The organism is Serratia sp. SCBI, assembly GCF_000747565.1.
In the GTDB taxonomy this organism is placed as follows: Bacteria; Pseudomonadota; Gammaproteobacteria; order Enterobacterales; family Enterobacteriaceae; genus Serratia; species Serratia ureilytica.
On record NZ_CP003424.1, the window covers coordinates 797,623 to 854,852 of the forward strand.

Consider the following 57,230-nt stretch of genomic DNA (forward strand, 5'->3'; position numbering starts at 1 on the left):
TAACAATTGCGCGGTAATATCGCGCCCGGCGTCAACTTCACCTCCCAGGTCTTCGCGCAGCGCCTGGGCGACGGAATAGGGAATATCACTTTCAATACGTTCAAGAAGCTCGGTGCGGCGACGGTCGGCACTGTAGCGGCGTGTCGGCATGGAAAACTCCGAAATGGACGGTTAGTTCGTAGGGGAACATGCTACTCTGTTGCAGGAATAAGTACCACCGCAGAGAGGTGTCTGATGCAGTTGGAAAATGGCTGGATTGTCGGGGTGACGCGAGTGGTTTCGCCGCACTGCGATCGGCGCCCGGATGACGAGCCGCCCTCGCTGCTGGTCATCCATAACATCAGCCTGCCGCCCGGCGAATTCGGTGGCCCCTATATCGACCAGCTGTTCACCGGCACGCTCGATCCCGCGCAGCACCCTTATTTCGCCGAGATCCATCAGCTGCGAGTGTCTGCGCACTGCCTGATCCGCCGCGATGGGGAGATCGTGCAGTATGTGCCCTTCGACCAGCGCGCGTGGCACGCGGGCGTTTCGCTGTATCAGGGGCGCGAACGGTGCAACGATTTCTCCATCGGCATCGAGCTGGAAGGCACCGACCAGTTAGCCTACACCGAGGCGCAATATCGCACGCTGCAGGCGGTCACCGCGCTGCTGGCCGAACATTATCCGCCGTTGGCGGCGCATATCGCCGGGCATTGCGATATTGCCCCCGGCCGCAAAACCGATCCCGGGCCGGCGTTCGATTGGGATCGCTATCTGGCATCTCTGGAACAACGCGGCGCGCCCGCCGACGCTATGCTTGAGACAAGAAAAAGGGAGAGGAATCGCTAATGACGCTGTTTACGCTGTTGCTGGTTTTGGCCTGGGAGCGCCTGTTCAAGCTGGGGGAACACTGGCAGCTGGATCATCGCCTCGAAGTGGTATTTCAGCGGCTGCATCGGGTTTCGCTGGCGCAGACGCTGGCGATGACCGCCGCCTGGATGGTGATCGTCTGGGGCGTTCTGTGGTTGTCGCACGGGTTATTCTTCGGCGTGGTGACGCTGCTGCTGTGGATCGTCATCGATCTGCTGTGCGTCGGCGCCGGCATCAAGCGCAAACACTATCGCGCCTACCTGAAAGCGGCGCGGCAGGGGGATACCCATGCCAGCGATCAGATGGCGGAAGAGCTGGCGTTGATCCACGGTTTGCCGGTGGACTGCAGTGAGGAGCTGCGCCTGCGCGAGCTGCAAAACGCGCTGCTGTGGATCAACTTCCGTTATTACCTGGCGCCGCTGTTCTGGTTCGTGGTCTTTGGGCCGTACGGGCCGATCGCGCTGGCGGGATATGCCTTCCTGCGCGCCTATCAAACCTGGCTGGCGCGCCACAATACGCCGCTGGAGCGTTCGCAGTCGGGCATCGATCATCTGCTGAACTGGCTGGACTGGATCCCGGTGCGTTTGGCCGGGGTGGCCTATGCGTTGTTCGGCCACGGCGAGCGCGCGTTGCCGGCCTGGTTCGCCTCGCTCGGCGATCGGCATTCGTCGTCGTATCAGGTGTTGACGCGGCTGGCGCAGTTCTCGCTGGCGCGCGATCCGCATATGGATCCGGTGCAAACGCCGCGGGCGGCGGTGACGCTGGCGCGCAAGGTGACGATGATCATCGTGGTGGTGGTGGCGCTGTTGACCATTTACGGCACGCTGCTGTAAACCGCCGTGAAAAACAAAACGGGCGCCTCGGCGCCCGTTTCTTTTTGGCCATCCGGCCGGGATTACAGCTTGGCGAAGCAGCGACGCGCGGCGTCGATGGTGCGCTGGATGTCTTCCTTGCTGTGCGCCACGGACATGAAACCCGCTTCGAAGGCGGACGGCGCGAGATACACCCCTCTTCCAGCATCAGGTGGAAGAAGCGCTTGAAGCGTTCCACGTCGCACTGCATCACGTCCTGGTAGCAGGTGACCGCCGGCGCGTCGGTGAAGAACAGGCCGAACATGCCGCCGACGTTGTTGACCACCAACGGAATATTCTCTTCCTGCGCCGCGTGCAGCAGGCCAGCGGCCAGCATCTCGGTCAGTTCGGTCAGCGTCTGATGCACGCCGACCTGCGACACTTCGGTCAGGCAAGCGTAGCCCGCCGCCATGGCGATCGGGTTGCCGGACAGGGTGCCCGCCTGGTAGACCGGGCCGGTCGGCGCCAGCGCGTCCATCACCTCGCGACGGCCGCCGAAGGCGCCCACCGGCATGCCGCCGCCGATGATTTTGCCAAGGCAGGTCAGATCCGGCTCGACGCCGTAATAGGATTGTGCGCCGGCCAGCGCGACGCGGAAGCCGGTCATCACTTCGTCGATGATCAAGAGCGCGCCGTACTTGTCGCACAGGGCGCGCAGGCCCGGCAGGAATTCCGGCAGCGGCGGCACGCAGTTCATGTTGCCGGCGACCGGCTCGACGATGATACAGGCGATCTCGGACGGGTACTGTTCGAAGGCGGCGCGCACCGAATCCAGATCGTTATAGGTGCAGGTCAGGGTGTGTTTGGCGAAGTCGGCCGGCACGCCCGGTGAGTTCGGCTGGCCGAGGGTCAGCGCGCCGGAGCCGGCTTTCACCAGCAGGCAGTCGGCGTGGCCGTGGTAGCAGCCTTCGAACTTGATGATTTTATCGCGGTTGGTGTAGCCGCGCGCCAGGCGGATGGCGCTCATGGTGGCTTCGGTGCCCGAATTCACCATGCGCACCATATCCATCGTCGGCACCAGCTCGGTGACCAGCTGCGCCATTTTGACTTCCATCTCGGTCGGCGCGCCGAAGCTCAGGCCGCGCTGCGCCGCTTCGATCACCGCGTCGCGGATCGCCGGGTGGTTATGCCCCAGCACCATCGGCCCCCAGGAACCGACATAGTCGATATAGGCCTTGCCGTCGGCATCGAACAGGTAAGCCCCGTCTGCGCGCTCGATAAACAGCGGCACACCGCCCACGCCGGTGAATGCACGCACCGGAGAGTTTACCCCGCCGGGGATCAACTGTTGCGCCTGGGCGTACAGACTTTCGGACTTGCTGTGTAGGCTCATAAATCGGCTCCTGGATTCTCTTTTGAATGATTTGACCGCGCTATTCTAGAGGAGAGCGCCGCGTTATGAAACGATCACAGTCAGATACCATTAACGGCAGCGCCCGCCGCCGGGTTGGGGTAGAATTATCGCCCTGCCTATTTGTATTACAAATTACCTGACGAATCACTCGCGATGACAGAATCACAATCACAGCCAGTCGGGACGTTGAGCCCGCGTCTTAGCCGCAGCGATGCGGTGCGCCAGTTTATCCGCCGCGACAAAACGCCGGTGGCGATCCTGTTGATGGCCGCGCTGGTGGGGACGCTGGCCGGTTTGCTCGGCGTGGCCTTCGATAAAGCGGTGGAGTGGGTGCAGCAGCAGCGGCTGGCTTCGCTGGCGCAGGTCGCCGACTTCTGGATCCTGGTGTGGCCGCTGGCGTTTATCTTGTCCGCGGCGCTGGCGGCGCTGGGTTATTACCTGGTGCGGCGCTTTGCGCCTGAGGCGGGCGGTTCGGGCATTCCGGAGATCGAAGGCGCGCTGGAGGAGCTGCGGCCGGTGCGCTGGTGGCGTGTGATACCGGTGAAATTCATCGGCGGCATGGGAACGCTGGGGGCGGGCATGGTGCTGGGGCGCGAAGGGCCTACGGTACAGATGGGCGGCAACGTCGGGCGCATGGTCTTGGACGTGCTGCGCATTCGCGGCGCCGAGGCGCGCCATTCGCTGCTGGCGACCGGGGCCGCCGCCGGGCTGTCCGCCGCGTTCAACGCGCCGCTGGCCGGCATTCTGTTTATCATCGAAGAGATGCGGCCGCAGTTTCGCTACAACCTGATCTCGATTAAAGCGGTGTTTATCGGCGTTATCATGTCGAGCGTGGTGTTCCAGCTGTTCAACGGCCAAGGCTCGGTGATCGCGGTCGGCAAACTCGCCTCGGCGCCCATCAACACCTTGTGGCTCTATCTGGTGCTGGGCGCGATATTCGGCGCGGTGGGCGTGGGATTCAACGCGCTGATCTTTCGCACTCAGGACATGTTCGCGCGCCTGCACGGCGGCAGAATGCGCAATGTGCTGCTGATGGGCGGGCTGCTCGGCGGCGTGTGCGGCATTCTGGGGCTGATCCAGCCGGAGGCGGCGGGCGGCGGCTTTGGGCTGATCCCGATCGCCGCGGCGGGCAATTACAGCGTCGGCATGTTGATGTTCATTTTCATTACCCGCATCTTCACCACGCTGCTGTGCTTCGGTTCCGGCGCGCCGGGCGGCATCTTTGCGCCGATGCTGGCGCTGGGCACGCTGTTCGGCACCGCCTTCGGGCTGGCGGGGGCGCATTTGTTCCCGCAGTACGGCATCGAGGCGGGCACTTTCGCCATCGCCGGCATGGGGGCGTTGTTCGCCGCCACGGTGCGCGCCCCGCTGACCGGTATCGTGTTGGTGCTGGAAATGACCGACAACTACCAGCTGATTTTACCGATGATCATCACCTGCCTCGGCGCTACGGTGGTGGCGCAGCTGCTCGGCGGCAAGCCGCTGTATTCGTCGATCCTGGCGCGCACCCTGCAACGGCAGGAGGCGCAGTTGGCGCGGGAAGCGGCGGAGAAAACAAGTAAAGAAAATACAACAAATGCGGTGAATACTTGAACGCAACACTCAGGTATCGGATAATCGTTAATATTAATCAGGCAGCCCTGGTCGCGATCTGATGCTGAACAATGTTGGGAGTAAAGAGTATGAGTGATGAAACGGCACTGCCCCTGCAATTTACCGAGGCAGCAGCAAACAAGGTCAAGTACCTGATTGCTGACGAAGAAAATCCGAACCTGAAGTTGCGGGTTTACATTACCGGCGGCGGCTGCAGCGGATTCCAGTACGGTTTCACTTTTGACGACAAGGTCAACGATGGCGACATGACCATCGAGAAGCAGGGCGTGGCGCTGGTGGTCGATCCGATGAGCCTGCAGTATCTGGTTGGCGGTTCGGTGGACTACACCGAAGGGCTGGAAGGATCGCGCTTCGTGGTGACCAACCCGAATGCCAAAACCACCTGCGGTTGCGGTTCGTCGTTCAGCATCTGAGTTTGCCTGTCAGAATATCAACCCGCTCGCTTTCCGGCCGGCGGGTTTTTTTATGCCTACCACTCCACGAGGATCACTGCCACGCCGTTCTCCTGGGCCGGTGGGTTGTGGATGATATTCGGCTGTGCCGTCGCGTGGCTGCATTCGCCCCGCAGGGCGGCGGCTCAGCGTTCGAGAATAAAGGCGGGCAGCTTGAGGTGCCAGCGGATGGCCGCCAGCCGAATGGCCAGCGTGATGACCATGCCCAGCATCATGGCTTGTTGCAGCGGCATGTTGAAGGTGTAAAACGCCGTGGCGTGCGCGATGCCACCGATGATGCAGGCAGTGGCGTAAATTTCGGTGCGCAGGATCATCGGGATCTCGCGCGCCAGCACGTCGCGGATAATGCCGCCGCCGACGCCGGTGATCACCCCCATGCAGATCGCCACCAGCGGGCCGGTACCGGCCGCGAAAGCCTTGTTGACGCCGATGCCGACGAACACCGCCAGCCCGACGGCATCGAGCACCGGCAGCACCCATTTCGGCAGGCGGCGCGGCTGGCGCACCAGCAGCAGCGTCAATACGCAGGTGATCATCGCCACCACCAGATCGGTGGGATCCTTGACCCAGAACACCGGGCCGTTGGCAAGCGCCATATCGCGGATGGTGCCGCCGCCGACCGCGGTAACCACGCCCAACACCAACACGCCGAACGGATCCATGCGCAGTTTGCCGGCTAACAGCACGCCGGAGACGGCGAACACCGCCGTACCGAGAATATCCAACCAGAACACCAGCATCAGCGGATCTCCGCCAGCTGGCGGCACAGTTGCTGCGCCGCCAACAGCAGCCGTGGCCCGCCGCGATTGAACCAGTCTTCATTCAGCGCGATCACCGGCACCTGCAGCTGCGGCGCCCAGAAGGCTTTCACATTGGCGGCCTCTTTCGCGCCGCCGGTGATGACGATGGCCTGGGGTTGGCGCGCCAGCACCTGCTCGCGGCTGATCTGCGGCCAAGGCGTGCGGCTGTCGGCGAAGACGTTCTGCGCGCCGCACAGCGCCAACACCTGGCTCTGCAGCGTGGCGCCGGAGCTGGTGAACAGCGGCTGGGTGCCGAACTGCAGCAACACGCGTCGCGGAGGGTTATCGGCGTACTGTTGCCTGAGATCGGCGAACTGGCGGCGAAGGCCGGCGGCGGCCTGATGCGCCTGGTCCGGGTGCGGGCTGTATTGCGCCAGCTTATCCAGCAAGCCGGCGATCCCTTCGAGATTATCGGCGTCCGCATAGAAGATCGGGATGCCGAATGCGGCGAGCTGATCCAGCACGCGCTGCGGATTGCCGCCGCGCCAGGCGAGGATCAGGTCCGGCTTGAGCGCCAGCACCCGCTCCAGGTTGATGCCCTGCCAGGAGGCCACCTGCTCCAGCCTGGCGGCCTGCGGCGGATAATCGGAATAGGCGCTCGCCGCCACCAGCACCTCGCCCATGCCGGCGGCATAGGCGAGTTCGGTGGCGTTGGGCGCCAGGCTGATCACTCGCTGGGCGGCCCCGGCCGGCAGGGCCAGCCAGAACGCCAGCAGCCAGAGCGCCGAGGTGAAGCGCAGCCTCACATCAACCGCGCTTGGCCAGGGTTTGCAGCATGGCGTTGACCATCAGCGTAGACTGCTTGGCCGCTACCACCAGGAACTCGTCAAAGCTCATGTGCGACTCGCTGTCGGCGACGTCGGAAATGGCGCGCACCACCACGAACGGCGTGCCGAACAGATGGCAGACGTGGGCGATCGCCGCGGCTTCCATTTCCACGGCGGCGACGCGCGGGAAGGTGGCGCGGATGCGCGCCAGCGGCTCGGCGCCGTTGATGAAGGCGTCACCGCTGCAGATCAGGCCGCGCACCGCGTGCAGATCCAGCTGTTTGATGCAGCTTTCCGCCAGCGCGATCAGTGCGTCGTCGGCGACGAACGCCGCCGGGCAGCCGGCCATCTGGCCCGGCTCGTAGCCGAAGGCGGTGACGTCGGCGTCGTGGTAGCGCACTTCTTCGGACACCACGATGTCGCCCACGCGCAGCGTGCTGGCCAGGCCGCCGGCGGAGCCGGTATTGATCACCACGTCCGGGCTGCAGTGCTCCAGCAGCAGGGTGGTGCCCATGGCTGCGGAGACTTTGCCGATGCCGGATTTCAGCAGGGCCACTTCAACGCCGCCGATCTGGCCGGTGTAGATTTCGCAGCCCGCGCGCTGGATGGTTTGACGGTTTTCGATTTGATCGCGCAGCAGGGTGACTTCCTGCTCCATTGCGCCGATGATGCCTACTTTCATAAATAACACTCGCTGATTGGCCGTGAGAATTGCGGCATAGTCTATCATGGCTGTGTATCAGAGATAATGCGTTGCATCCGCCGCCGGGAATTGTTATCACGGGGGCAGGGCGCAACGGCGGAGAAACAGATGTCCGGGATCGACTTCAAGCAAAAAATCAGCTTCCAACGGCCTTTCAGCAAACCGATCGAGGCCGAGGAAGAGTACGACATCGTGCGGCAGTTCGAGAGCGATCGCGGGCGCATCGTCAACTCGGCCGCCATTCGCCGTTTGCAGCAAAAAACCCAGGTGTTTCCGCTGGAGCGCAACGCGGCGGTGCGCAGCCGCCTGACGCACTCGATGGAGGTGCAGCAGGTCGGGCGCCATATCGCCAAAGAGATCCTCAACCGCTTCAAACAGGCGGGTAAGATCGATGAATTCGGCCTGACCCGGCTGCTCGATCCGTTTGAAAGCATCGTGGAAATGGCCTGTCTGATGCACGATATCGGCAATCCGCCGTTCGGTCACTTCGGCGAGTCGGCGATCAACGACTGGTTCGCCCAGCGGCTCGATCCTGCCAGCTGCGGCAGCGAGCCGGGCAGTCACGATCGCTGCCAGGTCGCGTCGCTGCGGCTGCATGAAGGGGAGAGCGATCTGAACCGGCTGCGCAGCCGGATCCGTCAGGATCTCAGCCATTTCGAGGGCAACGCCCAGGCGATCCGCATGGTGTACAGCCTGCTGAAACTCAATCTGACCTACGCGCAGGTCGGCTGCATTTTGAAATACACCCGCCCGGCTTATTGGGCGGGCGACATCCCCGCCAGCCACAGCTATTTGATGAAAAAGCCCGGCTATTATCTGGCGGAAGAAGCCTTTGTCGATAGGCTGCGGCGCGAGCTGCACATGGGCGAGTTCGATCGTTTTCCGCTGACCTACATCATGGAGGCCGCCGACGATATCTCGTACTGCGTGGCCGATCTGGAAGACGCGGTGGAGAAGAGCATTTTCACCGTCGAGCAGCTGTATCAGCACCTGATTCAGGAGTGGGGCGAGGTGGCGCCGGGCGATCTGTTCGACAAGACCGTCGCCAGCGCGTTTCGCAAGATCGACCGCGGCGGCGCGCGGCGCAGCGCGGAAGATCAGTTCTTCATGTATCTGCGGGTGTTTACCGTGGCGCGGCTGGTGCCGCACGCGGCGCAGCGCTTTATCGACAATCTTGACGCGGTTTATCAGGGCAGTTTCAATCAGGCTCTGCTGGAAGATTCCAGCCCGGCCTATCAGCTGCTGAAAATATTTAAAAATGTGGCGTTCAAGCACGTGTTCAACCACCCGGAGGTCGAGCAGCTCGAGCTGCAAGGCTACCGGGTGATCAGCGGTCTGCTGGACATTTACAGCCCGCTGCTGGCGATGTCGCTGGCGGACTTCAGCCGGTTGGTGCGCGAGGACAGCCATCGCGCTTACCCGATCGAAACGCGCCTGTTCCACAAGCTGTCCACCAAGCATCGGCTGGCTTATGTGGAAGCGGTAGAAGGGCTGCAGCATTTATCGCCGGAGCAGCAAACCATTCGGGAATATTATTTCCGCGCGCGTTTATTGCAGGACTATATCAGCGGAATGACCGACCTTTATGCCTATGATGAATATCGTCGATTAATGGCGGCGGAATAATTAAGCGGAGGAATAATTATCAGCAATTCCAACCGGTTGGCTGTCTCGAGTTTTGTAAAGACGAACAATATTTGTTTACTATTGCCAATCATCTGTGCCGGAACTTCGGGCTATTAATTAACTCTGAATAAGCACGCAAGACAGCCATTCTTTTTTGAACGACTTTATAAGAGACACACAGATGAAAAAAACCGACATTAGTTCTGAGCGCACTGGCATTCAGCATCGGTATGGCGATGGGACCGGTTACGGCCAGCGCCGCTGAAACCGCGTCTTCCAGCACCCAGCAGTTGCCGAGCCTGGCGCCGATGCTGGAGAAGGTGATGCCTTCCGTCGTGAGCATTAACGTTGAGGGCAGCACCACGGTCAATACGCCGCGCATGCCGCAACAGTTCCAACAGTTCTTCGGTGAAGATTCGCCGTTCTGCCAGGACGGTTCACCGTTCCAGGGCTCGCCGATGTGTCAGGGCGCTGAACAGCCCGGACCGGATGGCCAGCAGCCGCAGGGCACGCAGCAGAAATTCCAGGCGCTGGGCGCCGGGGTGGTTATCGATGCCGCCAAGGGCTATGTGGTGACCAACAATCACGTGGTGGACAACGCCAACAAGATCCAGGTGCAGCTGAGCGACGGTCGTCGTTTCGACGCCAAAGTGATCGGCAAGGATCCGCGTTCCGACATCGCCCTGATCCAGCTGAAAGACTTCAAGAACCTGACGGCGATCAAGATGGCGGACTCCGATCAGCTGCGCGTCGGCGATTACACCGTGGCGATCGGCAACCCGTACGGGCTGGGTGAAACCGCCACCTCGGGCATCGTGTCCGCCCTGGGGCGCAGCGGCCTGAACATCGAAAACTACGAAAACTTTATCCAGACCGATGCGGCAATCAACCGCGGCAACTCCGGCGGCGCGCTGGTTAACCTGAACGGCGAGCTGATCGGCATCAACACCGCGATCCTGGCGCCGGACGGCGGCAACATCGGCATCGGCTTCGCCATTCCGAGCAATATGGTGAAAAACCTGACGGCGCAAATGGTCGAGTATGGCCAGGTGAAACGCGGCGAGCTGGGCATCATGGGCACCGAGCTGAACTCGGAGCTGGCCAAGGCGATGAAGGTCGACGCGCAGCGCGGCGCCTTCGTCAGCCAGGTAATGCCGAAATCTTCCGCCGCGAAGGCGGGCATCAAGGCCGGTGACGTGATCGTCACCATGAACGGCAAGGCCATCTCCAGCTTCGCCTCGTTCCGGGCAGAGATCGGCACGTTGCCGGTCGGCAGCAAGATGTCGCTGGGCATTATTCGCGACGGCAAGCCGGTAACGATTGACGTCACGCTGGAGCAAAGCGCGCAGACCCAGGTGGCCTCGGGCAATATCTACACCGGCATTGAAGGTGCCGAGCTGAGCAATACCCAGGTCGGCAACGTGAAAGGCGTTAAGGTCGACAGCGTGAAAGCCGGCAGCGCCGCCGCACGCATCGGCCTGAAAAAGGGCGACGTGATCCTGGGCGTGAACCAACAACCGATCCAGAACCTGGGCGAGCTGCGTAAAATCCTCGACAGCAAACCGTCGGTGCTGGCGTTGAATATTCAGCGCGGCGATAGCCAGCTGTACCTGCTGGCGCAGTGATAAACGTCAGGCGCTAAAAGCAACAAAGGCACGCTACGGCGTGCCTTTTTGCATTATGGCCTGAGGATTCAGGCCGGTTGCGCCAGATGCGCGCGCGCCGCGTGGATCACCAGTTCAATCTCATCCAACAGCTCCAGCCACTCCGGCTCCAGCTCGTCGTTGGTGATGCCCTGGCGCAGCTGCCGCTCGAGGTAGAAACACAGCTGCTTGAGGCGCGGCACGCCGCTGTAGCTGCAGCTGCCGTGTAGCTTATGGACCAGGTCGAGGATCTCGTCGTCGTGTTGCCCCTCGAGCAGCGCCTGCACCCGTTCGCGCACCTGCGGCAGGAAATCGAGCAGCATTTGCAGCAGATCGCGCGCCAGATCCGGCTTATTGGCCGCCTGGCGCAGCGCCAGCGGCCAGTCGAGCGACAGCGGGGCATCGTCGGCGACGGCGCTTTCCACGTCGCCGCTGTGGTAACGCGACAGCACGCGGGTCAGCATTTTCTCGTCGATCGGCTTGGCCAGGTAGTCGTCCATCCCCGCCTGCAGCAGATGCTCGCGTTCGCCGCTGGCGGCATGGGCAGTGACGGCGACGATCGGCGTGGAGTTGTGGTGCGGCAGTTGGCGGATCAGTTCGCTGGCGTGAATGCCGTCCATCTTCGGCATTTGAATATCCATCAGGATCAGATCCAGCACGTTGTTGCGCGCCAGCGCCAGCGCTTCCTCACCGCTCTCGCACAGCAGCGTTTTTTCCACCTGTTCGCCCAGCAGCGTGCCGATCAGCTTCAGGTTGGCCGGGTTGTCGTCGACCGCCATCACCGTCAGCGGCAGACGTTTACGCTCAGGCGGGGCGGCGAGCCGATCGGGCGTTTCCATTCTCAGCAGCGGGAACAGACGCGTGCTGGTGATAGGCTTGATCAGGCAGCCGAGCGCGCCTTGTTGCTTAAGCAGCTCGGCGTCGATCTGCGCCTGGCACGGCAGCGCCAGAATGACCCGATCGGCCAGCTTCAGCGAGGCCAACAATTTGTCCTGATGCTGCGCCATGTTGTCGCGGAACGGGATCGGCACGCCGGCCAGCAGGAAATCGTAATGGCCTGACGGCAGTTGGCCCAGCGTCGGCGAGTGGGTGATCACCAGCTGCGTGACGCTGAGCATGTTGAGCGTCGCCTGTGCCGCCGTCGGGTTGGACTCGATATAGGCGAGCGTTTTGCCGTTCAGATCCGGCAGGTTCGGCGCCAGCGACAGCATGCCCTCGTTCAGATCCAGCGTGATGTGGAACCAGAAGGTCGAGCCGCGATTCAGCTGGCTGTGGAAGCAGATGTCGCCGCCCATTTCCTTCACCAGCTTTTGCGTGATCACCAACCCCAGCCCGGTGCCGCCGTGGCGGCGGGAGATGCTGGCGTCCGCCTGGCGGAACGCCTGGAACAGCTGCGACTGCTGGCGTTCGGAGATGCCGATGCCGGTGTCGTGGATTTGCACTTCCACTTCCACCCGGCGCTCCAGCTGTTTGCGCAGCTCGACGCGAATATCGATATTGCCGGTTTCGGTGAACTTGATGGCGTTGCCCAGCAGGTTGGTGATGATTTGCTGCAGGCGCAGCGAGTCGCCGATCACCTGCTCCGGCACATCGTTGTGCACATCCAGCGTCAGCTCCAACCCTTTGTCGTGGGCGCTGGGGGCCAGCAGCACCACCACTTCGTCCAGCGTTTCGCGCAGGGCGAACGGAATATGCTCCAGCACCAGTTTGCCGGCCTCCAGCTTGGAGAAGTCCAGCACGTCATTGATGATGGTCAGCAGGTTGTTGGCCGAGCGCTCGATGGTCTGCAAATAGTCGGTTTGGGTCGCGCTCAGATCGGTTTTCAGCATCTGGCGGGTAAAACCGATCACGCCGTTGAGCGGGGTACGCAGCTCGTGTGACATGTTGGCCAGGAATTCGGACTTGATGCGCGCCGCCTCCTGCGCGCGTTTTTTCGCCAGATCCAGTTCGACGTTCTGGATCTCCATCTGCTCCAGCGTTTCACGCAGGTCAGACGTGGCTTGATCGATGTTCTGCTGCATCTCTTCGTGATAGGCGGTGAGCGACATCGCCATCGAGTTGATGCCGTTCTTCAGCATGTGCAGCTCGCCGAGCATGTAGCCTTCCACGCGGCTGTCGAGCTGGCCGCGGCGGATGCGATCGACGGTGTTCACCATGTTGCGGATCGGGCCGGTCACGTCGCGCATCAGGCGGTAAGCGAACAGGATGGCGATGCACATGCACAGCAGCAGCAGCAGGGTGGAGACGAACACCTCTTTATACTGCTGCAGCCGCACCGACTGCAGATCCAGCTCGATCGCCACATAGCCCAGGTTGTTGTCGGGGTGGCTGCCGCCGTCGGCGGTTTCATCCGGATACTGATTTTCCGACAGGATCGGCGTGCGCAGGATCAGCGAATCGCCGCGCCGGGTGAGCATCAGTTCGGTGGGCAACGGCACGCCTTTCGGCAACTGCAGCTGGGCGAAGTTGTGGTGATAATTGGAGGTGACGAACAGGTTGTTCTGCGCATCGAACACGGTGATCGAACGCACGATGTCCGAATGGCGGCGGTGCAGCAGGCTGACCAGTTGCCTGACCGATTCGCGGCTGCGGAACGTCATGCCGTACTCGCTGGCTACCGCCAGCGGCTCGATGATGCTGGCGCCGGCGTCGACCAATTGCTCCTGCAGCTCGTTATAGCGGTGCACCACGAAGAAGGTGCTGAGCAGCAAACCAATCAGCAAGGTCGGGGCCAGAATCAGGATCATCATGCGCGCACGCAGGCTGTATTTGGTCATGGGATTCCAATGTGGGAGAATTGACAGCTGACACTAGCTTAATGAACCAGCACACAATCGACAAATATGGCGCAATTCTACTCTCCCAAACGCCGCGTGACGACCCGGCAGAGCTCACAAATCTTCACCGTGACGGTGAGCGATCTCGATCCTTTCGGCCAGGGCGTGGCGCGCCACGACGGCAAAGCGGTGTTCGTGCCGGGCGTATTGCCGGGCGAGCAGGCGGAAATCCAGCTGACCGAAGACAAGCGCCAGTTCGCCAAAGGCAAGCTCAAGCGCCTGCTGAGCCGCAGCCCGCAGCGGGTGGAGCCGCGCTGCCCGCATTTCGGCGTGTGCGGCGGCTGCCAGCAGCAACATGCGGATGAGGCGCTGCAACAGCAGAGCAAGGCGGCGGCGCTGGTGCGCATGATCGCCCGCGAAACCGGAGTAACCCCGCAACAGGAACCGGTGATCGCCGGCCCGGAATACGGCTATCGCCGCCGCGCCCGTCTGAGCCTGGCGTGGCAGCCGAAGCTGCAGCGCCTGATGATGGGGTTTCGACAGGCGGCCTCCAGCGAGCTGGTGGCGGTGGAGCACTGCCCGGTGCTGCGCCCGGAGCTGGAACAGCTGCTGGCGCCGGTGCGCGCCTGCCTGAGCGGGCTGCAGGCGGTGCGGCGGCTGGGGCATGTGGAGCTGGTGCTGGCGGATAACGGTCCGCTGCTGGTGCTGCGCCATCTCGATGCCCTGAAAGAGGCGGATCGCCAGGCGCTGTTGGCGTTTGGCGAGCGGGAAAAGGTCGCCGTTTATCTGGCGCCTGACAGCGATCGGGTGGAAAAACTGTGCGGTGAAACGCCGTATTATCAGGTTGACGGGCTACGCTTAGACTTCAGTCCGCGCGACTTTATTCAGGTCAATGACGCCGTAAACCAACAAATGGTGGCGCAGGCCCTTGAATGGCTCGACATTCAACCCAATGATCGGGTGCTGGACCTGTTCTGCGGCATGGGGAATTTCACCCTGCCGCTGGCGCGCCGCGCCGCTGCGGTGGTGGGCATCGAAGGTGTTGCCACGCTGATAGCGAATGGGCAATATAATGCACATAAGAATAAGCTGAATAATGCGTCGTTCTTCCATGAGAATCTGGAGGACGACGTTGAGCGGCAACCTTGGGCAGCACAAGGGTTTGATAAGGTGATGCTGGATCCCGCCCGCGCCGGTGCGGCCGGGGTGATGTCACACATTGTAAAACTGGCGCCGGCGCGGGTGGTGTATGTTTCCTGTAACCCCACCACGCTGGCTCGCGACAGCAAAGTGCTGTTGAACGCCGGTTATCGTCTTGCGCGCGTGCGGATGTTGGATATGTTTCCGCACACGGGGCATCTTGAATCAATGGCGCTGTTTATCAACGAGCGCGCGCCAGAGGTCGCTGCAAAGTAGGGAGAAGTTATGGTTGCGGTAAGAAGTGCACATCTGAATACGGCGGGTGAGTTCGCTCTCGATGAGTGGATCGCCGGCTTGGGGCTACCCAACCCGCAGTCATGTGAGCGATTGGCCGCAACCTGGCGTTATTGTGAGCAGCAGACCCAAAACCATCCCGACGCCTCGCTGCTGTTGTGGCGCGGCCTGGAGATGGTGGAAATCCTCTCGACGCTGAGCATGGACAACGACAGCATGCGCGCCGCGCTGCTGTTCCCGCTGGTGGATGCCGGCATCGTGCAGGAAGAGGTCCTGACGGAAACGTTCGGCAAGGGCATCGTCGCCCTGGTGCATGGCGTGCGGGACATGGACGCCATTCGCCAACTGAAAGCCACCCAAAACGATTCGATGGCCTCCGAACAGGTCGATAACGTGCGCCGCATGCTGCTGGCGATGGTGGAGGATTTCCGCTGCGTCGTCATCAAGCTGGCGGAGCGCATCGCTCACCTGCGCGAGGTGAAAGACGCGCCGGAAGACGAACGCGTGCTGGCGGCGAAAGAGTGTTCCAACATCTATGCGCCGTTGGCTAACCGGCTCGGCATCGGCCAGCTGAAGTGGGAGCTGGAGGATTTCTGCTTCCGCTACCTGCACCCGGAAGAATACAAGCGCATCGCCAAGCTGCTGCATGAGCGCCGCATCGATCGCGAACAGTTCATCGACGATTTCGTCGCCGGGCTGCGCGACGAGATGGCCAAAGAAGGCATTCGGGTGGAGATCTACGGCCGGCCGAAACACATCTACAGCATCTGGCGCAAGATGCAGAAAAAGCACCTGGCGTTCGACGAACTGTTCGACGTGCGCGCGGTGCGCATCGTGGCGGAGCGTCTGCAGGATTGCTATGCGGCATTGGGCATCGTGCATACCCACTTCCGCCATCTGCCGGATGAGTTCGACGACTACGTCGCCAACCCCAAACCCAACGGCTACCAGTCGATCCACACCGTGGTGCTGGGGCCGCGCGGCAAAACCGTCGAGATTCAGATCCGCACCCGGCAAATGCACGAAGACGCCGAACTGGGGGTGGCCGCGCACTGGAAGTACAAAGAGGGCGCGGGGGTTACCGTGCGCTCCGGCTATGAAGAGCGCATCGCCTGGCTGCGTAAGCTGATCGCCTGGCAGGAAGAGATGGCGGACTCCGGCGAGATGCTCGACGAAGTGCGCAGCCAGGTGTTCGACGATCGGGTCTATGTCTTTACCCCGAAAGGCGACGTGGTCGATCTGCCGGCCGGCTCCACGCCGCTCGATTTCGCCTACCACATTCACAGCGACGTTGGTCACCGCTGCATCGGCGCCAAGATCGGCGGCCGCATCGTGCCGTTTACCTATCAGCTGAAGATGGGCGATCAGATTGAGATCATCACCCAGAAACAGCCGAACCCAAGCCGCGACTGGCTGAACCCGAACCTGGGCTACGTGACCACCAGCCGCGGGCGCTCGAAGATCCACAACTGGTTCCGCAAGCAGGATCGCGACAAGAACATTCTTGCCGGCCGCCAGATGCTGGACAACGAACTGGAACACCTCGGCATCAGCCTGAAAGAGGCCGAGAAGCTGCTGATCCCGCGCTACAACATGAACTCGCTGGACGAGGTGCTGGCGGCGATCGGCGGCGGGGACATTCGCCTGAACCAGATGGTGAATTACCTGCAGGGCAAGTTCAACAAGCCGAGCGCCGAAGAGCAGGATCGCGAGGCGCTGCGCCAGCTGGTGCAGCAGAAAGCGCCGCCGCCGGCCCGCAACAAGGATAACGGCCGCGTGGTGGTGGAGGGCGTGGGCAACCTGATGCACCACATCGCCCGCTGCTGCCAACCGATCCCGGGCGACGACATCGTCGGCTTTATCACCCAGGGGCGCGGCATCTCGATCCACCGTGCGGACTGCGATCAGCTGGCCGATTTGCAATCGCATGCGCCGGAGCGCATCGTCGATGCGGTGTGGGGCGAAAGCTACTCCAGCGGTTATTCGCTGGTGGTGCGCGTGATGGCCAACGATCGCAGCGGGCTGCTGCGCGATATCACCACCATTCTGGCCAACGAAAAGGTCAACGTGCTGGGCGTCGCCAGCCGCAGCGATACCAAGAAGCAGTTGGCCACCATCGATATGGACATCGAAATTTATAACCAGCAGGTGCTGGGCCGGGTGCTGGCGAAGCTGAACCAGCTGCCGGACGTGATAGACGCCAAGCGTCTGCACGGCAACTAACTCCTGCGCCTTTCGGGCCGCATCCGAGGTCGATGCGGCCCGAACTCCATCAGTTCCGGCGGACATGTCCGTGCGCCCCCATTTTCTCAGAGATTTTTTATGACCCAATCCACTTCGTTGCAGCGCCTGCTGAACATCATGAAAACGCTGCGCGACCCGCAGAACGGTTGCTCATGGGACCGTAAGCAAACCTTCGCCACCATCGCGCCCTACACGCTGGAAGAGACTTACGAAGTGCTGGACGCCATCGAACGGCAGGACTACGCCGATCTGCGCGACGAACTGGGCGACTTGCTGTTTCAGGTAGTGTTCTACGCTCAGATGGGGCAGGAACAGGGGCTGTTCGATTTTGATGAGGTGTGCACCGCCATCAGCGACAAGCTGGAGCGCCGTCATCCGCACATCTTCGGCGACGCCGAAGGCGGAGACAGCGAAGCCGTGGCGGCGCGCTGGGAGCAGCTCAAGGCCGGCGAGCGCGCCGAAAAAGCGCTGCACTCGGTGCTGGACGACATTCCGCAGGCGTTGCCGGCGTTGATGAAGGCGCACAAGATCCAAAAACGGTGCGCCTCGGTCGGCTTCGACTGGAACACGCTGGGCCCGGTGCTGGACAAAGTGTATGAAGAGATCGACGAAGTGATGCACGAAGCCCGCCAGGCGGTGGTCGATGAGAGCAAGCTGGAAGAGGAGATCGGCGATCTGCTGTTCGCCACGGTGAACCTCTCGCGCCATTTGGGCCACAAGGCCGAGAACGCATTGCAGGCGGCCAACCGCAAGTTCGAACGCCGCTTCCGCGAGGTGGAGGCGATCGTCAAGCAACGCGGGCTACGCTTGGAAGACGCCACGCTGGAGCAGATGGAAGACGCCTGGCAGCAGGTGAAACGCCAGGAAAGTTGAATCGCTGCAACGACAATGTTGAATGTTGATCACAAACAAGGTTCACTCAGGCTGAAACGGTTAAGCTTACGGTCAGGTCACAGGCGCAGGGCTGCCGTCGGCAGCAAAAGGCCAACAAACTGAAATCTAAGGTGTTTTATCGCTCGAGAGGGGCGGTAAAAAGAAATTTTCTCCGCTAACTCTTTGTATTTCCTGGAGGGTTTTGGGCGCGCCGGCGGAGTAAACCCTGATGAACACGGGAGGGCGGCCGAGATGATGGACAGCAAAACGATCGTTTGTAGGTCAGGAGAGGTTCGGGTATACTACTTTCCCGTCCTGGTTCTTCCATCGTCTTTAAACCTAAACTCTCAGGTTCAGCATGACAACTAATTATATTTTTGTGACCGGCGGGGTCGTATCCTCTCTGGGTAAAGGCATTGCCGCAGCCTCTCTGGCGGCTATTCTTGAAGCCCGTGGCCTCAACGTTACCATCATGAAACTGGACCCGTACATCAACGTGGATCCGGGCACCATGAGCCCGATTCAGCATGGGGAAGTTTTCGTCACCGAAGACGGCGCAGAAACCGATCTGGATTTGGGTCACTACGAGCGCTTCATCCGCACCAAAATGTCGCGTCGCAACAACTTCACCACCGGCCGCATCTACTCCGACGTGCTGCGTAAAGAACGCCGCGGCGACTATCTGGGCGCGACCGTGCAGGTCATTCCGCACATCACCAACGCGATCAAAGAACGCATCATCGAAGGCGGCGAAGGCCACGATGTGGTGTTGGTGGAAATCGGCGGCACCGTCGGCGATATCGAATCGCTGCCGTTCCTCGAAGCCATCCGTCAGATGGCGGTGGAAGTGGGCCGCGAGCACACCCTGTACATGCACCTGACGCTGGTGCCGTACATGGCGGCGGCGGGCGAAGTGAAAACCAAGCCGACCCAGCATTCCGTAAAAGAGCTGCTTTCCATCGGTATTCAGCCTGATGTGCTGATTTGCCGTTCCGACCGCGCGGTTCCTGCTAACGAACGCGCGAAAATCGCGCTTTTCTGCAACGTGCCGGAAAAAGCGGTTATCTCTCTGAAAGACGTTGATTCTATTTATAAAATCCCAGGCCTATTGAAATCTCAGGGGCTGGACGATTATATTTGTAAACGATTCAGCCTGAACGCGCCGGAAGCCAACCTGGCCGAATGGGAACAGGTGATCTACGAAGAAGCCAATCCGGGCGGCGAAGTGACCATCGGTATGGTCGGCAAATACGTTGAGTTGCCGGACGCCTACAAGTCGGTGATCGAAGCGCTGAAGCACGGCGGGCTGAAAAACCGTCTGACCGTGAACATCAAGCTGATCGACTCGCAGGACGTGGAAACCCGCGGCGTGGAAGTGCTGAAAGGGCTGGACGCGATCCTAATCCCGGGCGGCTTCGGCTACCGCGGCGTGGAAGGCAAAGTGATGACCGCACGCTATGCGCGCGAGAACAACATTCCTTACCTGGGCATTTGCCTGGGCATGCAGGTGGCGTTGATGGAGTTCGCTCGCAACGTGGCGGGGATGGAGAACGCCAACTCCACCGAGTTTATGCCAGACTGTAAGTACCCGGTGGTGGCGTTGATCACCGAATGGCGCGATGAAGACGGCAACGTCGAAGTGCGCAGCGAAGAAAGCGATTTGGGCGGCACGATGCGCGTAGGTGGCCAACAGTGCAACCTGAGCGACAACAGCCTGGTGCGTCAGCTGTATGGCGAACCGACCATTGTCGAGCGTCATCGTCACCGTTACGAAGTTAACAACATGCTGTTGAAGCAGATCGAAGCCGCAGGGCTGCGTGTCGCCGGTCGTTCCGCCGACAACAAGCTGGTCGAGATCATTGAACTGCCGAATCACCCGTGGTTTGTGGCCTGTCAATTCCACCCGGAATTTACATCGACGCCGCGTGATGGGCATCCGCTGTTCGCCGGCTTCGTGAAAGCCGCAGGCGAGCATCAGAAGCGCCAGGTGAAATAAAATATTTGGTAGGCGGCGCGCGGTGAAAACCGCGCGCTGTTTGTCTGGAGTTTTAGTTTAACTTGTACTGAGGAAAACCTAATGTCCAAAATCGTTAAAGTCATCGGTCGTGAAATCATCGACTCCCGCGGTAACCCGACTGTTGAAGCCGAAGTTCATCTGGAAGGCGGTTTCGTCGGCCTGGCTGCTGCGCCGTCAGGTGCTTCTACCGGTTCCCGCGAAGCGCTGGAACTGCGTGACGGTGACAAGTCTCGTTTCCTGGGTAAAGGCGTACTGAAAGCCGTTGCTGCAGTAAACGGTCCGATTGCTCAGGCAGTACTGGGTAAAGATGCCAAAGACCAGGCGAACATCGACAAGATCATGATCGAGCTGGACGGCACCGAAAACAAATCCAACTTCGGCGCCAACGCCATTCTGGCGGTTTCCCTGGCAGCAGCGAAAGCGGCCGCAGCCTCTAAAGGCATGCCGCTGTACGAGCACATCGCTGAACTGAACGGCACCCCAGGCAAATTCTCCATGCCACTGCCGATGATGAACATCATCAACGGCGGCGAGCACGCTGACAACAACGTCGACATTCAGGAATTCATGATTCAGCCGGTTGGCGCGAAGACCCTGAAAGAAGCGGTGCGCATCGGTTCCGAAGTGTTCCACCACCTGGCGAAAGTTCTGAAAGCCAAAGGCATGAACACCGCCGTGGGCGACGAAGGCGGCTATGCGCCAAACCTGGGCTCCAACGCCGAAGCGCTGGCGGTTATCGCTGAAGCGGTAAAAGCGGCGGGCTACGAGCTGGGCAAAGACGTCACTCTGGCGATGGACTGCGCGGCTTCCGAATTCTACAAAGACGGTAAATACGTGCTGGCCGGCGAAGGCAACAAAGCCTTCACTTCCGAAGAGTTCACTCACTTCCTGGAAGAGCTGACCAAACAGTACCCAATCGTGTCTATCGAAGACGGCCTGGATGAATCTGACTGGGCGGGCTTCGCTTACCAGACCAAAGTGCTGGGCGACAAAATTCAGCTGGTGGGCGACGACCTGTTCGTGACCAACACCAAGATCCTGAAAGAAGGCATCGAGAAAGGCATCGCTAACTCCATCCTGATCAAATTCAACCAGATCGGTTCTCTGACCGAAACGCTGGCGGCTATCAAGATGGCGAAAGACGCCGGCTACACCGCGGTGATCTCTCACCGTTCCGGTGAAACCGAAGACGCAACCATCGCCGACCTGGCGGTAGGTACTGCAGCTGGCCAGATCAAAACCGGTTCCATGAGCCGTTCTGACCGCGTTGCCAAGTACAACCAACTGATCCGCATCGAAGAAGCGCTGGGTGACCGTGCGCCGTTCAACGGCCTGAAAGAAGTTAAAGGCCAGTAAGTTCGACCGATTCGGTTGCTAAATAAAAACCCGCCGCGGCGGGTTTTTTTATGGCTGACGTCCCGATGTTAACCCTGTTTTATTTATTAATAATCGCTGCGTTTACCCTAATAAATTTATTGTGCAGTTTTCTTGCCGGTTTTTATATTCCGTTTTTATTTGCTTTATAATTATTCGTTACTAGACTGCCAATAAGGCGGCGTTATTTTTTTCTTGCCGTTAAATATCGCCATCATCGTAATGCGTTCTTTCATACTGCCGGGTTTCGGCTGGGGGAGGGCCAGATGCGACAGCGAGTCGTCATTGTCGGCGGTGGAACCGGCGGCACCATGCTAGCCAATCTGCTGGCCGTGAAATTGCACTGGGAAATTCTCAATAATAAAGTTGAGTTATTAATGATTTCGGATTCGCCGCTGCATTATTACAAGCCGGCGTTTATGTATGTTGCATTCAATAATTTTTTCAAGCAGGAGCTCACGCGTTCACAGCGGAGTTTATTGCGGCCGGAAATACAGTTTGTCGTCGATAAAGCGGAATCTTTTGATTTAAAACAGCGGTATATCATTACGCAAAGCGGCAAGCATTATCCGTATGACTTCCTGGTTTTCGCCACCGGCTGCGTGCCCTGGCCGGAGCGCATCGAAGGGTTGGCGCAGGCGGGCGATCATTTCTACCAGTATCAGGCCGCGCGACGGTTGGCGCATAAGCTGGCGACGATCGAGAAAGGCCGCATTTTCATCACCGTGTCCTTCCCTGAAACGCCTAATGTGCCCCATCAGTGCGGCATCGCGCCGATTGAAACCACCCTGATGCTGGACGACTACCTGCGGCGGCGCGGCGTGCGCAAGGCGGTGGAGATCGTTTATACCTACCCAACCATTTCTCAACTGCTGCGCAACTGTCTGTTTTTACAGCGCCCGACCGGTGAAGCGCTACCCGCCATTTTTGCCGCGCGCGACATTCGCCACCAGCGTGGTTTTACCCTCAGCCGGGTGGACGCTCAGCGCAACATCGCCTATTCCGCCGAAGGGGAAGAACAGCCGTTCGACATTCTGATGGCGACGCCGCCCATCCGTGCAGTGGAGGCGGTGCGCAATACCGGGTTGAGCGAGAGCCAAAACGGCGAAGGCTGGCTGCCGACCGATCATCAAACGCTGCAGGTCTACGGCCAGCAGGGGGTGTATGTCATAGGCGATACCGTGGATTTGCCGGTCAGCAAGGCAGGTGGCTCTTGCCATAATCAGGCGCCGGTCATTGCCGACAACATCGTGGCGGAAATGCGGCTGGGCCAAACCGTGAGCCATTATGACGGCAAGGTGCAGGCGGTCGCGCAAATGGGGCTGAATGCCGGCATGCCGCTGGTGTACGACTACCGTCACGACGTGCTGCCGACGCCCGCCACCAAGGCGGGCGGCATGCTGCGCAACGGGTTCAACCGCGGCCTTTACTGGGCCACGGTAAGGGGGCTGATATGACGGAAAGCACGGTGCACGCGGCGGACCTGCAATCATTGGCGGCGTTGCTCGAGAAACTGCAGCCGCTGCTGGCGGGCGGCCGTTTGGATAACGTGATCGATCTGTTGTCGCTGCTGTCGGACGTGGTGGACATCGCCGACAACGCGCTGGTGGAGAAACTGGCCGGCGTCTTTGAAGGTTTGGTGACCATCGGTTGGGAAGGCGGAACGGCGCTGCAGATGGCGCACAGCGAGCTGCAATTGAATCCTCCGCCGGCCAGTTTTCGCGCGCTGTACGCCTTGCTGAAGCAGCCGGATACCCTGCTGGGGTTGACGCTGCTGCTGCGTACTTTACAAATCATCGGCCAGCGCACGCGAGACAGCGCATTGCCGCCGGCCCTTTCGGATGAATCAAAAAATTAAGCTTCACCCACTCAGGTAAGGAGTTGTGTTATGTCCGCTACAGCAGTTGGCCACGACTTTGCCACCCGGGCTATTCATTACGGCTACGATCCGCAGCGGTATCAGGGGGCACTGTCTCCGCCGGTGTTTATGAGCTCTACGTTTGCTTTCCCCACTGCGGAATACGGCGGCGCCTGCTTTGCCGGCACCGAGCCGGGGTACTTTTACTCGCGCATCGCCAATCCGACGTTAAACCTGCTCGAGCAACGCGTCGCCAACCTGGAGGAGGGGGAGGCGGCGGTGGCGTTCGCTTCCGGCATGGGGGCGATCACCGCCTGTTGCTGGACGCTGCTCAGACCGGGCGATGAGCTGATTGTCGACGAAACCGTGTATGGTTGCACCTTCAGCTACTTTCATCATGGCCTGGCGCGCTTTGGCGTCAAGATAACCCACGTTGATCTGACCCGGCCGGAGCGGCTGGCGGCGGCCATTGGACCGCGTACCCGCCTGGTGTATTGCGAAACGCCGGCCAATCCCAATATGCGTTTGATCGATATCGCCGCCGTGGCGGAGATTGCCCATCGGCATCAGGCGCTGTTGCTGGTGGACAACACCTATTGCACGCCCTATCTGCAGCGGCCTTTGGCGCTAGGCGCCGATATCGTGGTGCACTCGGCGACCAAGTACCTCGGCGGACACGGCGATCTCCTGGCCGGAATAGCGGTGACGCGTCAGGCGTTGGCCGAAGCGATCCGTCTGGAGGGGCTAAAGGACATGACCGGGGCGGTACTGTCGGCACAGGATGCTGCGCTGGTGCTGCGCGGGATGAAAACCCTGCCGCTGCGCATGGATCGTCATTGCGATAACGCGCAGCGCCTGGCGGAGATGTTGGCGGAGCATCCGGCGGTCGAGCGGGTATATTACCCCGGCCTGGCGAACTTCCCGCAGCATGCGTTGGCGCAGCGGCAAATGGCGCGCCCCGGCGGCATGCTGGCGTTTGAGCTGCGGGGCGGCCTGCGTGCGGGCATTCGTTTCCTCAACGCGCTGCAGCTCATCTTGCGCGCGGTCAGCCTGGGCGATTGCGAAAGCCTGGCGCAGCACCCGGCCAGCATGACGCACTCGGCCTACACGCCGGAAGAGCGGAAACGGCATCACATCAGCGAGGGGCTGGTGCGGTTGTCCGCCGGGCTGGAGGCGTTTGACGATCTGCAGGCGGATATCCTGCAGGCGTTGGCGCAGGCGCAATAAAAAACCCGCCGCAGCGGGTTTTAGCAGAAGCGAGCGTTACATCTGTTGCGTCGCCGCGGTCACCGGCGAACCGCCGCCTTTCTTGCGCACCCACAGCCAGTAAGCCACGGTGAGTAAAGCGATCCACACCAACCCGACGTACAGCGCGATGCGGCTCTCTTCGAAATAGCCGAGCAGGCCGATGACGAACGCCATAAAGGCGGTCGCCAATGCCGGCGCCACCGGCCACCACGGCACCGGGAAGCTCAACTGGCGCGTTTCTTCCGGCGACAGCGTGCGGCGCATGACGATCTGCGACAGCAGGATCATCAGCCACACCCAGACGGTGGCGAAGGTGGCGATCGAAGCGATGATCATGAAGACCTTCTCCGGGATCAGGTAGTTGAGCACCACCGCCAACAGCAGGGCGACCGACATCACCAGCACCGTCATCCACGGCACGCCGCTGGCGGTCAGTTTGGTGAAGCTGCGCGGCGCCTGGCCGTCCTGCGCCATGCCGTACATCATGCGGCCGGCGCCGAAGATATCGCTGTTGATGGCCGAAATGGCGGCGGTGATCACTACCACGTTCAGCACGTTGGCGGCGGAGCTGATGCCGAGGTTGCTGAAGATATCAACGAACGGGCTGCCGTTCTGGCCGATGCTGTTCCACGGATAGATAGCCATCAGCACCGTCAGCGTCAGCACGTAAAACAGCAGGATGCGCACCGGCACGGCGTTGATCGCCTTCGGCAGCACTTTGGCGGGGTCTTTCGCCTCGCTGGCGGTAATGCCGATGATCTCGATGCCGCCGAAGGCGAACATCACCACTGCCAATGACGCGACCACGCCGCCGATGCCGTTAGGCATAAAGCCGCCGTGTTGCCACAGGTTGCTGATGCCGGTGGCGTGCTGGGTTTGCCCGAAACCGAACAGCATCACCGCTGCACCGCCGACGATCATCGCCACGATGGCGGCGACCTTGACCAGCGACAGCCAGAACTCCAGCTCGCCGAAGACCTTGACGCTGCACAGGTTGAGCGCGCCGATAAACAGGATGATGCTGAGCACCCAAACCCACTGAGCGACGTCCGGGAACCACAGCCCCATATAGATGCCGAAGGCGGTGACGTCCGCCAGGGCGACGATCACCATTTCGAAGGTGTAGGTCCAGCCGGTGAGGAACCCGGCCAGCGGGCCGAGATAGTGGCTGGCGTAGTGGCCGAACGAGCCGGAAACCGGCTGATGCACCGCCATTTCACCCAGCGCGCGCATCACCATGAATACCGCCGCGCCGCCCACCAGATAGGCCAGCAGCACCGCCGGGCCGGCCAGTTGGATGGCGCCGGCGGAGCCGTAGAACAGGCCGGTGCCGATCGCCGAGCCGAGAGCCATGAAACGGATATGCCGCGCGTTTAGTCCGCGTCTGAGTTGTGTCGTTTCGTTACGCATGTTGTTTCCCGTTAAGTGTTTGCCGAACAGGCACGCGCTGCCCGCACCGGGTGGAACGCACCCGGCGTGGCAGAACAAACTGCGTGATTCAGTGTGTGATGATTATGCCTGGCTAGGCAGCAGCGCCGCAGGCAGCAGCGATGTCAGGTGACCGGCCGCCAAGAGTTGGCTGGCGGCTTCAATGTCGGGGGCGAAGAAACGATCCTTGTCGTAGAAACTGACATGCTCGCGCAGCAGACGGCGCGCCTGCTCCAGACCTTCCGAGGTCTTCAGGCCGTTGCGGAAATCCAGGCCCTGGCAGGCGGCCAGCCATTCGACCGCCAGAATGCCGCGCACGTTGTCCGCCATGCTCCACAGACGGCGACCGGCGGCCGGCGCCATGGAGACGTGGTCTTCCTGGTTGGCGGAGGTCGGGATGCTGTCGACGCTTGACGGATGCGCCAGCGCTTTGTTTTCGCTGGCCAGCGCCGCGGCGGTGACCTGAGCGATCATGAAGCCGGAGTTCACGCCGCCGTTTTCCACCAGGAACGGCGGCAGTTGCGACATGTGTTTGTCCATCATCAGCGAGATGCGGCGCTCGGACAGTGAACCGATTTCGGCGAACGCCAGCGCCAGGTTATCGGCGGCCATCGCCACCGGTTCAGCATGGAAGTTGCCGCCGGACAGCACGTCACCCTGCTCGGCGAACACCAGCGGGTTATCGGAGACGGCGTTGGCTTCTATCTCCAGCACCTCGGCGGCCTGGCGGATCTGCGTCAGGCAGGCGCCCATCACCTGCGGCTGACAGCGCAGGGAGTAAGGATCCTGCACTTTTTCGCAGTTGCGGTGCGAGTCGGAGACTTCGCTGCGCGCACCGAGCAGGTGGCGGTAGGCGAGGGCGGCGTCGATCTGGCCGCGCTGGCCGCGCACCTCATGGATACGCGCATCGAACGGGCTGCGGGAGCCCAGCGCCGCTTCCACCGTCAGGCTGCCCGCCACGGTCGCGGCGGCGAACAGGTCTTCCGCGTCGAACAGGCCGCGCAGCGCGAAGGCGGCGGAGACCTGGGTGCCGTTCAGCAGCGCCAGGCCCTCTTTCGCCGCCAGCGTCAGCGGTTTCAGACCGGCCTTGGCCAGCGCTTCGGTCGCCGGCAGCCATTGGCCCTGATGACGCGCCTGGCCTTCGCCCAGCAGCACCAGGCTCATGTGCGCCAGCGGCGCCAGGTCGCCGGAGGCGCCGACCGAGCCCTTCAGCGGGATATGCGGATAAACTTCGGCGTTGACCAGCGCGATCAGCGCCTGGATGACTTCCAGACGAATGCCGGAGAAGCCGCGAGACAGGCTGTTGATTTTCAGCACCATGATCAGGCGCACCAGATTGTCGTCGGTGGGTTCGCCCACGCCGGCGGCGTGTGACAGCACGATCGAACGCTGCAGGTTTTCCAAATCGTCGCGGGCGATGCGGGTCGAAGCCAGCAGGCCAAACCCGGTGTTGATGCCGTAAGTGGTGCGGTTTTCTTCAACGATGCGTTCCACGCAGGCCACGCTCTGCTGGATAGGGCCGTAGGCGTTGTCGTCCAGCGTCAGCGTCACCGGGTGTTGATACACGTCGCGTAGCTGGGCCAGCGTCAGTTTGCCTGGGCGAATAGTCAGCGCTTTCATGCTTTTTCTCCTTGGGTCGCGGCAACCATCGGCAGGTTCAGGCCTTGCTCACGGGCGCAGTCGATAGCGATATCGTAACCGGCGTCGGCGTGACGCATGACCCCGGTAGCCGGGTCATTGTGCAGGACGCGGGCGATGCGCTCGGCGGCTTCGTCGGTGCCGTCGCAGACGATCACCATGCCGGAGTGTTGGGAGAAGCCCATGCCGACGCCGCCGCCGTGGTGCAGGGAAACCCAGGTGGCGCCGCTGGCGGTATTCAGCAGCGCGTTCAGCAGCGGCCAGTCGGAAACGGCATCTGAGCCGTCTTTCATCGCTTCGGTTTCACGGTTCGGGCTGGAAACGGAGCCGGAATCCAGATGGTCGCGGCCGATGACGATCGGGGCGGACAGTTCGCCGCGGCGCACCATCTCGTTGAACGCCAGGCCCAGCTTGGCGCGCTGGCCGAGGCCAACCCAGCAGATGCGCGCCGGCAGGCCCTGGAAGCTGATGCGCTCGCGCGCCATGTCCAGCCAGCGGTGCAGGTGCTCGTCATCCGGGATCAGCTCTTTCACCATTGCGTCGGTTTTGTAGATGTCCTGCGGATCGCCGGACAGCGCCGCCCAGCGGAACGGCCCGATGCCGCGGCAGAACAGCGGACGGATGTAGGCCGGCACGAAGCCCGGGAAGTCGAAGGCGTTGTCGACGCCGGTTTCTTTCGCCATCTGGCGAATGTTGTTGCCGTAGTCGAAGGTCGGCACGCCCATCTGCTGGAACGCCAGCATGGCTTTGACGTGATCGGCCATCGATTGCTTGGCGGCGGCGACCACTTTGGCCGGCTCGGTTTGCGCGCGCTGGCGATACTCTTCCCAGCTCCAGCCCTTCGGCAGGTAGCCGTTCAGCGGATCGTGGGCGCTGGTCTGGTCGGTGACCATGTCCGGGCGCACGCCGCGGCGCACCAGCTCAGGCAGGATTTCCGCCGCGTTGCCGCACAGAGCGATGGAGATGGCTTTGCCTTCTGAGGTGTATTTCTTGATGCGGGCCAGCGCGTCGTCCAGATCTTTGGCCTGCTCATCGACGTAGCGGGTTTTCAGACGGAAATCGATGCGGCTCTGCTGACATTCGATGTTCAGCGAGCAGGCGCCCGCCAGCGTCGCGGCCAGCGGCTGCGCGCCGCCCATGCCGCCCAGACCGGCGGTCAGCACCCAGCGCCCCTGCAGGCTGCCGTCGTAGTGCTGGCGGCCCGCTTCGACGAAGGTTTCATAGGTGCCCTGAACGATGCCCTGGCTGCCGATGTAGATCCAGCTGCCGGCGGTCATCTGGCCGTACATCGCCAGGCCTTTGGCGTCCAGCTCGTTGAAGTGTTCCCAGGTTGCCCAGTGCGGCACCAGGTTGGAGTTGGCGATCAGCACGCGCGGCGCGTTGCTGTGGGTTTTGAAGACGCCGACCGGTTTGCCGGACTGCACCAGCAGGGTTTCGTCTTCTTCCAGCGTTTTCAGGGTTTCGACGATCTTGTCGTAGCAATCCCAGTCGCGCGCGGCGCGGCCGATGCCGCCGTACACCACCAGCTCGTGTGGGTTCTCCGCAACTTCAGGATCGAGGTTGTTCATCAGCATGCGTAACGGCGCTTCGGTCAGCCAGCTTTTTGCGTTTAATTGTGTGCCGCGTGGCGCGCGTACATCGACATTGCGAACTTTGTTATTTGTAGTCACAGCAGTTTCCTCAAACAGTATCGGTGCAGATTCCATGCCGCGGTGGGGATGAGTACCACGGCATAACAATGCGTAGGGCTTATTAACATATACTTGTATGTACAAGCATATGCAACACTGACCAGTTGCCGCTGAAAAGTGGCATAAGAAAAAGTTATTTTCTTTTTTATATCAGGTTGATATGCGATTTTTTTATCGCCGGTCTCAGGTACGGAAAGCCGGAGAAAAGTGAGCTGTTCGGCAAAAATGAATTAAAAATTGACTCATTTTTGGGCGGCTAGTCACAATATTTTTACAGTCTGATTACAGTTGACGGCGGAGGATAAAAAAGCCCTATCACCGCAGGAAGAAAGCCCGCCGTGGGCGGGCTTGCAAGGGTCAGGCGGCCGGCTGCAGCGTCGGTTTGCGGCTCATCTTGCACACCGTGGCGATGGCGGCGATCAGCGCCGGCACGCACAGGAACATCAGGATGCTCTGCACTTCCCACTGCATGGCCAGCAGTTGGGCGCCCATCATGGTGCCGGCGACGCCGCCGAAGCGGCCGATGCCCTGCATCCAGGCGATGCCGGTGGCGCGGCTGTGGGTCGGGTAGAAGGTCGCCGCCAGCGTTTGCAGCCCGGACTGCGCGCCGTTCATGGTGACGCCCATCAGGAAGATGAAGGCGCCCAGCAGTACTATCTGTTTATCCTCGGTGGCCATCGCCACGATCAGCAAGGCGGTGACGACAAAGCCGCTCGAGACTACTTTGTGCGCATTCCAGCGGTCCATCAACCAGCCGGCCACCAAGATGCCCAGCGTGCCGCCGAAGGTGAACAGCGAGGTGAGCATCGCCGATTGCTCCAACTGATAGCCCAATCCCTGCATCAGGATTGGCATCCAGCTCAGCAACACGTAGTAGATCACCAGCCCCATAAAGTAGGTCAGCCACAGCATCAGCGTGCCGAGCAGGTAAGGGCGGCTGAACAGCAGGCCGACGCTGGTCTTGGTCTGCGCCAGCTTCTCTTCGTACAGGTAAAAACGCGTCACGCCGTCGAGGCTCCGGCTGACGAAGCGCTGCGCGATACGCTTGATCTTCGCCGCATCCTGGCCGCGGTTAACCATATATTTAACCGACTCCGGCAGCAGCAGGATCAGCAGGACAGTCAAGACCAGCGGCGCGATGGCACCGAGCAGCAGCACGCTGTGCCAGCCGTAGTTCGGGATCAGCCACGATGAAATGGCGCCGCCGCCGGCCGCGCCCAGCGGAAAACCGCAGTACATGGTGTTGATCGCCAGCGAACGGCAGCGCTGCGGCGCGTATTCGGAGATCAAGGTAATGGCGTTGGGCATCGCCGCCCCCAGCCCGAGACCGGTGAGGAAGCGCCACAGCGTCAGGCTGTTGAGCGAACCGGCGTAGGCGGTGGCCAGGCTCGACAGGCCGAAGAACAGGCAGGAAAACACCAGTACGCGCTTGCGGCCGATGCGATCGGAGATCGGCCCGGCGATCAGCGCGCCGAGCGACAGCCCCAGCAGCGCAGCGCTCAGCACCGGCCCCAGATCCTGCTTCACGATGCCCCAGTCTTTGGCGACCGAGGGGGCGATATAGCCCATGGCGGCGGTATCGAAACCGTCGATGGCGAGGATCAGAAATCCGAGAATGATCAGTGTCCAGTGAAACAGCGAAAACTTGCTGTCGTCGATGGCCTGTTGAATGTTTAACTCGCTGGTGGAATGAGTCATGGCACCCTCTAAACGCAGATGTAGTCGTGATGGATGGAACGTGGCCGAAACTGGCGCTCGGCTTGTGTTTGCTTGTATATACATCTGCGCGTCGGCGCTTTATGTCAAATATAATTATCTTATTTGTTAACTGCGTGTTGTTTTCTGTGGAGCAGGTTGCACCGCCGATGAAAGGCCAAAGACCGGTTCACAAATTAAATGAACGCCCTTGGCGGTGAGATATGCTGACGGCGGCGCGGAGGATAAAATTTAATACAATTTTGGCCGTTTGGTCGCCGGGCCGGAATCTGCGATAATCGCTTTTTACTTTTCCAGATTGAGAAACCGATGCAGTACCCGATCAACGAGATGTTCCAAACCTTGCAGGGCGAAGGCTTTTTCACCGGCGTTCCGGCCATTTTCATCCGCCTGCAGGGCTGCCCGGTAGGGTGCAGCTGGTGCGACACCAAACATACCTGGGAAAAGGAAGCCCATCGGGAAGTCGACCTGCAACGGATCCTGGTCAAAACAGAAGAGAGCGACGCCTGGGGCAATGCCGGCGCCGAGCAGCTGTTGGCGGTGATGCGCCAACAAGGTTACACCGCGCGCCATGTGGTGATCACCGGCGGGGAACCTTGCATCTACGATCTGGCGCCGTTGACCGAGCTGTTCGAGCAGCACGGCTACCGTTGCCAGATTGAAACCAGCGGCACCCACGAAATTCGCTGCTCCGCCAACACCTGGGTGACGGTTTCGCCCAAGGTGAATATGCGCGGCGGCATGAAGGTGCTGGATCAGGCGCTGCGGCGCGCCGACGAGGTGAAGCATCCGGTGGCGCGCGAGCGCGATATCGAGGCGCTGGATGCGCTGCTGGCGACGCTGCAGGACGATAAGGCGCGCATTATCGCGCTGCAGCCGATCAGCCAGAAAGAAGAGGCGACCCGCCTGTGCATCGAAACCTGCATTGCGCGCAATTGGCGGCTGTCGATGCAGACCCACAAATATCTGAATATCGCCTGAGTTTTTTATTGGCCGCAGGCCTTCGAACGGGACGGGAGTTACGGTGAAAATTGTATCGCGTGCATTCGAGGCGGTGACGGAAGCGGAATTGCGGTCGATTCGCTCGCTGTTGTCCGACGCTTTCCCCGAGATAACCGACGGATTTTATCGGCGGCAGGTGCCGGCTTGCCTGGTGACCGCCACGGAAGGCGAGGCGATCGTCGGCCAACTGGCGGTGCATGAGCGGCCGGTGTTGATTGACGGTGAGGCCGAGGTGATCGGCATCATCGGGCTGGTGGCCGTGGCACACACGCATCGGCGCCGCGGCGTGGCCGCAAACATGCTGGTGAAGGCGCATGACTATTTGCGCAGTAAAGGGATCGCGTATTCCATACTGTTTGCGGTAAGCGAAAAGTACTATACCGGCGCCGGCTATCGGGCGATGGAAAACGAGACGGCGTTCATTGAGGATGGCGAGAGCAAAACGTTTGTCTATCGAGGGGGAATGGCGTTGAGCCTGTCGGAAAGGCCCTGGACGGCGCGGCGTCTGGATCTGCAAGGCGAGGTAGTGTGAGGGTATCTGCACATACCCTCACGGCATCAACCTTTATATACGCATCCCGCCGTACAGGTCTCTTTCACCATCACCGCAGTCAGTTCCGGTAACTGGGGCTTGAGCTGCTGCCAAATCCAGGCGGCGAGCACTTCGCTGGTGGGATTTTCCAATCCTGGAATATCGTTCAGATAATGGTGATCCAGCCGCTCCCAGATCGGGGAAAACACAGCCTTGAGCTCGGCGAAATCCATCACCCAACCGGTGTGGGGATCCACTTCACCGGTCACTTCCAGACGCACCATAAACGAATGCCCATGCAGACGGCCGCATTTGTGGCCCTCCGGCACATGTGGCAAACGGTGTGCGGCTTCAAACTGAAAATCTTTAAACAGCGTGGTTGCCATTATTACGGCCTCATTGACTCAAAAACCGCCGCATAGTACCGGAAAGCGCGTCTGCTTGCCATTTATACCGTTATGGTCTACCGCCACGGCAAACGCATCCGGTTAACACTTTTTTTGTTTGGTGTCTGCGGCACCTATCGGCTGGGGTTATGAGCCGAAATGTTGAACGGTGAAAAGATGATGAAAAAAAGTGCTTTATTTTCATCTGGATAAAAAACTTTGTTTAACGGTTTAAGCGTTATCCCTTACCAGAAAAACAGCTTAGTCATTTTGGTTATGATTTATTGCTATCCCTTATTTAATCGTTGCTATTCTGCTCGGTAACCTTACAAACTCTCCTGATCTTTTCCGCACACCCGACGCAGCGAAGAGACAGCGACTGACACTGGCGCGCGCCTGGCAGGAAAGGCGCTAAGTATAGGAAATAAGTACAGCAATGACGACTCAGGCTCCTCCAACATCTTTGCTCCCGCTGACGCCCGAACAGCTGGCACGCCTGCAGGCGACGATCGGCGACTATTCGCCGACGCAGCTGGCGTGGCTGTCCGGTTATTTTTGGGGCATGGTCAATCAACAGCCAGGAGCCGTGGCCATTGCGCCCGCCGCCCCTGCCGCCGCCGGCATCACCATCATTTCCGCTTCGCAGACCGGCAATGCGCGCCGCCTGGCGGAGCAGCTGCGCGACGATTTGCTGGCCGCCAATCTGAACGCCACGCTGATCAGCGCCGGCGACTACAAATTCAAACAGATAGCGCAAGAGCGCCTGCTGGTGATCGTCGCCTCCACGCAAGGGGAAGGCGAGCCGGCGGAAGAAGCGGTGGCGCTGCATAAATACCTGTTCTCGAAAAAGGCGCCCAAGCTGAGTGACACCGCGTTTGCGGTGTTCGGGCTGGGCGACACCTCTTATGAGAATTTCTGTCAGTCCGGTAAAGATTTCGACGCCAAGTTGGCCGAACTGGGCGCCGAGCGCCTGGTTGAGCGCGTGGATGCCGACGTGGAGTATCAGGAACTGGCCGCCGCCTGGCGCAAACAGGTGGTGTCGGTGCTGAAGGCGCGCGCGCCGGCGGAAAGCGCCGCGCCGGGCGCGTTGGCCAGCGGCGCGGTCGACCTGATCGACAGCAGCCCGTACAGCAAGGAACAACCGCTCACCGCCCAACTGGCGGTCAAGCAGAAAATTACCGGCCGCGCGTCCGATAAAGACGTGCGCCATATTGAGATCGATTTGGGCGATTCGGGCCTGCGCTACCAGCCTGGCGATGCGCTCGGCGTATGGTTCGACAACGATCCGGCGCTGGTGGACGAATTGGTGCAGCTATTGTGGCTGAAAGGCGACGAACCGGTGGAGGTGGAAGGGCAAACCCTGCCGCTGGCGCAGGCGCTGCGCAGCCATTTCGAACTGACGCAGAATACCACGCCGATCGTCGATAAATACGCCGCGCTGTCGCGCGACGAAAAGCTGATCGGTCTGTTGGCGGATAAAGCCGCGCTGCAGCAGTATGCGCACAACACGCCGATCGTCGACATGGTGCGCCAGGCGCCGGCGGATCTGAGCGCCGAACAGCTGGTCGGGCTGCTGCGTCCGCTGACGCCGCGCCTGTACTCCATCGCCTCTTCACAGGCGGAAAATGAGAACGAAGTGCACATCACCGTGGGCGTCGTGCGTTACGACATCGACGGGCGCGCTCGCAGCGGCGGCGCCTCCGGTTTCCTGGCGGATCGCCTGGAGGAGGACGGCGACGTGCGGGTGTTTATCGAGCACAACGACAACTTCCGTCTGCCGGCCAACCCGGAAACGCCGGTGATCATGATCGGCCCGGGCACCGGCATCGCGCCGTTCCGCGCCTTTATGCAGCAGCGCGACGCCGACGGCGCCGGCGGCAAAAACTGGCTGTTCTTCGGCAACCCGCACTTTACCGAAGATTTCCTGTACCAGGTTGAATGGCAGCGCTACGTGAAAGACGGCCTGCTGACCCGCATCGATCTGGCCTGGTCCCGCGACCAGCAACATAAAATATACGTACAAGACAAACTGCGCGAACAGGGCGCGGAAGTGTGGCGCTGGATTCAGGAAGGCGCGCACATTTACGTCTGCGGCGATGCCAATCGCATGGCGAAAGACGTGGAACACACATTACTGGAACTGGTGGCCGAGCACGGTGGCATGGATACCGAGCAGGCGGATGAATTTTTAAGTGAGCTGCGCCTTGAGCGCCGTTATCAGCGAGATGTTTACTGATGAGTGATAAACACCCCGGGCCTTTGGTGGTCGAAGGCAAACTGGCCGATGCGGAGCGCATGAAGAAGGAGAGCAACTTCCTGCGTGGCACCATCGCCGAAGATTTGAACGACGGCCTGACCGGCGGCTTCAACGGCGACAACTTCCTGCTGATCCGTTTTCACGGCATGTACCAGCAGGATGACCGCGACATTCGCGCCGAACGCGCCGAGCAGAAGCTGGAGCCGCGCCACGCCATGATGCTGCGTTGCCGCCTGCCGGGCGGCGTCATCAGCCCGCAGCAGTGGCTGGGCATCGACAAGTTCGCGCAGGAGAGCACGCTGTACGGCAGCATTCGCATCACCAACCGCCAAACGTTCCAGTTTCACGGCATCCTGAAAGGCAACGTCAAACCGGTGCACCAGTTGCTGAATCGCCTGGGGCTGGACGCGCTGGCGACCGCCAACGACGTGAACCGCAACGTGCTGTGCACCTCCAACCCGGTGGAGTCCGAGCTGCATCAGGAAGCCTACGAGTGGGCGAAGAAGATCTCTGAACACCTGCTGCCGCGCACCCGCGCCTATGCAGAGGTGTGGCTGGATCAGGAAAAGGTGGCCACCACCGACGAAGAGCCGATTCTGGGGCCGACCTACCTGCCGCGCAAATTCAAAACCACGGTGGTGATCCCGCCGCAGAACGACGTCGATCTGCACGCCAACGACATGAACTTCGTGGCGATCGCCGAAAACGGCAAGCTGGTGGGCTTCAACCTGCTGGTGGGCGGCGGGCTGTCCATTGAGCACGGCAACAAGAAAACCTACGCGCGGCAGGCCAGCGAGTTCGGCTACATTCCGCTCGAGCATACGTTGGCGGTGGCGGAAGCGGTGGTCACCACGCAGCGCGACTGGGGCAACCGCACCGACCGCAAGAACGCCAAGACCAAATACACGCTGGAGCGCGTCGGCGTGGACGTTTTCCGCGCCGAAGTGGAAAAGCGCGCCGGCATCACCTTCGCGCCGATCCGTCCGTATGAATTCACCGGCCGTGGCGATCGCATCGGTTGGGTGAAGGGCATCGACGATCAGTGGCATCTGACGCTGTTTATCGAGAACGGCCGCCTGCTGGACTATCCGGGGCGCCCGCTGAAGACCGGCATGGCGGAGATCGCCAAGATCCATAAAGGCGACTTCCGTCTGACGGCGAACCAAAACGTGATCATCGCCGGCGTGCCGGAAAGCGAGAAGGCCAAGATCGACGCCTTGGCGCGCGATCATGGCCTGATCGACGACCAGATCAGCGAGCAACGCAAGAACTCGATGGCCTGTGTGTCGTTCCCGACCTGCCCGCTGGCGATGGCGGAGGCCGAGCGCTTCCTGCCGCAGTTCGTCACGAAGGTTGAGGAGATCATGCATCGGCACGGGATGGGCGACGAGCATATCGTGCTGCGCATCACCGGCTGCCCGAACGGCTGCGGCCGCGCGCTGCTGGCGGAGCTGGGGCTGGTGGGCAAGGCGGTCGGCCGCTATAACCTGCATTTGGGCGGCAACCGCGAAGGCACGCGCATTCCGCGCATGTACCGCGAAAACATCAACGAAGACGAGATCCTGAGCGAGATCGACCTGTTGGTGGGGCGCTGGTCGAAGGAGCGCAACGCCGGCGAAGGCTTCGGCGACTTCACCGTTCGCGCGGGCATCGTCAAACCGGTGCTGGATCCGGCGCGAGATTTCTGGGAGTGAGGCCGGGCGGCCCCTGGGCAGAGGGGCCGCACAGGTAATTTCAAGTATCAGGAGAGACAACATGGCTGAATTCGATCTGGCGGCGCTAAACGCGTTGCCCAAATCCGGGCAGGCGCTGGCATTGGCGGTGGTCAACGGCCAGCTGGAGAGCCTCAGCGCCGAACAGCGCGTCGAATGGGCGCTGGAGCATCTGCCCGGCGAGTTTGTACTCTCGTCCAGTTTCGGCATTCAGGCGGCGGTATGTCTGCACCTGGTGACGCGTATCCGGCCGGATATCCCGGTGATCCTGACCGACACCGGTTATCTGTTCCCGGAAACCTATCGCTTTATCGATCAACTGACCGACCAGCTGAAGCTGAATCTGCAGGTGTTCCGCGCCGAACAGTCTCCCGCCTGGCAAGAGGCGCGCTATGGCAAGCTGTGGGAGCTGGGCGTGGAAGAGATTGAAAAATACAACCAGATCAACAAGGTCGAGCCGATGAACCGCGCGCTGGAGACGCTGGGCGCGCAGAGCTGGTTCGCCGGCCTGCGGCGCGAACAGTCCGGCAGCCGCGCCAATCTGCCGGTGCTGGCGGTGCAGCGTGGGGTGTTCAAGATCCTGCCGATCATCGACTGGGACAACCGCAAGATTTACCAGTATTTGACCGAACACGGGCTGAGCTACCACCCGTTGTGGGAGCAGGGTTACCTGTCGGTCGGCGATACCCACACCACCCAGAAGTGGGAGCCGGGCATGAGCGAGGAAGAGACGCGTTTCTTCGGCCTGAAGCGCGAGTGCGGCCTGCACGAAGGCTAAACGACGCGAATGACATCACAGGGCTCAGCAATGCTGGGCCCTGTTTTTTGCGGGCTACTTTTTCTTTTGCGCTTTCGGCGGGTGCGCCTGCGCCAGCTCTTTGATCAAGGGCAGCAGGATCTGCACGCTGTCGCGGCTGCGTTTGTCGATCCGCCCCGGCAGGTAGCGATCCAGATACTGCAGGTTGTCGTACTGCGGGCGGTGCCAGGTGATGCCCTGCGGGAAGTGCGGGCTGACGGCGCGCTGCTGGTAACCGTCCTTGTCGCCCAGCGACCAGTTGGTGGCCTCCACTGACAAGACCGGGATGCCTGCGGCGTCGAACACCTCTTGATCGGAACAGCAGCCGGTGCCTTGCGGATGCTGCGCGTTGCCTGGGTTGGTGGCGGCGGCGATGCCGTAGCGGTGGGCGATATCCAGCGCGCGATCGCGGGAGCGCTTCGCCATCTGCGGCGGCGTGTTGCGCCCGGCGTTGAAGTACAGACGATCGCCGGTGATCAGGCTGTCGAGGTTGATCACCAGCACGGTGTTGCTTTTCTCTTCCGCGCTCATGCGCTGCAGGTAGTTCTGCGCGCCCAGCGAACCGATCTCTTCAGCGCTGGTGGCGACGAAGCGCAGGCCGTAGGCGGTGGGGATATCCTTCAGGCGTTCCGCCAGCTCCAGCATCACGCCGATGCCGGAGGCGTTGTCGTCGACGCCCTGCAGCGTCAGGCCGCCAAGATTGTTATCCAGATCCTCGTCGCTCTGCGGCGTATAGGTGTCGAAGTGGGCGACGATCACGACCTGTTTCGGGCTGTCGCCGTTTCGTGCGGCGATCACCGAGCTGGCGGTGACGTTATTCCAGTTCTTCTTGCCGTCTTTGCTGGTGTAGAGATAGCGCGTATTGACGCTGCGAATGTCGCTTTGGTAACCCATCTTGCCGAACTGCTGCTTGAGATAGTCGGCGGTGAGCAATTCTGCCGGGCTGCCCGCCATGCGGCCGGGGAAGTAAGTGGCGATGTGGCGGGTCTGTTCGGCGGCGAAACGGCCCATTGGCGCGTCTTTTACGGGCTGTGCGGCACACACGCTGAAGACGCCGCCGAGTGCGAGGGCCAGCAGGCTGGTCTTCAGGTAAAAACGGGAAAACATACCGAAAAATCCTTCTTTGCTATCGGCGCTGCCGATCATTTTTCTTCGGCGTCCAGTATGAGACGACGGGCGGCATTACACAATTTCCCTGTCTCTTAATTTTCGCGCGAACGCGCAAATCGCCGTCGCGATGAGCATGGTTTGCCTCCTGCGCTGCGGCCTATATTCCATAAAGGAACTAATCATTCCTTTTCGTCATTTCAGAGGCTAAATCTCAGCCCGTATAGTCACACTATCTTTCTGTTATATGAAAAGGCTGTTGTGGACTATCTACCAATATTCGCCGACCTGAAACAACGTCCGGTGCTGGTCGTTGGCGGTGGTGACGTGGCGGCGCGCAAAGTCTCCCTGCTTCAGCGCGCCGGGGCTGAAATACGGATAGTTGCGCAGTCGCTCTCACCGGAACTGGAACAACAACGTCAGCAAGGGCGGGTGCTCTGGCTGGGGAAAACCTTTGATCCGCAGCAACTGGACGACGTGTTTCTGGCGATCGCCGCCACGGACGACAATGCGCTGAACGCCGCGGTGTTCGCCGAGGCGGATAAACGCCGGGTGCTGGCCAACGTGGTGGACGATCAGCCGCGCTGTTCGTTCATCTTCCCGTCGATCATCGATCGCTCGCCGCTGGTGGTGGCCGTATCGTCCAGCGGCCAGGCCCCGGTGCTGGCGCGGTTGCTGCGCGAAAAGCTGGAGGCGTTGCTGCCCGCCAGTTTGGGGCTGATGGCGCAGGTGGCGGGCCGCTGGCGTGGCCAGGTCAAACAGCGGTTGGCTTCGATCGGCGAACGTCGCCGTTTCTGGGAAAACACCTTCGGCGGCCGTTTCGCCACGCTGGTGGCCAACGGCCAGACGGCGCAGGCGGAACGCCAGCTGGAGCAGGATTTACACCGCTTCGCCGCAGGCGATGAGGGCACCCAGGGCGAGATAGCGCTGGTGGGCGCCGGGCCGGGCGACGTGGGGCTGTTGACCCTGCGCGGGCTGCAGGTGATGCAGCAAGCGGACGTGGTGCTGTATGACCATCTGGTCAGCGGCGAAATCCTCGATCTGGTGCGCCGCGACGCCGAGCGCATCTGCGTGGGCAAGCGCGCCGGCGCGCACTCGGTGATCCAGGAAGAGACCAATAGGCTGCTGGTGGAACTGGCGCAGCAGGGCAAGCGCGTGGTGCGCCTCAAGGGGGGCGATCCGTTCATCTTCGGCCGCGGCGGCGAAGAGCTGCAGGTGGCCGCCGCCGCCGGCATTCCGTTCCAGGTGGTGCCGGGCGTCACGGCCGCCGCGGGGGCGACCGCCTACGCAGGCATTCCGCTGACGCACCGCGACCACGCGCAGAGCGTGACCTTTATCACCGGCCACTGCCGCCCCGACGGCGATGGCCTGGACTGGGCCGATCTGGCCCGGGCGCGGCAGACGCTGGCTATCTACATGGGCACCATGAAGGCGGCGGACATCAGCCAGCGCCTGATCGCCCACGGTCGCGACGCCGCGACGCCGGTGGCGGTGATCAGCCGCGGCACGCGCGCCGATCAGCAGGTGCAGATCGGCACGCTGGAACAACTGGAATATCTGGCCCAACGGGCGCCGTTGCCGGCGCTGCTGGTGATCGGCGAAGTGGTGGAACTGCATCACCAAATCGCCTGGTTCGGGCATCAATCGCAGACGGAAGGGGCCGCGCGCCCGGCCGTCGTGAATTTGGCATAGGCAAGGCTTTTAAGGACCTGTTATGGACGAAAAACGACTCACTCATTTGCGGCAATTGGAGGCGGAGAGTATCCATATCATCCGTGAAGTCGCCGCTGAATTCGCCAACCCGGTGATGCTGTATTCCATCGGCAAAGACTCTTCCGTGATGCTGCACTTGGCGCGTAAGGCGTTCTTCCCCGGCACGCTGCCGTTCCCGCTGCTGCACGTCGATACCGGCTGGAAGTTCCGCGAAATGTACGAATTCCGCGATCGCACCGCGAAGGAGTACGGCTTCGAGCTGCTGGTGCATAAAAACCCGGAAGGGGTGGCGATGGGCATCAACCCGTTCGTGCACGGCAGCGCCAAGCATACCGACATCATGAAAACCGAGGGCCTGAAGCAGGCATTGAACAAGTACGGTTTCGACGCCGCCTTCGGCGGTGCGCGGCGCGACGAGGAGAAATCGCGCGCCAAAGAGCGCATCTATTCGTTCCGCGATCGCTTCCATCGCTGGGATCCGAAAAACCAGCGGCCGGAGCTGTGGCACAACTACAACGGCCAGATCAACAAAGGGGAGAGCATCCGCGTCTTCCCGCTGTCGAACTGGACCGAGCTGGATATCTGGCAGTACATCTTCCTGGAAAACATCGACATCGTGCCGCTGTACCTGGCGAAACCGCGCCCGGTGGTGGAGCGCGACGGCATGCTGATGATGGTGGACGACGATCGCATCGATCTGCAGCCGGGTGAAGTGATCAGCCAGCGCATGGTGCGTTTCCGCACCCTGGGGTGCTGGCCGCTGACCGGCGCGGTGGACTCGCAGGCGCAAACCCTGCCGGAGATCATCGAAGAAATGCTGGTCTCCACCACCAGTGAACGCCAGGGGCGGATGATCGATCGCGATCAGTCCGGCTCGATGGAGCTGAAAAAGCGTCAAGGGTATTTCTAAGGAGCCGCCGGATGAACAACGCAATTGCACAACAAATCGCTGACCAGGGCGGCGTCGAGTCCTATCTGCACGCGCAGCAGCACAAGAGCCTGCTGCGTTTTCTGACCTGCGGCAGCGTCGACGACGGCAAAAGCACCCTGATCGGCCGCCTGCTGCACGATACCCGCCAGATCTACGAGGATCAGCTATCGACGCTGCACAGCGACAGCAAACGCATCGGCACCCAGGGCGAGAAGCTCGATCTGGCGCTGCTGGTGGACGGTCTGCAGGCCGAGCGCGAGCAGGGCATCACCATCGATGTGGCCTATCGCTACTTCTCGACCGAAAAACGCAAGTTTATCATCGCCGATACCCCGGGGCATGAGCAGTACACCCGCAACATGGCCACCGGTGCCTCTACCTGCGATCTGGCGATCCTGTTGATCGACGCGCGTAAAGGGGTGCTGGATCAGACTCGCCGCCACAGCTTTATCGCGACCCTGCTGGGCATTCGCCATCTGGTGGTCGCGGTAAACAAAATGGATCTGGTGGACTATCAGGAAGCGGTGTTCGAGCAGTTCAAACAGGATTACCTGACCTTCGCCCAGCAGCTGCCAGGCGATCTGGACATCAAGTTTGTGCCGCTGTCGGCGTTGGACGGCGACAACGTGGCGAGCGAAAGCGCCCATATGCCGTGGTACAGCGGCCCGACCCTGCTGGAAGTGCTGGAGAGCGTTGACGTGGTCAGCGAGCGAGAAAACCAGCCGCTGCGCTTCCCGGTGCAGTACGTCAACCGCCCGAACCTCGATTTTCGCGGCTATGCCGGCACGCTGTCCGCCGGCGTGGTGCGGGTGGGGCAACGCATCAAAGTGCTGCCTTCCGGCGTGGAGTCCAGCGTGGCGCGCATCGTGACCTTCGACGGCGATCTGCCAGAGGCGGTGCCGGGCGAAGCGATTACGCTGGTGCTGAAGGATGAAGTGGACATCAGCCGGGGGGATCTGCTGGTCGACGCCGGCGAAAGTCTGCAGGCGGCGCAGAGCGCGCTGGTAGACGTGGTATGGATGGCCGAGCAGCCGCTGGTGCCGGGCCAGAGCTACGACATCAAGATCGCCGGTAAAAAGACCCGCGCGCGCGTGGAGAGCATCCGCCATCAGGTGGAGATCAATACGCTGGCGCAGCATCCGGCCGACACGTTGCCGCTCAACGGCATCGGATTGGTGGAGCTGACCTTCGACGAACCGCTGGTGCTGGACAGCTACCAGAGCAATCACGACACCGGCGGGCTGATCTTTATCGATCGCATGAGCAACGTGACGGTTGGCGCCGGTCTGGTACGTGAAACGCTGCAGGCCGCATCGGCGGCGCGCGGCGAATTCAGCGCCTTCGAGCTGGAGCTGAATGCGCTGGTACGCAAGCACTTCCCGCACTGGGGCGCGCGCGATCTGCTCGGTGGCCGATAAGGTGGCCGTTGAACTGAGGGCGACCGGGCCGGACGACGAAAATGTGGTTTGGCATCCGCACGCGGTGACGCGCGCGGATCGCGAAGCGCGCAACGGCCATCGCGGCGCGGTGCTGTGGTTTACCGGGCTGTCCGGCTCGGGCAAATCCACCGTCGCCGGCGCGCTGGAGCAGGCGCTGCATGGGCTCGGCGTCAGCACCTATCTGCTGGACGGCGATAACGTGCGCCACGGCCTGTGTCGCGATCTCGGCTTCTCCGACGAGGATCGGCGCGAGAACATTCGCCGAGTGGGGGAAGTGGCCAAGCTGATGGTGGACGCCGGGCTGGTGGTGCTGACCGCGTTCATTTCGCCGCACCGCGCCGAACGGCAGATGGTACGTGAGATGCTCGGCGACGATCGCTTTATCGAGGTGTTTGTCGATACGCCGTTGGCGATCTGCGAGGCGCGCGATCCGAAGGGATTGTATAAGAAAGCGCGCGCCGGCGAGCTGCGCAATTTCACCGGTATCGACGCGGTTTACGAGGCGCCGCAGCAGCCGGAAATCCACCTTGATGGCCAACAATTGGTAACAAATTTGATTGCGCAATTGTTAGACGTGTTGCGTGGTCAGGCTATTATCAAACCCTGAATTCAAAAAAAGCGTGTGGCGTTTTTCGCCATGCGCTTTTTACTCTAAGCCGCCGCAGAGCGAGCCGAATAACCAGGGATCACTATGCAAAATGTCACGCCTATCTTGATCGACTCCAAGCAGTCAAAACAGGAGAAAGAGGAGCCTTCTTATTCTTTCCTGGGCGGCGTCAGCGGCTTTGTTTTCTACTGGCTGGCGTTCGCGTTGCCGTTTTTGGTTTACGGTTCCAACACGCTGTTTTTCCTGCTTTATACCTGGCCATTCTTCCTGGCGCTAATGCCGCTGTCGGTGCTGATCGGCATCACCCTCAGCATGCTGCTGCGCGGCCGTCTGATCTTGACGCTGTTGCTGACCGGCGCCGTTGTGCTGTGCCTGTTCTGGCTGGTGTTCAGCTTCCTGACCGGGTGGTGAGAGAGTGGGCGCCGAGGCCGGCGCCCGCAGGATTGCAAAGCCGTGCCGAAGGTTACAAAACTTTGCTCAAAAATGCCTGAGTGCGCGGATTGGACGGGTGACTGAAGATCTGCTGCGGCTGCCCCTCTTCCTGAATGATCCCCTGATCGATAAACAGTACCCGGTCGGCCACCTCGCGGGCAAAGCCCATCTCATGCGTGACGACCACCATGGTCATGCCCTCATGGGCCAGCGATTTCATCACCGCCAACACTTCGCCCACCAGCTCCGGATCGAGCGCGGAGGTCGGTTCGTCGAACAGCATGATTTTCGGCTCCATCGCCAGCGCGCGGGCGATCGCTACCCGCTGCTGCTGGCCGCCGGACAGGCTGTTGGGATAGGCGTCGATTTTGTCGAGCAGGCCGACCTTGCGCAGCAGCTGTTCCGCTTGCGCGATGGCTTCGGCGCGCGGCAGTTTTTTCACGCTTACCGGCGCCATGATGATGTTTTCCAACACCGTCATGTGCGGGAACAGGTTAAAGCGCTGGAACACCATGCCCACGCTTTCTCGCATCTTATTCAGGTCGGTTTTCTGATCGTGGACGGCGAAGCCATTCACCTCTATCTCGCCGCCGGAGAGCGTTTCCAGCGCGTTGATGCAGCGCAGGAAGGTGCTTTTACCGGAGCCGGAGGGGCCGATGACGCACACCACTTCGTTGGCGGCGATCCGGCAGGAAATGCCGCGCAGCACGTGGCTTTCACCGAACTGTTTTTGCAGGTTATGTACGCGAATCACTTTTACCGAACCTCTTTTCCATGTGTTGCACCAGCAGCGAGAGCAGGAAGGTGATGACCCAATAGACCAGCGAAATGGTCAGGTAGGGCTCCCAATAGGTGGCGTAGGCGCCGGAGACGGTGCGGGCGGCATAGGCCAGATCCGCCAGGCCGATGGCGGAGGCCAGCGACGAATCCTTGACGATGGCGATGGCGTTGTTGCCCAGCGGCGGCAGCATGCGCCGGAAGGCTTGCGGCAAGATAACCTGTCGCATGGTCTTGCCGTAGCTCATGCCCAACGAGCGCGATGCTTCCATCTGGCCGCGGTCGATCGATTGGATCCCGGCGCGGAAGATCTCCGACACATAGGCGCCGGCGTTGAGCGTGATCGCCACCACGCAGGAGAGAAAGGCGCCGTAATCGGCGCGCAGCGCGCGGGCGAAGTCGACGCTCATCAGGCCGCTGGTGACCAGCAGGCCGTCGCGCGGGTTGATGAATAGCGGCACCAGCGCAAAGTGGACCACCATGATCTGCACGAACAGCGGGGTGCCGCGAAAGGCGCTGATGTAGATACGCACCGGCCACTGAACGCCGTAATGCAGGATGGGTTTCCAGATGCCGTGCGGCGCCTGCGCCAAGCGCCCCAGACCGAGGATCAATCCCCAGGTGGTGCCCAGCAGCACGCAGATAATGGTGCATTTGATGGTCATCCAGGCGCCTTCCATAAACAGCGGCGCGTATTCCTGGATGATCTCCCAGCGGAAGTTCAAAGGGTATTCCTTCTTGGTATGCTGAAACGGTGGCGCGCCGACGGCCTTGCGGGCGCCGGCGGCAGGGCATTATTCCGCCGGCAGCGTCGGTACGTTGCTGTCGAACCAGGCTTGGTAGATCTTGGCGTAGGTGCCGTCGGCGATGATTTTCTTCAGGCCGGCGTTGATTTTGTTGCGCAGCTCATCGTTGCCTTTGGCGACGGCGATGCCGAAATACTGACGTTCGAACTTGGCGTCGGGCACCAGCTTGAAAGCTTTCTCAGGGTGGGTTTTGATGTAGAACTTGGCCACGCCGACGTCGCCGACCGCCGCGCCGATGCCGTCTTCATACAGCTCTTGCAGCATCAGCGGGGTATTGTCGAAGCGTTTGATGGCGGTGCTGTTTTTGCCCAGCGCGTCGGACACCACGATGTCGCCGGTGCTGGAGTTCACCACGCCGACCTTCAGCGCTTTCAACGCGGCAATGGAGTCTACCTTCGAGTCTTGCGGCACCACGATGGCCTGCTCTGCCGGGAAGTAAGGCGCAGAAAAATCAACCATTTGTTTGCGTTTATCGGTGATGGTGATGCCGGAGATGATGATATCGCGATCGCCGGAATTCAGCGTGGCGAAGATCCCTTCCCACGGCGTATTGATCAGTTTTATCTGGAAACCTTCGGCCTTGGCTACGGCTTTGATAATGTCGATGTCGAAACCTTCCAGCTGCTTTTGGCTGTTTTCAAACTCGAACGGCCGATAGGTGCCGCCGGAGCCGACGACGTAGGTAGGTTCAGCCGCCAGCGCGGCGGTGGAGAAGGTGGCGGCCAGGCAGGCGCCGATCAGAACTAAACGTTTTAACATCGCGATCCCCGATAATGAATGGTTATATATTGGAATTATTTATGCACTATGAGTGCATAAAAATAAGCTTCAATGAATGAAAGTGCAACCACTGCATGAGGATTATTCTTTCTATGGTGTTAAATATTCACTTCTTGCTTTGCTTTGCTTTGCTTTGCCTTGGCGTAAGCGACGGGTCAGGATGCGATGGTGCAGTGATTCTTGCTGCATAATGGGGGAAGGGCAGTGTGTGTATCAGCGGAAAACGCGGCGCGCGCGCCGGACTAAAGCGGCTTTTTTTGCCGCTTTCGCAGCGGAATTAGGCGCTGAACATGGGAATCCTTCATCCGTATTCTGAATTTGGCGTTGAAATGCCGCTCTCAGTGTGGAGTCCAACGAGAAGTTGTGGGATGATTGGTCGGTTTTTCAGGGGGCGGAGATGGGAAAACTTACGCTGCTATTGCTGGCATTGCTCGGTTGGTTACAGTATTCACTGTGGCTGGGCAAAAATGGTATTCACGATTACGTGCGGGTCAATGAAGACGTTGCGGTCCAACAGGGCAACAACGCGAAGTTGAAAGCGCGTAACGATCAGCTGTTTGCCGAAATCGATGATTTGAACGGCGGTCAGGAAGCGATCGAAGAGCGAGCGCGTAATGAGCTGGGCATGATCAAGCCCGGTGAGACTTTCTATCGTCTGGTTCCTGACCAATCCAGACGCAACGCGGCGTCTTCCTCGCAAAATAACGCACAAAAATAACGCATGAATCACTCCGCAGGCACCTTTCCCTCGGTGATTGCCGTCCTGCCCGCTGCCGGTATCGGCAGCCGCATGCAGGCGGAATGCCCGAAGCAATATTTAACCATCGGCCGGCACAGCATCGTCGAACACGCTATCCATGCCCTGTTGCGTCACCCGCGCATTGAACGGGTGATCGTGGCTATCGGCCCGGAAGATCGTCAGTTCGAACGGCTGCCCATCGCTCAGGATCCGCGGGTGACCGTCACTGAGGGCGGCAAACAGCGCGCCGATTCGGTGATGGCCGGGCTGAAGCTCGCGGGTGATGCGGACTGGGTGCTGGTGCACGACGCTGCGCGCCCCTGTCTGCACGCCGACGATCTCGAGCGCCTGTTGGCGATCACCGCACACAGCAAGGTGGGCGGCATTCTCGCCGCGCCGGTGCGCGACACCATGAAGCGCGCCGAACCCGGCCGCGACACCATCGCCCACACCGTTGAACGGCAGGATCTGTGGCATGCGCTGACGCCGCAGCTGTTTCCGCTGCCGCTGCTCAAGGAGTGCCTGCAGCGCGCGCTGGATGAAGGCGCAAACGTCACCGACGAAGCCTCGGCGCTGGAGCATTGCGGTTATCATCCGCTGCTGATCGCCGGCCGGGCGGATAACATTAAAGTAACGCGGCCGGAGGATTTGGCGCTGGCGGCGTTCTATTTGACTCAGTTGGACAATTAAGGAGCGCACCATGCGTATCGGTCACGGTTTTGACGTACATAAATTCGGCGGCGAAGGCCCGTTGGTGATCGGCGGTGTTCGCATCCCTTACGACAAAGGCTTGTTGGCCCACTCCGACGGCGACGTTGCGCTGCATGCCGCGACCGACGCCTTGCTGGGCGCGGCGGCGCTGGGCGATATCGGCAAGCTGTTCCCCGATACCGATCCGGCCTTTAAGGGCGCGGACAGCCGCGAGCTGCTGCGCGAAGCCTGGAAGCGCATCCGCGCCAAAGGGTACCGCCTCGGCAACCTCGACATCACGATTATTGCCCAGGCGCCGAAAATGGCGCCGCACATCCCGCAGATGCGCGTCTTCCTGGCGGAAGATCTGCAGTGTCATATGGATGACGTCAACGTGAAGGCCACGACCACCGAGCAGCTCGGCTTCACCGGGCGCGGCGAGGGCATCGCCTGCGAAGCGGTCGCCTTGCTGATCAAGGAATAACCGCATGGATATGGCGAATCTGACCTGGCTGCATGGCCGGCCGCAGAGCACCGGGGTGTTGAAAGCCAATCCGGAAGACTTCGTGGTGGTGGAAGACCTGGGCTTTGCGCCGGACGGCGAAGGCGAGCATGTGCTGGTGAACATCCGTAAAAACGGCTGCAATACCCAGTTCGTGGCCGACTATCTGGCGCGCTTTGCCGGTATTCACGCCCGTTCCGTCAGCTATGCGGGCTTGAAGGATCGCCACGCGGTGACCGAACAGTGGTTCTGCCTGCATATGCCGGGCAAAGACACGCCGGATTTCTCACAGTTTGCGCTGGAAGGCTGCGAGGTGCTCTCGTTCGCCCGCCACCTGCGCAAAATGCGCATCGGCAATCTGAAGGGCAACCACTTTACGCTGGTGCTGCGCCAGATTTCCGATCGTCAGGACGTTGAGCGCCGCCTGCAGGCTATCGCCGCGCAGGGCGTGCCAAACTATTTCGGCAGCCAACGCTTCGGCCGCGGTGGCAACAATCTGGTGATGGCGCGCCGCTGGGCGAACGACGAAATCCGCGTTAAAGAGCGCAGCAAGCGCAGCTTCTACCTTTCCGCCAGCCGCAGTGCGCTGTTCAATCTGATAGCCGGCCGGCGCCTGGCCGACGGCCTGCAGCGCACCGTGCTGGAGGGGGATGCCCTGCAGTTGAGCGGCCGCGGTAGCTGGTTCGTCGCCAAAGCCGATGAGCTGGAGACGTTGCAACAGCGGCTGGATGCCGGCGAGCTGGCGATCACGGCTTCCTTGCCGGGCGACGGAGAGCCAGGCACCGCCGGCCAAGCCTTGGCTTTTGAACAACAATGCTTGGCGGAACAACCGGAATTGCTTACGCTTTTAAAGCGCGAGCGTGTCGAACCCGCTCGCCGGGCCCTGCTGTTGCAGCCGCAAAATTTGCAGTGGAACTGGTGGGATGACGTTACCGTGGAACTGCGCTTCTGGTTGCCGGCAGGCAGCTTTGCTACCAGCGTGGTTCGCGAAATCATGCAGCAGGATAACAGTGATGCGGATATTGCTGAGTAACGATGACGGCGTCAGCGCCCCAGGCATTCAGGTGCTGGCGGCGGCGCTGCGGGAGTTTGCCGAGGTGCAGGTCGTGGCGCCGGATCGTAACCGCAGCGGTTCTTCCAATGCCCTGACGCTGGAGTCGCCGCTGCGCACGCAGACGCTGGTCAACGGCGATATCGCGGTGCTGCAGGGGACGCCGACCGACTGCGTTTATCTTGGCGTCAACGCATTGATGCGCCCTGCGCCGGATATCGTGGTCTCCGGCATTAACGCCGGACCGAATTTAGGCGATGACGTCATCTATTCCGGCACCGTCGCGGCGGCGATGGAGGGCCGGCACCTGGGGCTGCCCGCGCTGGCGGTGTCGCTGAACGGTCACCAACACTACGCGACCGCAGCAGCCATTACCTGCCGCATCTTGCGTGCGCTGCAGCGTGAACCGTTACGCACCGGAAAAATCCTGAATATCAACGTGCCGGATTTGCCGCTGGCGGAGATCAAAGGCCTGCGCGTCACTCGCTGTGGCAGCCGCCATCCCGCCGATAAGGTCTTCTGTCAGCAGGATCCGCGTGGACAAAATCTCTACTGGATCGGGCCGCCTGGTGATAAATTTGATGTCGGGCCGGATACCGACTTTGCGGCGGTGGAACAAGGCTATGTGGCGATCACGCCGCTACAGGTGGATCTGACCGCCTACGCGGCGCAGGAAGTCGTGAAAACATGGTTAACCAAGGCAGAGGTTAGCGGGGAATGGTGAACAAGCGTATGCAAACATTGCTGACGCAGCTGCGTCAGCAAGGGATCCGGGACGAAAAGCTGCTGCGAGCGATCGAAGCGGTGCCGCGCGAGCGTTTTGTCGACGAAGCGCTGGATCATAAAGCCTACGAAAACACTGCATTACCGATCGGTTCCGGCCAGACTATTTCTCAGCCTTATATGGTGGCGCGGATGACCGAGCTGCTGAATCTGAAGCCTACTTCACGGGTGCTTGAGATCGGCACCGGTTCCGGTTATCAAACCGCCATCCTGGCGCATCTGGTGCAACACGTTTGTTCCGTCGAGCGCATCAAGGGGCTGCAGTGGCAGGCCAAGCGCCGCCTGAAGCAGCTCGACCTTCATAATGTTTCCACTCGCCACGGCGACGGCTGGCAGGGCTGGGCGTCGCGCGGCCCGTTCGATGCGATCATCGTCACTGCCGCGCCGCCGGAGATCCCGCAGGCGCTGGTTGAGCAGTTGGACGACGGCGGCATTTTGGTGTTGCCGGTGGGCGAGCAGGCCCAAACCCTCAAACGCATTCAGCGCCATGGCAACGATTTCGTGGTCGACGCGGTAGAGGCGGTGCGCTTTGTGCCGCTGGTGAAAGGCGAATTGGCCTAGCGATTGTCTGATTTTTCGACCGTCTGAAAAATCTGTTGCACTTTCATCACGTGCGGATAAGGTTTTCTCGTTCCAATCAGGCTAATTTTCACTAGAATTGGCCTTTCTACGTAGTTGTCTTATGGTGCGGTGACGCCAATGTGGTTAGCATTGGCGCGCGTTTTGATGCTCCGGCGGGAGATGACCTGGCGTTCAGGGATCGGCCGGCGGCGCCTTTACATCGCAGAAACTGGGAAGTGGCAAAAGCTCGGCTACGATGTAAAGGGTATTTTGGATATATCACTGATATTGCTGTCATGGGGGAAGCATGAGCACGGGAAGCCCAATGATTACGTTACGCCGGGTTGCGGTGTGTACGATGGTAAGTTTGTGGTTGGCGGGTTGTACAAACACGGCCTCGACGTCAGCCCCTATCAGCAGCGTGGGCGGCGGCGGCGCCGTTCCATCCGGCAATAATAATGGCGGAGCGCAGCAGGCCAGCCCAGAGGGCCGCATTGTCTATAACCGCAGTTATAACGCTATCCCTAAAGGGAGCTACAGCGGCGGCGACACCTATACGGTCAAGCGCGGTGATACGCTGTTTTACATCGCCTGGATCACCGGCAACGATTTCCGCGACCTGGCGCAGCGCAACAATATTCCCGAGCCTTACAGCCTGAATGTTGGCCAAACCATTCAACTTGGTAATGGTTCTGCCAATGGCGGCGGCGGTATGCTGGCGACGACTGACGCGACCAAAGGCGGTGTTCCGAAGCCACCTTCCAGCACCCAGATCCAGACGGCAACGGTTGATTCTCAATCAACTAACGCGTATTCTGAAAACTCGGGTAAACAGAATGTAGGTAAGATGTTACCTGCAGCGGGCGCCGCAGCGGTTGGGACCGCGACTGCGCCTGTTACCGCACCGGAAGCCGCTCCACCAGTGAGCAGCACCGTCAGCAACAGCGCTCCGGTCAGTACCTGGAGATGGCCGACTGATGGCAAGATTATTGATAACTTTTCCTCATCAGAAGGTGGGAATAAGGGCGTCGATATCGCCGGTTCCCGTGGGCAGCCTATCTTCGCTACCGCCGATGGTCGCGTAGTGTATGCAGGCAACGCTTTACGGGGTTACGGTAATCTAATCATCATCAAACATAATGATGATTACCTGAGCGCCTACGCTCATAACGACACAATGCTGGTCCGGGAACAACAAGAAGTGAAGGCGGGTCAAAAAATAGCCACCATGGGTAGCTCCGGTACCAGTTCAGTACGTTTGCATTTTGAAATTCGTTACAAGGGGAAATCCGTAAACCCGCTGCGTTATCTTCCGCAGCGATAGATTGGGCAGAATACGCTGAGATTCTGCTCGCGGTATCACGGGTAGGAGCAGCATATGAGCCAAAATACGCTGAAAGTTAACGAGTTACATGATGATGCGGATTTCGACGAGAATGGAGCTGAGGCTGAGTCGTTTGATGAAAAAGCGCTGGTAGAAGAAGAGGCCAGCGAGAACGATTTAGCGGAAGAAGAGCTGTTGTCTCAAGGCGTTACGCAACGCGTATTGGATGCGACGCAGCTCTATCTGGGTGAGATCGGTTATTCACCTCTGTTGACCGCAGAGGAAGAGGTCTATTTTGCGCGGCGTGCTCTGCGCGGTGACGTGCCGTCCCGCCGTCGCATGATTGAAAGCAACCTGCGGCTGGTGGTGAAAATCGCCCGCCGCTACAGCAACCGCGGTCTGGCGCTGCTGGATCTGATCGAAGAGGGTAACCTCGGTCTGATCCGCGCGGTGGAAAAATTCGACCCGGAACGCGGTTTCCGTTTCTCCACTTACGCAACCTGGTGGATCCGTCAGACGATTGAACGGGCGATCATGAACCAAACCCGCACCATTCGTTTGCCTATCCATATCGTCAAAGAACTGAATGTTTATCTGCGCACCGCGCGCGAGCTTTCCCATAAACTGGATCATGAACCGAGCGCTGAAGAGATTGCCGAGCAACTCGACAAGCCGGTGGATGACGTCAGCCGCATGCTGCGCCTGAATGAGCGCATCACCTCGGTGGATACGCCGCTGGGCGGGGATTCGGAGAAAGCGCTGCTGGACATTCTGGCCGACGAGAAGGACAACGGGCCTGAAGACACCACGCAAGACGACGATATGAAGCAAAGCATCGTCAAATGGCTGTTCGAACTGAACGCCAAACAGCGTGAAGTGTTGGCGCGTCGTTTCGGCCTGCTGGGCTATGAAGCGGCGACGCTGGAAGACGTGGGCCGGGAGATTGGCCTGACGCGTGAACGCGTCCGTCAGATTCAGGTTGAAGGTCTGCGTCGCCTGCGTGAGATTCTGCAGATGCAGGGCCTGAGCATTGAGGCGCTGTTCCGCGAATAACGCCGGTTGTTGAACCGCATCAAATAAAAACGGTGAGCATGATGCTCTACCGTTTTTTTATGCCCGCGTTTGACGTCTGACTACACCATATTTTTCAGCCGGTAGATCCATTCCAGCGCCTGGCGCGGCGACAGGGAATCCGGATCCAGCGCCTCCAGGGCTTCTACTGCCGGCGAAGTATCTTCCTGCAACAGCGTCATCTGGGTGGCATCGACGCTGCCCGACGCGGTGTGGCTGGAGATGGATTCCAGCTCGCGCAGCTTTTGGCGGGCGCGCTTGATGACGTCGCGCGGCACGCCGGCTAGCGCGGCGACCGCCAGGCCATAGCTTTTGCTGGCGGCACCGTCCTGCACGCTGTGCATAAAAGCGATGGTGTCGCCGTGCTCAAGCGCGTCCAGATGCACGTTGACCACGCCTTCCATTTTTTCCGGCAGCGTCGTCAGCTCGAAGTAGTGGGTGGCGAACAGCGTCATCGCTTTGATGCGGTTGGCCAGGTTCTCGGCGCAGGCCCAGGCCAGCGACAGGCCGTCGTAGGTGGAGGTGCCACGGCCGATTTCATCCATCAACACCAGGCTGTGCTCGGTGGCGTTGTGAAGAATATTGGCGGTTTCGGTCATCTCCACCATGAAGGTGGAACGGCCGGAAGCCAGATCGTCCGCCGCGCCGACGCGGGTGAAGATGCGATCCACCGGGCCGATGGTGGCTTTGGCCGCCGGAACGTAGCTGCCGATGTGCGCCATCAGCACAATCAGCGCCGTTTGCCGCATATAGGTGCTTTTACCGCCCATGTTAGGGCCGGTGATGATCAGCATGCGGCGCTGTGGCGACAGGGAGAGCGGGTTGGAGATAAACGGTTCGCTCAGCACCTGCTCCACCACCGGGTGGCGGCCTTCGGTAATGCGGATCCCCGGCTGGTCGCTCATGACCGGGCAGGCGTAGTTCAGGGTGTCGGCGCGCTCGGCCAGGTTGGCCAGCACGTCCAGCTCGGCCAGCGCGGCGGCGCTTTGCTGCAGTTCCGCTAGGTGTGGCAGCAGCAGATCGAACAGCTCGTCGTACAGGCTTTTCTCTATCGCCAGCGCTTTGCCCTTGGAGGTGAGTACCTTGTCTTCGTACTCTTTCAATTCCGGGATGATGTAGCGCTCGGCGTTTTTCAGCGTCTGGCGACGTACATAGTGGATCGGCACCAGGTGGCTCTGGCCGCGGCTCACCTGAATGTAGTAGCCGTGTACGCCGTTGAAGCCGACTTTGAGCGTATCCAGCCCCAGCTTTTCACGCTCGCGGATCTCCAGCCGATCGAGGTAGTCGCTGGCGCCGTCGGCCAGCGCGCGCCACTCGTCCAGCTCGCTGTTGTAACCGGGGGCGATCACGCCGCCGTCGCGCACCAGCACCGGCGGCGATTCAACGATCGCGCGTTCCAGCAGTTCGCGCAGCTCGTCGAACTGGCCTACCTGAGATAGCAGTTGCTGCACATGCGGCGTATCCACATCTTGCAGCACCGCGCGGATGTCCGGCAGTTGCTGGAAAGCATGACGCATGCGGGCCAGATCGCGTGGCCGCGCGGTGCGCAGCGCCAGGCGCGCCAAAATTCGCTCCTGATCGCCCACCTGGCGCAGCGAAGGCTGCAGATCGGCGAACCGTTCCTGCAATGCGCCGATCGCCTGCTGGCGGGCGGTCAGCACCTTGATGTCTCGGGTCGGCATGTGCAGCCAGCGTTTCAGCATGCGGCTGCCCATCGGCGTGACTGTGCGATCGAGGATCGCCGCCAGCGTGTTGTCGCTGCCGCCGGACAGGCTCTGCGTCAGCTCCAGGTTGCGGCGGGTGGCGGCGTCCATGATGATGCCGTCCTGCTGACGCTCCATGGTGATGCCGCGAATGTGCGGCAGCGAAGTGCGCTGGGTATCTTTCACGTACTGCAACAGACAGCCGGCGGCGCGCAGCGCCTGATGCGCCTGCTCGACGCCGAAGCCGGTCAAATCGCGGGTGCCGAACTGCAGGTTGAGTTGTTGGCGTGCGGTCTCCAGTTCGAATTCCCACAGCGGACGGCGGCGCAGGCCGTGGCGCTGCTCGATCAGCGCCATTTGTTCGAAGGTTTCCGGGTAGAGCAGCTCGGCCGGATTGGTGCGCTGCAGCTCGGCGGCCATGGTCTCTAGATCCTGCGGCTCGGCGACGCGGAAGCGGCCGGAGCTCACGTCCAGCGTGGCGTAACCGAAGCCGCGCGCATCCTGCCAGATCGCCGCCAGCAGGTTGTCCTGGCGCTCTTGCAGCAGCGCTTCGTCGGTGATGGTGCCGGGGGTGACGATGCGTACCACTTTGCGCTCGACCGGCCCTTTACTGGTGGCCGGATCGCCGATCTGTTCACAGATGGCGACGGATTCGCCGAGTTGAACCAGCTTGGCCAGGTAGTTCTCCACCGCGTGGTGCGGCACGCCGGCCATCGGGATCGGCTCGCCCGCCGAGGCGCCGCGTTTGGTCAGCGAGATATCCAGCAGTTGGGAAGCGCGCTTGGCGTCGTCGTAAAACAGCTCGTAGAAGTCGCCCATGCGGTAGAACAGCAGGATTTCAGGATGCTGGGCCTTGAGGCGCAGGTACTGCTGCATCATCGGCGTGTGCGAATCGAGTTTATCGGTGCTATTCATGCGATTATTTTTCCAATCCATTGAATGTAAAGGGAACTGTGATTTTCATTGTCGTCATTCGCTATCACATTGTTTCAGCAGGCGTCGCCCCACTCAGCGCTTGGCGGGCGGCGCAAATCAAATCATCAAAACGCCAAACGGCGCACTCAAACCTGAGGTTTGCACAGACGCTTATACTAGCCCAGCGGGCAATCGGCTGTCACAGGTAAAAATGGGAAGCGCTGCGCAAGGCGGGTTTGTAACGCGGCGAGATTGTTGTTCGCCTGCGGGCAACAACGCAAGTGGCCGCCCGCTGAGGCGGCGTAGAGGTTATTGCGCGGCGGTGAGAGGCAAGGGCAGTTGATAGATGCGGAAGCTGTCGGGCACTTCGGTTTCATGGCCGGGCAGCAGGCGGTGGCGGATGCGCGACTCGCTGACGAAGGCGCAGCCTTGTGGGGTGATAGTCAGGTTGACCGGCGACTCCATGCCTTCGCGCAAGACCTCAATCCGATGCATGCCGGTCGCTTTTGGCAACGCGATCCGCAGGATCCGCCCTTGGCCGCTCTGGATCCCGTTCTCCAGCACGATCAATGCGCCGTCCGGCGCCAATCCCATTCCGTCCGGGTTTTCAATCAGGCGCGGCAGCTGCATTTCCGTCAGCTGCGGCTTTGGATCGTGATAGCTGAGAGTGTAAAGCTTACCGGTGCCGAAATTGGCGACAGCCATCAGCCGATCGTCGAGCAGCACGATCCCGGCCGCGCCCAGCCCGCTCGGAGCCGCCAACCGCGCATCCTGAAACAGCGTACTGAATGCCGCTTCGCCCGGCCGCAAGCGCAGGATGCCGCCGCCTCGGGTTTCTGTCACGTACACCGTGCCGTCTGCGCCGAGCACGATATCGTTGCCCATTTCCCCCGTCGGCAGCGCCAGGCTGCGGTTGAGCGTGCCATCGGCGACGTTCAGCGCATAGATGCGGTTGGCGCGCGATTTGCCGCCGGAAAGGAAGTCCGGCGAATTGCCCCATAGCAACCCGCGCCGTTCGTCCAGCCGCAGCGCGTTTGAGGCGAACACCGTGTCAGCGCCAGGGAAAAAGGTTTCCCACGCTTTACCCGGCCGCTTGCGCAGCACGTTGCCGCTGGTGATCAGGCCGACATACAGCGTGCCGTCCGCCGCGCGGGCGATGCCGTTGGGATAAAGCGCGCCGGGCGGCAGCGTCATGCTGCTTTCGGCGCAGTGGGTATTGGCGGCGGCCTGCGCCGGAGTGGTCAGGGGGAGCGCGGCGGCGAGGGTGAACAACGCTGCTCGCGCGGTAAGCGCATATGACATGTCTTCTCTCCTGGAAGGACGGAAAAGGGGCTACCAGCGATCGGGGCGGGCAGCGTGCGCCATCGGCGCCTCCAGCGCGGCCACGTCTTGCGGCGATAAGCTGAGATTGAGCGCCGCCAGCGCATCCTGCAGATGGTGCGGCTTGGACATGCCCACCAGCGGTGACGCCACGCCGGGTTTGGCCAGCAGCCAGGCCAGCGCGATCTGCGCCGATGGAACGCCGCGCGCGGCCGCCACCTCCGCTACCGCTGCGACGGTGCGTTCCACTTCGTTTCTGCCGCCGTACCAACGGGGCGCCTGTTCGTCGGTGGCGGCGCGCAGCGTGCCGGCGTTGCCGGAACCGGCCAGCACG

Annotated in this window: 48 protein-coding genes and 2 pseudogenes (2 of these 50 only partly in view); 32 read left to right on the forward strand and 18 right to left on the reverse strand. The window is 60.9% G+C overall.

The genetic code is table 11. The features are described from left to right. Positions 1 to 150 carry the start of a carboxylating nicotinate-nucleotide diphosphorylase gene (gene nadC / locus SERRSCBI_RS03580; protein ID WP_025301584.1) on the reverse strand. 741 nt of this gene lie to the left of the window's left edge, so 150 of the gene's 891 nt are visible here — the first part of the coding sequence; its start codon is at positions 148 to 150; the stop codon falls past the left edge of the window. A gap of 84 nt (positions 151 to 234) precedes the next feature. Between nadC and ampD the strand changes: the two genes are divergently transcribed. After that, positions 235 to 831: a 1,6-anhydro-N-acetylmuramyl-L-alanine amidase AmpD gene (gene ampD / locus SERRSCBI_RS03585; protein WP_025301585.1), complete on the forward strand. Its 597-nt coding sequence runs from the start codon at positions 235 to 237 to the stop codon at positions 829 to 831. Continuing rightward, positions 831 to 1,685: a beta-lactamase regulator AmpE gene (ampE, locus tag SERRSCBI_RS03590; protein WP_033631795.1), complete on the forward strand. Its 855-nt coding sequence runs from the start codon at positions 831 to 833 to the stop codon at positions 1,683 to 1,685. Before ampD ends, ampE begins: the two co-directional genes overlap by 1 nt. 62 nt (positions 1,686 to 1,747) lie before the next feature. Here ampE and hemL read toward each other — a convergent pair. Beyond that, positions 1,748 to 3,036 (reverse strand): annotated as a pseudogene (gene hemL / locus SERRSCBI_RS03595) (glutamate-1-semialdehyde 2,1-aminomutase). A 174-nt stretch (positions 3,037 to 3,210) separates the two neighbouring features. Here hemL and clcA point away from each other — a divergent pair. Then, the gene (gene clcA / locus SERRSCBI_RS03600; RefSeq protein WP_033641864.1) at positions 3,211 to 4,650 is read left to right on the forward strand and encodes a H(+)/Cl(-) exchange transporter ClcA; all 1,440 of its coding nucleotides are present in this window, start codon (positions 3,211 to 3,213) and stop codon (positions 4,648 to 4,650) included. A gap of 89 nt (positions 4,651 to 4,739) precedes the next feature. Next, the gene (gene erpA, locus SERRSCBI_RS03605) at positions 4,740 to 5,084 is read left to right on the forward strand and encodes an iron-sulfur cluster insertion protein ErpA (protein ID WP_033641865.1); all 345 of its coding nucleotides are present in this window, start codon (positions 4,740 to 4,742) and stop codon (positions 5,082 to 5,084) included. Positions 5,085 to 5,248: 164 nt separating this feature from the next. Here erpA and SERRSCBI_RS03610 read toward each other — a convergent pair whose 3' ends face one another. The 3 genes from SERRSCBI_RS03610 to mtnN are packed head-to-tail and all read right to left on the reverse strand — an operon-like array spanning position 5,249 to position 7,372. Continuing rightward, entirely contained in the window at positions 5,249 to 5,863 is a 615-nt protein-coding gene (locus tag SERRSCBI_RS03610; RefSeq protein WP_033641866.1) for a TRIC cation channel family protein, read from the reverse strand. Further along, complete coding sequence (gene btuF, locus SERRSCBI_RS03615; protein ID WP_042783694.1) at positions 5,863 to 6,669, reverse strand: vitamin B12 ABC transporter substrate-binding protein BtuF; 807 nt, start codon at positions 6,667 to 6,669, stop codon at positions 5,863 to 5,865. Before btuF ends, SERRSCBI_RS03610 begins: the two co-directional genes overlap by 1 nt. 1 nt (position 6,670) lies before the next feature. After that, positions 6,671 to 7,372 (reverse strand): 5'-methylthioadenosine/S-adenosylhomocysteine nucleosidase, encoded by a 702-nt coding sequence (gene mtnN, locus SERRSCBI_RS03620; RefSeq protein WP_019455094.1) that lies wholly within the window; start codon positions 7,370 to 7,372, stop codon positions 6,671 to 6,673. A gap of 129 nt (positions 7,373 to 7,501) precedes the next feature. Between mtnN and dgt the strand changes: the two genes are divergently transcribed. Further along, a complete protein-coding gene (gene dgt, locus SERRSCBI_RS03625) occupies positions 7,502 to 9,019 on the forward strand; it encodes a dGTPase (RefSeq protein WP_033651661.1) in 1,518 nt (505 codons plus the stop codon). A 185-nt stretch (positions 9,020 to 9,204) separates the two neighbouring features. After that, positions 9,205 to 10,644 (forward strand): annotated as a pseudogene (degP, locus tag SERRSCBI_RS03630) (serine endoprotease DegP); the annotation flags it as partial. A gap of 68 nt (positions 10,645 to 10,712) precedes the next feature. Here degP and barA read toward each other — a convergent pair. After that, the gene (gene barA / locus SERRSCBI_RS03635; protein ID WP_033641870.1) at positions 10,713 to 13,439 is read right to left on the reverse strand and encodes a two-component sensor histidine kinase BarA; all 2,727 of its coding nucleotides are present in this window, start codon (positions 13,437 to 13,439) and stop codon (positions 10,713 to 10,715) included. A gap of 66 nt (positions 13,440 to 13,505) precedes the next feature. Between barA and rlmD the strand changes: the two genes are divergently transcribed. From rlmD to SERRSCBI_RS03675, 8 genes are all read left to right on the forward strand, one after another. Next, a complete protein-coding gene (rlmD, locus tag SERRSCBI_RS03640) occupies positions 13,506 to 14,855 on the forward strand; it encodes a 23S rRNA (uracil(1939)-C(5))-methyltransferase RlmD (protein WP_042783696.1) in 1,350 nt (449 codons plus the stop codon). A gap of 9 nt (positions 14,856 to 14,864) precedes the next feature. Beyond that, entirely contained in the window at positions 14,865 to 17,096 is a 2,232-nt protein-coding gene (gene relA / locus SERRSCBI_RS03645; RefSeq protein ID WP_033651658.1) for a GTP diphosphokinase, read from the forward strand. 99 nt (positions 17,097 to 17,195) lie between these two features. Then, positions 17,196 to 17,990: a nucleoside triphosphate pyrophosphohydrolase gene (gene mazG / locus SERRSCBI_RS03650; protein WP_033641873.1), complete on the forward strand. Its 795-nt coding sequence runs from the start codon at positions 17,196 to 17,198 to the stop codon at positions 17,988 to 17,990. A gap of 358 nt (positions 17,991 to 18,348) precedes the next feature. Next, on the forward strand, positions 18,349 to 19,986 hold the full coding sequence (gene pyrG / locus SERRSCBI_RS03655) for a glutamine hydrolyzing CTP synthase (RefSeq protein WP_004932674.1): 1,638 nt from the start codon (positions 18,349 to 18,351) through the stop codon (positions 19,984 to 19,986). Between the two features lie 81 nt (positions 19,987 to 20,067). Further along, the gene (gene eno, locus SERRSCBI_RS03660; RefSeq protein WP_004932670.1) at positions 20,068 to 21,363 is read left to right on the forward strand and encodes a phosphopyruvate hydratase; all 1,296 of its coding nucleotides are present in this window, start codon (positions 20,068 to 20,070) and stop codon (positions 21,361 to 21,363) included. 284 nt (positions 21,364 to 21,647) lie between these two features. Next, complete coding sequence (locus tag SERRSCBI_RS03665) at positions 21,648 to 22,838, forward strand: FAD/NAD(P)-binding oxidoreductase (RefSeq protein WP_042783697.1); 1,191 nt, start codon at positions 21,648 to 21,650, stop codon at positions 22,836 to 22,838. Then, complete coding sequence (locus SERRSCBI_RS03670) at positions 22,835 to 23,239, forward strand: hypothetical protein (protein ID WP_080273363.1); 405 nt, start codon at positions 22,835 to 22,837, stop codon at positions 23,237 to 23,239. Before SERRSCBI_RS03665 ends, SERRSCBI_RS03670 begins: the two co-directional genes overlap by 4 nt. A 30-nt stretch (positions 23,240 to 23,269) precedes the next feature. Further along, positions 23,270 to 24,466 (forward strand): methionine gamma-lyase, encoded by a 1,197-nt coding sequence (locus SERRSCBI_RS03675; RefSeq protein ID WP_042783698.1) that lies wholly within the window; start codon positions 23,270 to 23,272, stop codon positions 24,464 to 24,466. Between the two features lie 36 nt (positions 24,467 to 24,502). On the opposite strand, the gene SERRSCBI_RS03680 is transcribed toward SERRSCBI_RS03675, so the two are convergent. The 4 genes from SERRSCBI_RS03680 to SERRSCBI_RS03695 form a co-directional block, all read right to left on the reverse strand. Next, positions 24,503 to 25,897 carry an amino acid permease gene (locus SERRSCBI_RS03680; RefSeq protein WP_042783699.1) on the reverse strand — a complete coding sequence of 465 codons (1,395 nt, stop codon included), beginning with the start codon at positions 25,895 to 25,897 and terminating at the stop codon, positions 24,503 to 24,505. 102 nt (positions 25,898 to 25,999) lie between these two features. Further along, positions 26,000 to 27,535: a histidine ammonia-lyase gene (gene hutH / locus SERRSCBI_RS03685; protein ID WP_025301604.1), complete on the reverse strand. Its 1,536-nt coding sequence runs from the start codon at positions 27,533 to 27,535 to the stop codon at positions 26,000 to 26,002. Then, complete coding sequence (gene hutU, locus SERRSCBI_RS03690; protein ID WP_025159649.1) at positions 27,532 to 29,223, reverse strand: urocanate hydratase; 1,692 nt, start codon at positions 29,221 to 29,223, stop codon at positions 27,532 to 27,534. The genes hutH and hutU overlap by 4 nt, the downstream gene beginning before the upstream one ends. 378 nt (positions 29,224 to 29,601) lie before the next feature. Continuing rightward, complete coding sequence (locus SERRSCBI_RS03695) at positions 29,602 to 30,942, reverse strand: aromatic acid/H+ symport family MFS transporter (RefSeq protein WP_033641877.1); 1,341 nt, start codon at positions 30,940 to 30,942, stop codon at positions 29,602 to 29,604. A 327-nt stretch (positions 30,943 to 31,269) separates the two neighbouring features. Here SERRSCBI_RS03695 and queE point away from each other — a divergent pair, with 327 nt between their 5' ends. After that, a complete protein-coding gene (gene queE / locus SERRSCBI_RS03700) occupies positions 31,270 to 31,941 on the forward strand; it encodes a 7-carboxy-7-deazaguanine synthase QueE (RefSeq protein WP_033641878.1) in 672 nt (223 codons plus the stop codon). Positions 31,942 to 31,984: 43 nt separating this feature from the next. Continuing rightward, entirely contained in the window at positions 31,985 to 32,494 is a 510-nt protein-coding gene (locus SERRSCBI_RS03705) for a GNAT family N-acetyltransferase (RefSeq protein ID WP_049866645.1), read from the forward strand. A gap of 26 nt (positions 32,495 to 32,520) precedes the next feature. Here SERRSCBI_RS03705 and queD read toward each other — a convergent pair whose 3' ends face one another. After that, positions 32,521 to 32,880: a 6-carboxytetrahydropterin synthase QueD gene (gene queD, locus SERRSCBI_RS03710; RefSeq protein WP_004932638.1), complete on the reverse strand. Its 360-nt coding sequence runs from the start codon at positions 32,878 to 32,880 to the stop codon at positions 32,521 to 32,523. Positions 32,881 to 33,316: 436 nt separating this feature from the next. On the opposite strand from queD, the gene cysJ reads away from it, so the two are divergent. The 3 genes from cysJ to SERRSCBI_RS03725 all read left to right on the forward strand — a co-directional run bounded on the left by cysJ (position 33,317) and on the right by SERRSCBI_RS03725 (position 37,627). Beyond that, complete coding sequence (gene cysJ, locus SERRSCBI_RS03715; protein WP_033651649.1) at positions 33,317 to 35,116, forward strand: NADPH-dependent assimilatory sulfite reductase flavoprotein subunit; 1,800 nt, start codon at positions 33,317 to 33,319, stop codon at positions 35,114 to 35,116. Further along, positions 35,116 to 36,831 (forward strand): assimilatory sulfite reductase (NADPH) hemoprotein subunit, encoded by a 1,716-nt coding sequence (gene cysI, locus SERRSCBI_RS03720; RefSeq protein ID WP_042783700.1) that lies wholly within the window; start codon positions 35,116 to 35,118, stop codon positions 36,829 to 36,831. The genes cysJ and cysI overlap by 1 nt, the downstream gene beginning before the upstream one ends. Before the next feature lie 61 nt (positions 36,832 to 36,892). Next, positions 36,893 to 37,627, forward strand: coding sequence for a phosphoadenylyl-sulfate reductase (locus tag SERRSCBI_RS03725; RefSeq protein WP_042783701.1), 735 nt, complete (start codon positions 36,893 to 36,895; stop codon positions 37,625 to 37,627). Positions 37,628 to 37,681: 54 nt separating this feature from the next. Here the strand turns inward: SERRSCBI_RS03725 and SERRSCBI_RS03730 are convergent, their stop codons facing one another. After that, the gene (locus SERRSCBI_RS03730; RefSeq protein ID WP_042785639.1) at positions 37,682 to 38,752 is read right to left on the reverse strand and encodes an aminopeptidase; all 1,071 of its coding nucleotides are present in this window, start codon (positions 38,750 to 38,752) and stop codon (positions 37,682 to 37,684) included. A gap of 261 nt (positions 38,753 to 39,013) precedes the next feature. Between SERRSCBI_RS03730 and cysG the strand changes: the two genes are divergently transcribed. The 5 genes from cysG (at position 39,014) to SERRSCBI_RS03755 (ending at position 43,853) form a co-directional block, all read left to right on the forward strand. Continuing rightward, entirely contained in the window at positions 39,014 to 40,444 is a 1,431-nt protein-coding gene (gene cysG, locus SERRSCBI_RS03735; protein WP_042783702.1) for a siroheme synthase CysG, read from the forward strand. Between the two features lie 22 nt (positions 40,445 to 40,466). Next, positions 40,467 to 41,375, forward strand: coding sequence for a sulfate adenylyltransferase subunit CysD (cysD, locus tag SERRSCBI_RS03740; RefSeq protein ID WP_033641883.1), 909 nt, complete (start codon positions 40,467 to 40,469; stop codon positions 41,373 to 41,375). Positions 41,376 to 41,386: 11 nt separating this feature from the next. Beyond that, positions 41,387 to 42,814, forward strand: a complete 1,428-nt coding sequence (cysN, locus tag SERRSCBI_RS03745; RefSeq protein WP_033641884.1) for a sulfate adenylyltransferase subunit CysN — start codon at positions 41,387 to 41,389, stop codon at positions 42,812 to 42,814. After that, complete coding sequence (gene cysC, locus SERRSCBI_RS03750; RefSeq protein ID WP_084587945.1) at positions 42,753 to 43,442, forward strand: adenylyl-sulfate kinase; 690 nt, start codon at positions 42,753 to 42,755, stop codon at positions 43,440 to 43,442. Before cysN ends, cysC begins: the two co-directional genes overlap by 62 nt. An 84-nt stretch (positions 43,443 to 43,526) precedes the next feature. Further along, the gene (locus SERRSCBI_RS03755; RefSeq protein ID WP_033641885.1) at positions 43,527 to 43,853 is read left to right on the forward strand and encodes a DUF3561 family protein; all 327 of its coding nucleotides are present in this window, start codon (positions 43,527 to 43,529) and stop codon (positions 43,851 to 43,853) included. A gap of 52 nt (positions 43,854 to 43,905) precedes the next feature. Here SERRSCBI_RS03755 and SERRSCBI_RS03760 read toward each other — a convergent pair whose 3' ends face one another. The 3 genes from SERRSCBI_RS03760 to SERRSCBI_RS03770 all read right to left on the reverse strand — a co-directional run bounded on the left by SERRSCBI_RS03760 (position 43,906) and on the right by SERRSCBI_RS03770 (position 46,216). Continuing rightward, entirely contained in the window at positions 43,906 to 44,628 is a 723-nt protein-coding gene (locus SERRSCBI_RS03760; protein WP_042783703.1) for an amino acid ABC transporter ATP-binding protein, read from the reverse strand. After that, entirely contained in the window at positions 44,612 to 45,331 is a 720-nt protein-coding gene (locus SERRSCBI_RS03765; RefSeq protein WP_042706788.1) for an amino acid ABC transporter permease, read from the reverse strand. Before SERRSCBI_RS03765 ends, SERRSCBI_RS03760 begins: the two co-directional genes overlap by 17 nt. Positions 45,332 to 45,445: 114 nt before the next feature. After that, the gene (locus tag SERRSCBI_RS03770) at positions 45,446 to 46,216 is read right to left on the reverse strand and encodes a basic amino acid ABC transporter substrate-binding protein (protein WP_033651644.1); all 771 of its coding nucleotides are present in this window, start codon (positions 46,214 to 46,216) and stop codon (positions 45,446 to 45,448) included. A 418-nt stretch (positions 46,217 to 46,634) separates the two neighbouring features. On the opposite strand from SERRSCBI_RS03770, the gene ftsB reads away from it, so the two are divergent. The 8 genes from ftsB to rpoS all read left to right on the forward strand — a co-directional run bounded on the left by ftsB (position 46,635) and on the right by rpoS (position 52,940). Beyond that, positions 46,635 to 46,955: a cell division protein FtsB gene (gene ftsB / locus SERRSCBI_RS03775; RefSeq protein WP_016929043.1), complete on the forward strand. Its 321-nt coding sequence runs from the start codon at positions 46,635 to 46,637 to the stop codon at positions 46,953 to 46,955. Positions 46,956 to 46,958: 3 nt separating this feature from the next. After that, positions 46,959 to 47,666 (forward strand): 2-C-methyl-D-erythritol 4-phosphate cytidylyltransferase, encoded by a 708-nt coding sequence (ispD, locus tag SERRSCBI_RS03780; RefSeq protein WP_042783704.1) that lies wholly within the window; start codon positions 46,959 to 46,961, stop codon positions 47,664 to 47,666. Between the two features lie 10 nt (positions 47,667 to 47,676). Continuing rightward, positions 47,677 to 48,150: a 2-C-methyl-D-erythritol 2,4-cyclodiphosphate synthase gene (ispF, locus tag SERRSCBI_RS03785; RefSeq protein WP_004932594.1), complete on the forward strand. Its 474-nt coding sequence runs from the start codon at positions 47,677 to 47,679 to the stop codon at positions 48,148 to 48,150. Between the two features lie 4 nt (positions 48,151 to 48,154). Next, positions 48,155 to 49,201, forward strand: coding sequence for a tRNA pseudouridine(13) synthase TruD (truD, locus tag SERRSCBI_RS03790; protein WP_042783705.1), 1,047 nt, complete (start codon positions 48,155 to 48,157; stop codon positions 49,199 to 49,201). Then, a complete protein-coding gene (surE, locus tag SERRSCBI_RS03795) occupies positions 49,182 to 49,943 on the forward strand; it encodes a 5'/3'-nucleotidase SurE (RefSeq protein ID WP_042783706.1) in 762 nt (253 codons plus the stop codon). The genes truD and surE overlap by 20 nt, the downstream gene beginning before the upstream one ends. After that, the gene (locus SERRSCBI_RS03800) at positions 49,937 to 50,563 is read left to right on the forward strand and encodes a protein-L-isoaspartate(D-aspartate) O-methyltransferase (RefSeq protein ID WP_004932585.1); all 627 of its coding nucleotides are present in this window, start codon (positions 49,937 to 49,939) and stop codon (positions 50,561 to 50,563) included. Before surE ends, SERRSCBI_RS03800 begins: the two co-directional genes overlap by 7 nt. A gap of 325 nt (positions 50,564 to 50,888) precedes the next feature. Next, positions 50,889 to 51,887, forward strand: coding sequence for a murein hydrolase activator NlpD (gene nlpD, locus SERRSCBI_RS03805; RefSeq protein ID WP_033641891.1), 999 nt, complete (start codon positions 50,889 to 50,891; stop codon positions 51,885 to 51,887). Positions 51,888 to 51,941: 54 nt separating this feature from the next. Then, positions 51,942 to 52,940 carry an RNA polymerase sigma factor RpoS gene (gene rpoS, locus SERRSCBI_RS03810; RefSeq protein ID WP_019455119.1) on the forward strand — a complete coding sequence of 333 codons (999 nt, stop codon included), beginning with the start codon at positions 51,942 to 51,944 and terminating at the stop codon, positions 52,938 to 52,940. An 80-nt stretch (positions 52,941 to 53,020) separates the two neighbouring features. On the opposite strand, the gene mutS is transcribed toward rpoS, so the two are convergent. The 3 genes from mutS to SERRSCBI_RS03825 form a co-directional block, all read right to left on the reverse strand. Further along, positions 53,021 to 55,576 (reverse strand): DNA mismatch repair protein MutS, encoded by a 2,556-nt coding sequence (gene mutS, locus SERRSCBI_RS03815; RefSeq protein WP_042785640.1) that lies wholly within the window; start codon positions 55,574 to 55,576, stop codon positions 53,021 to 53,023. 309 nt (positions 55,577 to 55,885) lie between these two features. Continuing rightward, complete coding sequence (locus SERRSCBI_RS03820) at positions 55,886 to 56,878, reverse strand: hypothetical protein (RefSeq protein WP_230079616.1); 993 nt, start codon at positions 56,876 to 56,878, stop codon at positions 55,886 to 55,888. A gap of 30 nt (positions 56,879 to 56,908) precedes the next feature. Then, positions 56,909 to 57,230, reverse strand: the end of a protein-coding gene (locus SERRSCBI_RS03825; protein ID WP_042783707.1) for an aldo/keto reductase. The gene runs 650 nt beyond the window's last position; 322 of the gene's 972 nt are visible here — the last part of the coding sequence; its start codon lies off the right edge, out of view; it ends in the stop codon at positions 56,909 to 56,911.

What these genes read in the sequence shown, in the direction of transcription:
- ampD (WP_025301585.1), top strand. Translation starts at nt 235, where the DNA reads ATGCAGTTGGAAAATGGCTGGATTGTCGGGGTGACGCGAGTGGTTTCG.
- ampE (WP_033631795.1), top strand. Translation starts at nt 831, where the DNA reads ATGACGCTGTTTACGCTGTTGCTGGTTTTGGCCTGGGAGCGCCTGTTC.
- clcA (WP_033641864.1), top strand. Translation starts at nt 3,211, where the DNA reads ATGACAGAATCACAATCACAGCCAGTCGGGACGTTGAGCCCGCGTCTT.
- erpA (WP_033641865.1), top strand. Translation starts at nt 4,740, where the DNA reads ATGAGTGATGAAACGGCACTGCCCCTGCAATTTACCGAGGCAGCAGCA.
- SERRSCBI_RS03610 (WP_033641866.1), bottom strand. Translation starts at nt 5,863, where the DNA reads ATGCTGGTGTTCTGGTTGGATATTCTCGGTACGGCGGTGTTCGCCGTC.
- mtnN (WP_019455094.1), bottom strand. Translation starts at nt 7,372, where the DNA reads ATGAAAGTAGGCATCATCGGCGCAATGGAGCAGGAAGTCACCCTGCTG.
- dgt (WP_033651661.1), top strand. Translation starts at nt 7,502, where the DNA reads ATGTCCGGGATCGACTTCAAGCAAAAAATCAGCTTCCAACGGCCTTTC.
- barA (WP_033641870.1), bottom strand. Translation starts at nt 13,439, where the DNA reads ATGACCAAATACAGCCTGCGTGCGCGCATGATGATCCTGATTCTGGCC.
- rlmD (WP_042783696.1), top strand. Translation starts at nt 13,506, where the DNA reads ATGGCGCAATTCTACTCTCCCAAACGCCGCGTGACGACCCGGCAGAGC.
- relA (WP_033651658.1), top strand. Translation starts at nt 14,865, where the DNA reads ATGGTTGCGGTAAGAAGTGCACATCTGAATACGGCGGGTGAGTTCGCT.
- mazG (WP_033641873.1), top strand. Translation starts at nt 17,196, where the DNA reads ATGACCCAATCCACTTCGTTGCAGCGCCTGCTGAACATCATGAAAACG.
- pyrG (WP_004932674.1), top strand. Translation starts at nt 18,349, where the DNA reads ATGACAACTAATTATATTTTTGTGACCGGCGGGGTCGTATCCTCTCTG.
- eno (WP_004932670.1), top strand. Translation starts at nt 20,068, where the DNA reads ATGTCCAAAATCGTTAAAGTCATCGGTCGTGAAATCATCGACTCCCGC.
- SERRSCBI_RS03665 (WP_042783697.1), top strand. Translation starts at nt 21,648, where the DNA reads ATGCGACAGCGAGTCGTCATTGTCGGCGGTGGAACCGGCGGCACCATG.
- SERRSCBI_RS03670 (WP_080273363.1), top strand. Translation starts at nt 22,835, where the DNA reads ATGACGGAAAGCACGGTGCACGCGGCGGACCTGCAATCATTGGCGGCG.
- SERRSCBI_RS03675 (WP_042783698.1), top strand. Translation starts at nt 23,270, where the DNA reads ATGTCCGCTACAGCAGTTGGCCACGACTTTGCCACCCGGGCTATTCAT.
- SERRSCBI_RS03680 (WP_042783699.1), bottom strand. Translation starts at nt 25,897, where the DNA reads ATGCGTAACGAAACGACACAACTCAGACGCGGACTAAACGCGCGGCAT.
- hutH (WP_025301604.1), bottom strand. Translation starts at nt 27,535, where the DNA reads ATGAAAGCGCTGACTATTCGCCCAGGCAAACTGACGCTGGCCCAGCTA.
- SERRSCBI_RS03695 (WP_033641877.1), bottom strand. Translation starts at nt 30,942, where the DNA reads ATGACTCATTCCACCAGCGAGTTAAACATTCAACAGGCCATCGACGAC.
- queE (WP_033641878.1), top strand. Translation starts at nt 31,270, where the DNA reads ATGCAGTACCCGATCAACGAGATGTTCCAAACCTTGCAGGGCGAAGGC.
- queD (WP_004932638.1), bottom strand. Translation starts at nt 32,880, where the DNA reads ATGGCAACCACGCTGTTTAAAGATTTTCAGTTTGAAGCCGCACACCGT.
- cysJ (WP_033651649.1), top strand. Translation starts at nt 33,317, where the DNA reads ATGACGACTCAGGCTCCTCCAACATCTTTGCTCCCGCTGACGCCCGAA.
- cysI (WP_042783700.1), top strand. Translation starts at nt 35,116, where the DNA reads ATGAGTGATAAACACCCCGGGCCTTTGGTGGTCGAAGGCAAACTGGCC.
- SERRSCBI_RS03725 (WP_042783701.1), top strand. Translation starts at nt 36,893, where the DNA reads ATGGCTGAATTCGATCTGGCGGCGCTAAACGCGTTGCCCAAATCCGGG.
- SERRSCBI_RS03730 (WP_042785639.1), bottom strand. Translation starts at nt 38,752, where the DNA reads ATGTTTTCCCGTTTTTACCTGAAGACCAGCCTGCTGGCCCTCGCACTC.
- cysD (WP_033641883.1), top strand. Translation starts at nt 40,467, where the DNA reads ATGGACGAAAAACGACTCACTCATTTGCGGCAATTGGAGGCGGAGAGT.
- cysN (WP_033641884.1), top strand. Translation starts at nt 41,387, where the DNA reads ATGAACAACGCAATTGCACAACAAATCGCTGACCAGGGCGGCGTCGAG.
- cysC (WP_084587945.1), top strand. Translation starts at nt 42,753, where the DNA reads ATGCGCTGGTACGCAAGCACTTCCCGCACTGGGGCGCGCGCGATCTGC.
- SERRSCBI_RS03755 (WP_033641885.1), top strand. Translation starts at nt 43,527, where the DNA reads ATGCAAAATGTCACGCCTATCTTGATCGACTCCAAGCAGTCAAAACAG.
- SERRSCBI_RS03765 (WP_042706788.1), bottom strand. Translation starts at nt 45,331, where the DNA reads ATGGAAGGCGCCTGGATGACCATCAAATGCACCATTATCTGCGTGCTG.
- SERRSCBI_RS03770 (WP_033651644.1), bottom strand. Translation starts at nt 46,216, where the DNA reads ATGTTAAAACGTTTAGTTCTGATCGGCGCCTGCCTGGCCGCCACCTTC.
- ftsB (WP_016929043.1), top strand. Translation starts at nt 46,635, where the DNA reads ATGGGAAAACTTACGCTGCTATTGCTGGCATTGCTCGGTTGGTTACAG.
- ispD (WP_042783704.1), top strand. Translation starts at nt 46,959, where the DNA reads ATGAATCACTCCGCAGGCACCTTTCCCTCGGTGATTGCCGTCCTGCCC.
- ispF (WP_004932594.1), top strand. Translation starts at nt 47,677, where the DNA reads ATGCGTATCGGTCACGGTTTTGACGTACATAAATTCGGCGGCGAAGGC.
- truD (WP_042783705.1), top strand. Translation starts at nt 48,155, where the DNA reads ATGGATATGGCGAATCTGACCTGGCTGCATGGCCGGCCGCAGAGCACC.
- surE (WP_042783706.1), top strand. Translation starts at nt 49,182, where the DNA reads ATGCGGATATTGCTGAGTAACGATGACGGCGTCAGCGCCCCAGGCATT.
- SERRSCBI_RS03800 (WP_004932585.1), top strand. Translation starts at nt 49,937, where the DNA reads ATGGTGAACAAGCGTATGCAAACATTGCTGACGCAGCTGCGTCAGCAA.
- nlpD (WP_033641891.1), top strand. Translation starts at nt 50,889, where the DNA reads ATGATTACGTTACGCCGGGTTGCGGTGTGTACGATGGTAAGTTTGTGG.
- rpoS (WP_019455119.1), top strand. Translation starts at nt 51,942, where the DNA reads ATGAGCCAAAATACGCTGAAAGTTAACGAGTTACATGATGATGCGGAT.
- mutS (WP_042785640.1), bottom strand. Translation starts at nt 55,576, where the DNA reads ATGAATAGCACCGATAAACTCGATTCGCACACGCCGATGATGCAGCAG.
- SERRSCBI_RS03820 (WP_230079616.1), bottom strand. Translation starts at nt 56,878, where the DNA reads ATGTCATATGCGCTTACCGCGCGAGCAGCGTTGTTCACCCTCGCCGCC.